General features: G+C 41.2%; 39 protein-coding genes (2 of these 39 running past the window's edge). 18 read left to right on the forward strand and 21 right to left on the reverse strand.

The window, feature by feature from the left end; all coding sequences use genetic code 11:
* The 3 genes from KTO63_RS18270 to KTO63_RS18280 all read left to right on the forward strand — a co-directional run.
* Nucleotides 1-458, forward strand: partial view of an acetyl-CoA C-acyltransferase gene (locus tag KTO63_RS18270; RefSeq protein ID WP_217793007.1) — the final stretch only. The gene continues 721 nt to the left of window position 1, outside the view; the window shows 458 of its 1179 coding nt (coding positions 722-1179); its start codon lies off the left edge, out of view; it ends in the stop codon at nucleotides 456-458.
* Nucleotides 459-837: 379 nt separating this feature from the next.
* Nucleotides 838-1479 (forward strand): response regulator, encoded by a 642-nt coding sequence (locus KTO63_RS18275; RefSeq protein ID WP_217793009.1) that lies wholly within the window; start codon nucleotides 838-840, stop codon nucleotides 1477-1479.
* Between the two features lie 16 nt (nucleotides 1480-1495).
* Nucleotides 1496-3340, forward strand: coding sequence for a tetratricopeptide repeat-containing sensor histidine kinase (locus KTO63_RS18280; RefSeq protein WP_217793011.1), 1845 nt, complete (start codon nucleotides 1496-1498; stop codon nucleotides 3338-3340).
* Nucleotides 3341-3497: 157 nt separating this feature from the next.
* Here the strand turns inward: KTO63_RS18280 and KTO63_RS18285 are convergent, their stop codons facing one another.
* Complete coding sequence (locus KTO63_RS18285; protein WP_217793013.1) at nucleotides 3498-5771, reverse strand: T9SS type A sorting domain-containing protein; 2274 nt, start codon at nucleotides 5769-5771, stop codon at nucleotides 3498-3500.
* A 227-nt stretch (nucleotides 5772-5998) separates the two neighbouring features.
* Here KTO63_RS18285 and KTO63_RS18290 point away from each other — a divergent pair, with 227 nt between their 5' ends.
* On the forward strand, nucleotides 5999-7771 hold the full coding sequence (locus KTO63_RS18290; protein WP_217793015.1) for a PQQ-dependent sugar dehydrogenase: 1773 nt from the start codon (nucleotides 5999-6001) through the stop codon (nucleotides 7769-7771).
* Between the two features lie 112 nt (nucleotides 7772-7883).
* On the opposite strand, the gene KTO63_RS18295 is transcribed toward KTO63_RS18290, so the two are convergent.
* The 3 genes from KTO63_RS18295 to KTO63_RS18305 form a co-directional block, all read right to left on the reverse strand.
* A complete protein-coding gene (locus tag KTO63_RS18295) occupies nucleotides 7884-8441 on the reverse strand; it encodes a hypothetical protein (protein ID WP_217793017.1) in 558 nt (185 codons plus the stop codon).
* A 226-nt stretch (nucleotides 8442-8667) separates the two neighbouring features.
* Nucleotides 8668-10065: a class II fumarate hydratase gene (gene fumC / locus KTO63_RS18300; RefSeq protein WP_217793019.1), complete on the reverse strand. Its 1398-nt coding sequence runs from the start codon at nucleotides 10063-10065 to the stop codon at nucleotides 8668-8670.
* 247 nt (nucleotides 10066-10312) lie between these two features.
* Nucleotides 10313-11092, reverse strand: coding sequence for an enoyl-CoA hydratase/isomerase family protein (locus KTO63_RS18305; protein WP_217793021.1), 780 nt, complete (start codon nucleotides 11090-11092; stop codon nucleotides 10313-10315).
* A gap of 157 nt (nucleotides 11093-11249) precedes the next feature.
* Between KTO63_RS18305 and KTO63_RS18310 the strand changes: the two genes are divergently transcribed.
* Nucleotides 11250-11852, forward strand: a complete 603-nt coding sequence (locus KTO63_RS18310) for a trimeric intracellular cation channel family protein (protein ID WP_217793023.1) — start codon at nucleotides 11250-11252, stop codon at nucleotides 11850-11852.
* 97 nt (nucleotides 11853-11949) lie between these two features.
* Here KTO63_RS18310 and KTO63_RS18315 read toward each other — a convergent pair whose 3' ends face one another.
* From KTO63_RS18315 to gltX, 6 genes are all read right to left on the reverse strand, one after another.
* Nucleotides 11950-12921, reverse strand: coding sequence for a transglutaminase family protein (locus KTO63_RS18315; protein WP_217793026.1), 972 nt, complete (start codon nucleotides 12919-12921; stop codon nucleotides 11950-11952).
* Nucleotides 12922-12953: 32 nt separating this feature from the next.
* The gene (locus KTO63_RS18320; RefSeq protein WP_217793028.1) at nucleotides 12954-13886 is read right to left on the reverse strand and encodes an alpha-E domain-containing protein; all 933 of its coding nucleotides are present in this window, start codon (nucleotides 13884-13886) and stop codon (nucleotides 12954-12956) included.
* 132 nt (nucleotides 13887-14018) lie between these two features.
* The gene (locus KTO63_RS18325) at nucleotides 14019-15464 is read right to left on the reverse strand and encodes a circularly permuted type 2 ATP-grasp protein (protein WP_217793030.1); all 1446 of its coding nucleotides are present in this window, start codon (nucleotides 15462-15464) and stop codon (nucleotides 14019-14021) included.
* Between the two features lie 385 nt (nucleotides 15465-15849).
* Entirely contained in the window at nucleotides 15850-16269 is a 420-nt protein-coding gene (locus KTO63_RS18330) for a cobalamin B12-binding domain-containing protein (protein ID WP_217793033.1), read from the reverse strand.
* Between the two features lie 125 nt (nucleotides 16270-16394).
* Nucleotides 16395-17933, reverse strand: coding sequence for a glycosyltransferase family 39 protein (locus KTO63_RS18335; protein WP_217793034.1), 1539 nt, complete (start codon nucleotides 17931-17933; stop codon nucleotides 16395-16397).
* 181 nt (nucleotides 17934-18114) lie between these two features.
* A complete protein-coding gene (gene gltX, locus KTO63_RS18340; RefSeq protein ID WP_217793036.1) occupies nucleotides 18115-19641 on the reverse strand; it encodes a glutamate--tRNA ligase in 1527 nt (508 codons plus the stop codon).
* 236 nt (nucleotides 19642-19877) lie between these two features.
* Here gltX and KTO63_RS18345 point away from each other — a divergent pair, with 236 nt between their 5' ends.
* The 3 genes from KTO63_RS18345 to KTO63_RS18355 all read left to right on the forward strand — a co-directional run bounded on the left by KTO63_RS18345 (nucleotide 19878) and on the right by KTO63_RS18355 (nucleotide 24686).
* On the forward strand, nucleotides 19878-21419 hold the full coding sequence (locus KTO63_RS18345; RefSeq protein WP_217793038.1) for a YifB family Mg chelatase-like AAA ATPase: 1542 nt from the start codon (nucleotides 19878-19880) through the stop codon (nucleotides 21417-21419).
* A gap of 270 nt (nucleotides 21420-21689) precedes the next feature.
* Complete coding sequence (locus KTO63_RS18350) at nucleotides 21690-23492, forward strand: ABC transporter ATP-binding protein (protein ID WP_217793040.1); 1803 nt, start codon at nucleotides 21690-21692, stop codon at nucleotides 23490-23492.
* Nucleotides 23493-23885: 393 nt separating this feature from the next.
* The gene (locus KTO63_RS18355; protein WP_217793042.1) at nucleotides 23886-24686 is read left to right on the forward strand and encodes a hypothetical protein; all 801 of its coding nucleotides are present in this window, start codon (nucleotides 23886-23888) and stop codon (nucleotides 24684-24686) included.
* A 91-nt stretch (nucleotides 24687-24777) separates the two neighbouring features.
* On the opposite strand, the gene KTO63_RS18360 is transcribed toward KTO63_RS18355, so the two are convergent.
* Nucleotides 24778-26832 carry a DUF3857 domain-containing protein gene (locus KTO63_RS18360; RefSeq protein ID WP_217793044.1) on the reverse strand — a complete coding sequence of 685 codons (2055 nt, stop codon included), beginning with the start codon at nucleotides 26830-26832 and terminating at the stop codon, nucleotides 24778-24780.
* A gap of 324 nt (nucleotides 26833-27156) precedes the next feature.
* Between KTO63_RS18360 and KTO63_RS18365 the strand changes: the two genes are divergently transcribed.
* Nucleotides 27157-29547, forward strand: a complete 2391-nt coding sequence (locus tag KTO63_RS18365) for a T9SS type A sorting domain-containing protein (protein WP_217793046.1) — start codon at nucleotides 27157-27159, stop codon at nucleotides 29545-29547.
* A gap of 610 nt (nucleotides 29548-30157) precedes the next feature.
* On the opposite strand, the gene KTO63_RS18370 is transcribed toward KTO63_RS18365, so the two are convergent.
* The 5 genes from KTO63_RS18370 to KTO63_RS18390 all read right to left on the reverse strand — a co-directional run bounded on the left by KTO63_RS18370 (nucleotide 30158) and on the right by KTO63_RS18390 (nucleotide 42618).
* Entirely contained in the window at nucleotides 30158-31579 is a 1422-nt protein-coding gene (locus KTO63_RS18370) for a RagB/SusD family nutrient uptake outer membrane protein (RefSeq protein ID WP_217793048.1), read from the reverse strand.
* A 28-nt stretch (nucleotides 31580-31607) separates the two neighbouring features.
* Nucleotides 31608-34811 (reverse strand): SusC/RagA family TonB-linked outer membrane protein, encoded by a 3204-nt coding sequence (locus KTO63_RS18375; RefSeq protein ID WP_217793050.1) that lies wholly within the window; start codon nucleotides 34809-34811, stop codon nucleotides 31608-31610.
* Between the two features lie 480 nt (nucleotides 34812-35291).
* Nucleotides 35292-36710 carry a RagB/SusD family nutrient uptake outer membrane protein gene (locus KTO63_RS18380; RefSeq protein ID WP_217793052.1) on the reverse strand — a complete coding sequence of 473 codons (1419 nt, stop codon included), beginning with the start codon at nucleotides 36708-36710 and terminating at the stop codon, nucleotides 35292-35294.
* Between the two features lie 27 nt (nucleotides 36711-36737).
* Nucleotides 36738-39944, reverse strand: coding sequence for a SusC/RagA family TonB-linked outer membrane protein (locus KTO63_RS18385; protein WP_217793054.1), 3207 nt, complete (start codon nucleotides 39942-39944; stop codon nucleotides 36738-36740).
* 316 nt (nucleotides 39945-40260) lie between these two features.
* Complete coding sequence (locus KTO63_RS18390; RefSeq protein WP_217793056.1) at nucleotides 40261-42618, reverse strand: efflux RND transporter permease subunit; 2358 nt, start codon at nucleotides 42616-42618, stop codon at nucleotides 40261-40263.
* Between the two features lie 266 nt (nucleotides 42619-42884).
* Here KTO63_RS18390 and recO point away from each other — a divergent pair, with 266 nt between their 5' ends.
* Nucleotides 42885-43625 (forward strand): DNA repair protein RecO, encoded by a 741-nt coding sequence (gene recO, locus KTO63_RS18395; protein WP_217793058.1) that lies wholly within the window; start codon nucleotides 42885-42887, stop codon nucleotides 43623-43625.
* Nucleotides 43626-43721: 96 nt separating this feature from the next.
* On the opposite strand, the gene KTO63_RS18400 is transcribed toward recO, so the two are convergent.
* The 5 genes from KTO63_RS18400 to KTO63_RS18420 all read right to left on the reverse strand — a co-directional run bounded on the left by KTO63_RS18400 (nucleotide 43722) and on the right by KTO63_RS18420 (nucleotide 50279).
* Nucleotides 43722-44543, reverse strand: coding sequence for an SDR family oxidoreductase (locus tag KTO63_RS18400; protein WP_217793060.1), 822 nt, complete (start codon nucleotides 44541-44543; stop codon nucleotides 43722-43724).
* An 843-nt stretch (nucleotides 44544-45386) separates the two neighbouring features.
* Entirely contained in the window at nucleotides 45387-46967 is a 1581-nt protein-coding gene (locus tag KTO63_RS18405) for a DHA2 family efflux MFS transporter permease subunit (protein WP_217793062.1), read from the reverse strand.
* Nucleotides 46968-47062: 95 nt separating this feature from the next.
* Nucleotides 47063-48202: an HlyD family secretion protein gene (locus KTO63_RS18410; protein ID WP_217793064.1), complete on the reverse strand. Its 1140-nt coding sequence runs from the start codon at nucleotides 48200-48202 to the stop codon at nucleotides 47063-47065.
* 96 nt (nucleotides 48203-48298) lie between these two features.
* A complete protein-coding gene (locus tag KTO63_RS18415) occupies nucleotides 48299-49663 on the reverse strand; it encodes a TolC family protein (RefSeq protein WP_217793066.1) in 1365 nt (454 codons plus the stop codon).
* The gene (locus KTO63_RS18420; protein ID WP_217793068.1) at nucleotides 49653-50279 is read right to left on the reverse strand and encodes a TetR family transcriptional regulator; all 627 of its coding nucleotides are present in this window, start codon (nucleotides 50277-50279) and stop codon (nucleotides 49653-49655) included. The genes KTO63_RS18415 and KTO63_RS18420 overlap by 11 nt, the downstream gene beginning before the upstream one ends.
* Before the next feature lie 682 nt (nucleotides 50280-50961).
* Between KTO63_RS18420 and KTO63_RS18425 the strand changes: the two genes are divergently transcribed.
* From KTO63_RS18425 to KTO63_RS18460, 8 genes are all read left to right on the forward strand, one after another.
* Nucleotides 50962-51987, forward strand: coding sequence for a glycosyltransferase (locus tag KTO63_RS18425; protein ID WP_217793070.1), 1026 nt, complete (start codon nucleotides 50962-50964; stop codon nucleotides 51985-51987).
* Between the two features lie 92 nt (nucleotides 51988-52079).
* A complete protein-coding gene (gldC, locus tag KTO63_RS18430; RefSeq protein WP_217793072.1) occupies nucleotides 52080-52430 on the forward strand; it encodes a gliding motility protein GldC in 351 nt (116 codons plus the stop codon).
* Between the two features lie 142 nt (nucleotides 52431-52572).
* The gene (locus KTO63_RS18435) at nucleotides 52573-53025 is read left to right on the forward strand and encodes a GatB/YqeY domain-containing protein (protein WP_217793074.1); all 453 of its coding nucleotides are present in this window, start codon (nucleotides 52573-52575) and stop codon (nucleotides 53023-53025) included.
* Nucleotides 53026-53133: 108 nt separating this feature from the next.
* Complete coding sequence (locus KTO63_RS18440; RefSeq protein WP_217793076.1) at nucleotides 53134-53670, forward strand: CvpA family protein; 537 nt, start codon at nucleotides 53134-53136, stop codon at nucleotides 53668-53670.
* Nucleotides 53671-53915: 245 nt separating this feature from the next.
* On the forward strand, nucleotides 53916-54692 hold the full coding sequence (locus KTO63_RS18445) for an alpha/beta fold hydrolase (RefSeq protein ID WP_217793078.1): 777 nt from the start codon (nucleotides 53916-53918) through the stop codon (nucleotides 54690-54692).
* Nucleotides 54693-54718: 26 nt separating this feature from the next.
* Nucleotides 54719-55378, forward strand: a complete 660-nt coding sequence (locus KTO63_RS18450) for a CBS domain-containing protein (RefSeq protein WP_217793080.1) — start codon at nucleotides 54719-54721, stop codon at nucleotides 55376-55378.
* A 68-nt stretch (nucleotides 55379-55446) separates the two neighbouring features.
* Nucleotides 55447-56922, forward strand: a complete 1476-nt coding sequence (locus KTO63_RS18455; protein WP_217793082.1) for a POTRA domain-containing protein — start codon at nucleotides 55447-55449, stop codon at nucleotides 56920-56922.
* A gap of 160 nt (nucleotides 56923-57082) precedes the next feature.
* Nucleotides 57083-57671: the 5' portion of an NAD kinase gene (locus tag KTO63_RS18460; protein WP_217793084.1), read on the forward strand. The gene runs 290 nt beyond the window's last position; only the first 589 of its 879 coding nucleotides appear in the window; its start codon is at nucleotides 57083-57085; its stop codon lies off the right edge, out of view.

Below are 57671 nucleotides of genomic sequence, written 5' to 3' on the forward strand. Positions count from 1 at the left end.
CAGCGGGCAATTCTTCACAAACCAGTGATGGCGCGGCTTTTGTAGTAGTAATGGGAGAAAAAATGGTAAATCAACTTGGACTGAAACCGATTGCAAGATTGGTGGGTTGTGCGAGTGCCGGTGTTCATCCGAGAATAATGGGAATAGGCCCTGTTGCAGCAATACCAAAGGTTTTAAAGCAAACAGGAATGTCGCTTTCTCAAATTGATCTCGTAGAATTGAATGAAGCATTTGCTTCACAATCGATTGCAGTAATACGAGAAGCGGGCCTTAATCCTGAGATAGTGAATATCAACGGAGGAGCCATTGCACTGGGACATCCGCTGGGTTGTACGGGCACAAAGCTTACAGTTCAGATAACACATGACATGAAGAGGCTTAATAAAAAGTACGGCATGGTTACAGCCTGTGTAGGCGGTGGCCAGGGAATAGCCGGAATAATTGAAAATGTAAATTAGGGTATTGCATTTCAACACATGAGAAAACAGCAGACCGGTCGCAGTTGCGACCGGTTTTTATTTGGTTGAACCGGGAAGTAATTAATAATGAATAATTAATAATTAACAGAGCTGCATTCCTTACAGGATGCGGCTCTCCGACTTTAAACCAGATCTACAACATTTTTTTGTCAGGCATGTCATCCTATTAATTATTCATTATTAATTATTAATTGCCCTTAAAAGCTCTTATTGCTCAAAACCGTCTTATAAATATTTTCTTGCATAAACCTACATTTTACGAATCCCTTTTATATTTTTACTCAACGAATAACTTGCAGCCTTATCCAATCCATCGACGGATAAACATCAATTTAAAATATCCTAAACCCTAACCTGAATGATTAGCTTGTTCATTATAGACGACCATGAACTGTACCTTGAGGGATTATCACTGCTGTTAGTAAGGCAACCGGGTATTGAGATAAGGGGCTCTGCGAGAAACGGTCAGGGCTTATTGGATCAACTTCCGGGTCTTGACGTAGATATTCTACTTCTCGATGTAAATCTTCCTGATATTGAAGAAGAGTTGCTGCTTAAGAAGATACGTGAAATCAAACCAGATCAAAAAGTGATTTATCTTACGCTTATGCGTGGGACACGTTATGTGCATAAACTCACAAAGCATAAAGTGCAAGGCTACATTTTAAAAAATGCTTCCATCAACGAACTGGTTGAAGCCATTACGGTTGTGCACAATGGTGGTTCCCATTTCAGCAAGGATATTGATGTTCTTTCAAACGACGACTTCAGGCATACTATTACTATCGACGATACCAAGGTTGAGGACATTCTTTCCAAACGGGAAATCGAAGTTTTGAAACTGGTTTGTAAAGAATATAGTAACGCAGAAATTGCGGAGAAACTTTATTTAAGCATCAGCACAATTGAAACACATCGTAAAAATCTGATCTCAAAATTGGGTGTTACCAACACGGTGGGCCTTGTAAAGTTTGCTATTAAAAATAAGCTAATAGACTAAAACACACTGTTTTTTTGTGCAATTGAAAGCACTTACCACAATACTACTGCTGTTTTGCACAACGCATCTATGGGCGCAAAAAATGATCGACACCATTGCGCTCCGCAACCTGTACGACCATTGCCTCGACCTGGGCGATGATAAAACAGATTCTCTTTACCATTACTCCCACTATATAGATTCCTGCTCAAAGACGGTAAATTACAAGAATGGACAAATTTTCGCGTTAAGGCTCAAAGGCATTTACTATGAATTTAAAAACGATTACGAAAATGCTGTAAACTATTATCTCCAATCTCTTGCTGCTTCCCGCAAGGTTGACAATCCGTCGTATATCTCCTGTGCATTGAGCGATTTGGCTACTGTATATGCTGCGTATCTCAATCAGCCGGGCAAAGCAAAGGAGATGTATTTACAGATTCTTGACCTTCCCTCGAGCGGAGGCGTTAATGCTCGCGTAACCAACTACATCAATCTTGGCGCCATTTACAACATGCTGAATAAACCGGATAGCGCATTGGTGTACCTGGAAAATGCAAGAACAATTGCAGAGCCTTACAAAGGGAAAATAGATCTTGCCAATCTTTACAACAACATTGGAAACGTGTATGTAAAAAAACACAACTTCAGTAAAGCGATTGGTTATTTCCAGAAGAACAAACATGACCATGAACTGAATCACGAACGCACTGATTTATGGAGTGACTATCTCAATCTGGCCGACACATACATTGGCCTGAAAAAATTTGACAGTGCACAGGCGTATGCGTTAAAGTCATTAGACCTTGCAAAAGAACTTAACTCAACAAACAAAGAGGCAGGCAGCTATGCTGTGCTCGCTAAGCTTTATAAAGAAAGTAAAAAATTCCAGCTTGCTTTTGAATATCAGCAAAAATGGTATCAGCTTGACACATCGCTTGTAAATACTCAAACGAACAACAACATTGCAGAGCTACAGGAGAAATACAATGCAATTGAAAGAGAACATGAAAATAGCTTACTGCAAACTCAAATTGTAGCTGAAAAACTAAAACACAAAATATACATCTACCTTGTATTGGCAGCGGGTTTGGTTATCCTCGTGGTTTCATTTGCATTTTTTGAAAAAAGAAGCAGCAACAAAAAGCTGGAGAAAGTGAACGCTACGATCATGAAGCAAAATGAAAAACTTGCTGAACTTAACCAGGAAAAAAATTCACTGATTAGTATTGTCTCTCATGATCTCAATACACCGTTCTCCAGCATAAAAATATGGACGCAGTTGCTGGAAGGCGACAAGAACAACCTGACGGCAGATCAAAAAAAAGCGATCGACAGGATCTATCAATCTGCTGAGAAAGGAGAACTCCTGATCAAAAACATTTTGATCGTTGAAAAAGCTGGATTGCAAAGTGAAAAAATAGTGCTCGAATCTTTCGATCTTACAGACTTCATCAAACATCAGATCGACAACATATCTCCCATTGTGGCTACGAAAAATATCAGCTTGCATTTTGAAAGCAATCGACAGGATATCAATATTCTTTGTGACAAATCTTACATGCAAAGAATTTTTGAAAATCTTGTTTCCAATGCGCTGAAATATAGCCAGCCGGGAAAAAACATTTGGGTAAATGTTGACCAGGACGAGAATTCTGTTTTCCTTACAGTAAAAGATGAAGGCATTGGCATTTCAGAAAAAGAGATCATGCATCTGTTTTCCCGCTATGGCACCGTTTCATCAAAACCCACAAACGGAGAGCCTTCTACAGGATTAGGTTTATACATTGTAAAGCGACTTGCCGAAGAACTAAATGGCAGTGTAGTATGCAAAAGTAAAATTGGCGTAGGCTCGGAGTTTACGGTGGCGCTGGCGAAATAATTAAGATTAATTGAAAATTGAAAGTTGAAAATTGAAAATGACGTTTGGGAAAGTTCCAGCTTCTCTGCTGTCTATAAAATGCAAAAGGTCGAACATTATAGATATGTTCGACCTTTTGCATTTTCAATTTTCAACTTTCAATTTTCAACTAACAGAATTACTTCGAAACTTTAATAACTCTCTTGATCACCATGAGATTTTTGTATTCTACTCTCAAAGCATATACACCGTTTGGCAGATTATTAAGGTCGCTGATGGTTACGTTTGTTAATCCTTTGATCACCTTAACGTCTTCTGTTTTTAAGATCCTGCCGTTGTAATCAAAAACAGAAACTTTAATGGTTCCGTCAAGCGGAGAAACAGCGTTGAAGGAAATACTGTTGTTGAAAGGATTCAAAACAGACTGCACATCAAAATGTAATCCAACAGGGCTAAGGATAATTGATTTACTATAGCTGAACTGTGCACCATCCTGAACTTTCAGCCTGTAGTAAGCAGGTTGATCTAAAATATTTGGATCTGTAAAACTATAAGAGGCTCCTGATCCATTTACGCCTTTTCCATTCACGATCGCTATTGGCGAATAATGAATATTGTCAAAACTCTTTTCGAGGGTAAATTTCGTTTGAGCGCTTTCTGTGCCCGATGTCCAGACTATCTGTCCAATATTTTTACTGCTCAATACTCCATTAAAGTTCAATAAAGATGTTTGCAGTACATGACTACAATTGTTAACGTACACCATGATAGTGGTGCTGGCAACAAATGAACAGTTTTCATTCGACAAATTCTCAGGCGAAGTTGCGATCCTCAGCCTGTAGATATTTCCGTTAGAGGTACTATCACCAAAGAAAGGTTTGTGCCCGATTCTATATTCATACTTACCATTAACATTCTCCACAACTCCTACGTTGGTAGTATCAATTGCCCATGTGCCTCCTTTGTCAACACTCTTCTCCCACTGCCAGTATGTATAGTTAGGGAAATAACTGCTCACAACGCAACTAAGATCAACCTGGTTGCCGTAGCAAACTTTAGCATTTCCAGTTGGTTGCATGTCCAGATTAGGTGTACAGGTTGCTACAGATATATCATCAATTGCCCAGTCGTTACCACCACCACCCGGTGCGTTATTTCTAATGGTAAGAGTAAACGAAGTTTGGCTAGGTCCCGTTAAATAAGTAAATGCTTTCTTGATCCATTTTCCTGAATAAGAAATATCTCCTGTGGTATAATAGTCTACACCATTTAATTGATAAGTAAGATTTGGATGCACACCAGATGAGTCTTTCAGACCTGTAGGAATATATCCGGAATTGCTTGGACCACGACCTAAAGAGTCAGCACCGCATTTTGAACAAATGTTATACAACCAGGATGAAATTTCATAGTAAGTATTAGGACACAGATTCGTAACAGTGTATTGAAACGCATAGTCTGTTTTATAACTCGCATTCACCACCATCATATAACCTGCATTTGGGTTGGCAACTGTATCTGCAGCTTTATTACCTGCATAAGGATCAGCTGCTCCTGTATGGTCACCTATAATATCCCATACACCAAATACACGGTGTGTCGTTGGTGTAGTGTTATCAGGTTTCGCCCAGGCATTGCTTGTTGTGTATGCTTCTGTACTTGTATTATTTGCTACACCATAGTAGTAGTCATTTGGTGTACCTGTTGTAAATGTGCGGAATTGGTACGTTCCGGAAATAGCTGAAGATGCACCACGGTTGCGGGGCTTTCCGCTTCCAAATGAACCACCGTACTCCATGCCTATCGCATTACCGCCAACTGTGTTTTCACAAATACCGGTGTTCTTAAAAACAGCGGCATTATTTAAGTCGAAAAAAACATTCTTTAAAGAGCCGCTGTACTTGTAGGTAAACTTTCCGCCGCCCACATTTACGGTTGCTCCGTAAGCAGCGGTAACAACCATTTCATAAGAGGCAACCATAACACAGGTGCTTCCCCACAAAGTTGGCTTGTCTGTATTTTTCATTTGGCCACGACGCGAAGCTGTTGCAGTTTTTAACGTTGATGTATATCCCATATTAATGGTGATAAACTGGTTACTTACAATTTTACCTGGATCATCTGTAAGCGCGTCGGTAAAAGACTTCCATATTTTTCCTTCGTTCGTCAGGATACGCAGTGTACCCGGAAGGTATTTTGCGCCTACAGGAATGGTATCATAAAAGCCGCAACTGTCAATGGTTCCAAGAGAAGAGTTAACGACGATGGTTGTACGTATTTGAAGTGTATCTCCGGGCTCGATAGTTCCGCCGGAAGCGCCTTTTGTTTTATTGACGTACGTTTTACCGTAGTCTAAGGTTTGAGAATAAGCTGCATTATAAACGATAAAAAAGAGTATAAGCAACCAAATACGTAGAAAGAAACGTACAACGTTGTGTAGAGGTTTTTTCATAGTAAATAGTTTTTCTAGGTGGATTAAAATATTACCTCAAACATATAACAAGAAAATAGAAGAAGCTATAGTAAATCTACCCGTTCAGAAACTATTTTTACTATAAACTCATTTTTTCTTCTTTCGTATACCATTAAACGCTTTTTTTGCGTTAGAAACTTTATTAAAAATGACGGAACAGTTATTTTTTAATGAAGATTTTTAATGGCCAATAAAAATCCGATCCCATGCAAAAACTAAAAAGTGGTTTTATCATAAAATCATTATTGCAGATACTTGCAGTTGTGTTTGCAATACCGGCCCTGGGCCAATCCAGCACTGAAACATGGAATGATCAACAGTTTAAGCTTGACATTCTTCCTCATCAAATGAACTATCCCTGGGAAATAACTTACGGACCTGATGACTCTCTTTGGATCACAGAAACCAAAGGTTACGTTATCACGAAAATGCATCCTGGAAATGGAGGCTACCGCTCGCTTAAGGATCTGAATTCATTTAAAAAATACAACCCTTCAACAGTGGGCATTGGCCCGCAGGGTGGCCTGATGGGCATGGCGCTTCATCCTCAATTACTAAGTGGAAAACCTTACGTGTACGTTGCAATGGTGTATGATTATTTGCCCAATACCGGCACACCCAACAACAGCAGTTGCGGCACCGGCATGTGTTACTACAGAACAATGGTGCTTCGTTTTACTTACAACACGGCAACAAAATCTTTAAGCACAAAAGCAGACACTTTAATTGCAAACCTGCCGGGAAGCAATGACCATAACTCCGGAAGACTTGCAATTGGCCCCGCACCCAATTATTATGTTTTCTACACAATTGGAGACATGGGCGCAGGACAATTCAACAATGCATCAAGAACCAACAACGCGCAGGACACAACGGTGTATGAAGGAAAAGTTTTACGATTCAACAGCGAGCCGGATTCAGATGCAGATGATGTGACCGACCCATACAATCAGTGGATACCGAATGATAATCCGTTTGCGAGCCCAAGCTCGGGGAACAGACTTGCAATCTACTCTTACGGTCATAGAAATGCACAAGGGCTTGTGTGGGCCAAAGTCAACGGTGTCGATAAACTATACAGCTCAGAGCACGGCGATAAATCTGACGATGAAGTGAATGATATTCAAATGGGCCACAACTATGGCTGGCCAAAGGTTGCAGGTATGCCGGACAACAACTATAGCTCTCTGGATGCATATCCCAACAACAACAAATTGGCGAATAAAAACATCAATTACAGGGAAGACACTTTTGCTGTCAATCATGATCTCACGAGGCCTTTGTTTGTATTGTTTAATGCCGCCGCATCTAACATTAAAGCAGACGGAACAAACATTTACACATGGCAAACCGTGGCACCTTCAAGTATCGATTACTATGGTTCAGGCATTATTCCAGGATGGAAAAATTCTCTGCTTGTAACCTCACTTAAATATGGAATGTATCGCCTGAAACTGAAGACTGCCGGGGATTTTGTTGACAGCACTATAACCCCAAACCTGGTTGATACACTTCCTTATCTTCATGGCTATCGAATGAGGGACCTCGCCATTGCACCTACGGGAGATACGCTGTTTTTTATTGCTGATAATACCGGCAATACATCCGGCCCTACCGGCGGTTTTGATGGTTCGGGCAGTAGTAATACAACACTTGGCGGGGGAAAAGTTATAAGACTGGTTTACCTCACAACGCTTCCAAAAAAAGATCCGGACCCATTCAAGCCTTTCCAGGAAAGCTTTACAAAGATCTATCCTAATCCTGCATCGTCTTACCTCAATGTGCAAACGAAGCCTGGCATTAAGAAACCTTTGCTTATACAGTTATTTGATATGAACGGCAGACGAATTGTAGAAACAACCACCTCCCAGGATAACATAACACTTGATGTAAGCAAAGTTGCTGCGGGAATGTATTTCCTCAAAGTTTCAAATGGTTACGGAGCTTTGGTTACAACAGATAAAGTAGTGATTAATTAGGCAATTCAAATATGTTTTCGGCGTCAAGCATTCGTTAGTTTTTGGTTATTTACACAAAAAGAAAACCGGCTGAATATTCAAGCCGGTTTTTCTTTTTTATAATAAGCAAGTATTACAAACCAATTTCAATTTTGTATTTGATGGTTGCTTTGCAAGTAAGCGCCTTGGTAGTTGCTTTACGAAGTGTGCCGGAAAGTTTATAGGAGAAACTTGTTGAACTAAAATAAGGTTTCAGATCAAGGGTGGTATTTACCGGCAGATTTAAAGTTGACGCTACTGTTTCAGGATTGCTCGTCAATGCTGCAATACTAACCAATGTAGCGTTTGTGTTGGAAGACATTTCCGCGCTGCATGCCGAAACATTTCCGAAGGAGTTCAAATCATCCGAATTGGTAATCGTAAGCACGCATGACTCAAGCTTTACAGATTTGATATTGATAAGGCCGTAGCTTTTTCCTGCCTGCTCTTTGATAAGGCTGTCAATGTACAAAGAAGTATTGAACTGAGAGAGAACGCCGCTTCCAGCATTGCTTGGCTGAATGGTGAAATCAACATCTGCAGATTGTGCCGTAACGTTAATGCTGATCAGATCTTTTACTTTGTTGCAAGAAGAACAAACTGTTAAAAACAAAAATGCAAAAGCGCTTAGCTTCAGGGTAAGTAGTTTCATCGAGTGTAGATTAAAATTTCGGCAAAGATATAGTTCTAATGACAGTATGCAAGTGGGACATCATAATAAACTGAATAACTGATTAACCGAATAACTGAGTGGTTGATAGTTGTAATGCAAAATTGAAAGTGAACTACTCAGTTATTCAGTCATTCAGTTATTCGGTTATTCCTAAAAGCAAAAAGCCCTGAAACATCAGAGCTTTTGCAAAAAACTATTCTTGTTCTTATATCTTTCCTACCATGTTTGCAGGTATTACCCACTCGTCGAATTGCTCTGGAGTAACGTAACCAAGCTTCACGGCCATTTCTTTCAAGGTAGTTCCTTCTTTGTGTGCTGTCTGTGCTATTTCGGCTGCTTTGTAGTAACCGATCTTTGTGTTCAAAGCAGTAACAAGCATCAAAGAATTATCTACGTGTGCCTTGATGTTTGCTTCAATTGGTTCGATACCCACTGCGCATTTATCGTTGAAGCTCACACAACCTTCACCGATCAGTCTTGCGCTGTGCAGGAAGTTATAAATCATTACGGGTTTGAACACGTTCAATTCGAAGTGCCCGGTTGCACCGCCAATGTTGATGGTAACATCGTTACCCAATACCTGTGCAGCAATCATTGTTAACGCCTCACATTGTGTTGGGTTTACTTTGCCAGGCATAATAGATGAACCCGGCTCATTATCCGGAATGAACAATTCACCAATACCGCTGCGAGGGCCACTTGATAACATGCGCACGTCGTTCGCAATTTTCATCAAACTAACGGCAACTGTTTTCAACGCACCATGCGCTTCTACGATTGCATCGTGAGCAGCGAGAGATTCGAATTTATTTTCTGCAGTAACAAAAGGCAAGCCTGTTAATGCAGCAATATGTTTCGCCACATTCTCAGAGTAGTTTGGAGGCGTGTTGATACCTGTACCAACAGCAGTTCCACCAAGTGCCAATTCTGACAAATGCGCCAATGTATTTTTGATCGCTTTTAATCCGTGGTTCAATTGAGAAACATATCCGCTGAACTCCTGTCCTACTGTTAATGGTGTAGCGTCCATGAAGTGTGTACGACCTATTTTCACCACGTGCATGTAAGCCTTGCTTTTTTCTGCAAGTGTGTCACGCAATTTTTCAACCCCCGGAATTGTTACATCCAACAACATCTTATATGCTGCAATGTGCATCGCTGTTGGGAAAGTATCGTTCGAAGATTGAGATTTGTTTACATCATCGTTCGGATGAAGGAATTTTTCTTTGTCTTCCAGTTTACCGCCGTTCAACACGTGACCGCGATAAGCAACGACTTCGTTTACGTTCATGTTGCTCTGCGTACCGCTACCGGTTTGCCAAACTACCAGAGGGAAATAGTCATCCAGCTTTCCTTCCTGTATTTCATCGCACACTTTACCGATCATGTCACTTTTTTCTTTTGGCAAAACGCCTGCTTCAAAGTTGGTGATGGCTGCAGCCTTTTTCAGGTATGCAAATGCACGGATGATCTCTTTCGGCATGCGATTGATGTCCTGTGCAATTTTGAAGTTTTCTATACTGCGTTGCGTTTGTGCACCATAATACGCGTCCACAGGCACTTTTACCTCGCCCATGGTATCTTTTTCTATGCGGTAACCCATATTGATAGTTTTTAATTTTAGCGGCGTAAAGGTAAACAATGTGCTAATTTGAAAATTTGAAAATTTGAAAATTCATTTGGTGCGGCTGGAAGACAGAACGCCCGCCAGAATGACTTTAGTCGGGCAGGCAGATTTTCATGATTGTCATGATTTGTTAGGATTTTTTATCCATTTAATTTTAAGAAGAGACTTTGCCCTTTCAGATCATGATTATCATGAGAATCATGAGAATCTGCGTTCTAACGGCCTATCGGCCTGTAAACTCAGGTTTTCTCTTCTCAAGGAAAGCCCCAGCCCCTTCTTTCAAGTCTTCAGTGGCAAAGCATTCGCCGAATTTCTTGATTTCGAAATCGTAGCCCTGCTGCGTGTGGTCGAAATTGTTGACGCACTCGATCACTTTTGCAACGGCTAATGGTGCTTTTGCATGGATAACCTGTAAAATTGATTTTACAGTGTTTAGCAAATCTTCCTGTTTAACAATATTGTTGGCGATACCGTATTGTGCGGCTTGTTCTGCCGAGATCATTTCGCCCGTCATTAACAACTGCATTGCCCTGCCCTTGCCTACAACTTGCACCAGCCGTTGTGTTCCACCATATCCCGGGATCAATCCCAGGTTTACCTCGGGTTGGCCAAACTTTGCATTCTCGCTGGCAATAATAAAATGACAGGAAAGCGCCAGTTCGCAACCACCGCCCAAAGCGAAACCGTTCACTGCTGCTACAATTGGTTTTGGAGAATTTTCTATTTTATCGAAAACGGATTGTTGTCCTTTGCGTGCAAGTTCTTCGCCCTGTGAAGGGTCCAATTGTAAAAATTCGCTGATGTCGGCACCAGCCACAAATGATTTTGGACCAGAACCGGTGATGATGGCCGATTTAATGGCACTGTTATTATACACTTCGTCAACTGCAGAGGACAGCTCTTCAATTACCGTTTTATTCAGCGCATTGAGTTTATCCGGCCTGTTGATGGTAATAACAAGTGTTTCATTTTCAACCGATGTAAGCAATGTTTGATAATTCATACCTTAGTAAATTATTTGCCTAAGATAGACACTTATAAGGATTCGCCCTTCGACAAGCTCAGGATGAGAGCACGAACTTACTGTCACCCTGAACTTGTCGAAGGGTAAACCCTTATCAGCGTTATAGCATACAACAACATCGAATTATTTTGCTCTCATGAATTTACTTAGTTTAATTACTTATACCGGGATATTTGTGTTTGCGGGCACCGGTGCATTCAAAGCGAGAACCTACCAGATGGATATTTTCGGAGCATGCGTATTGGCCTTTGTAACGGCCTATGGTGGAGGAACTTTGCGCGATCTGTTAATTGGCGTACGTCCCGTAAACTGGGTGAACGATTACCTGGCATTGGGTCTTGTTTTTTCTGCCACATTGATCACGTTTATTTTCAAGCTCAATTATGAGCGCTTCAAAAGAACCATATTCATTACAGACGCTATTGGCCTTGGTTTATTTACCGCTGCAGGAATAGAAAAAAGTATTTTACTTGGCATAAATGAAATGTATGCAGTGGTGATGGGTGTTATCACGGCGTCCTTTGGAGGGCTGCTGGCTGATGTACTCTGCAATGCCGTTCCCAATTTATTTAAACGTGGCGAACTCTATGCTACGGCCTGCGCCATCGGCGGCGTTGTGTATGTACTGTTGCGCAAAGCAGGCTTCGAGCAAAATATTAACCTGGTTTTGTGTGTAGTTATTGTGGTGCTCACGAGAATTATCTCGAAGTGGAAGAGAGTGGAGCTGCCGGAGATCTAGTTGAGAGTTGAGAGTTGAGAATGGAGAGTTGCTTTCTATTATTACATCATAACGTATTTTCAACTCTCAACTCTCAACTCTCAATTCTCAACTAACCTCACTGCTGTTGCTGCATTTCCTGGAACCTCCTGTAACTATTCTCCGGCATTGCAGGATTGTGTGATTGATAAGAAACGACCATTGGCATTTCGATGACATTGTTATTATTTACAGCGATTTTTGATAAGCCGTTTTCTATACTTACAGAAACCTCAAGGCGGTGATCGGAAGAGCCTTTGTACGTACCTTTCACAGGTGTGCAATCTCCAAAATTTCTTCCGATGGCAAGACGCACATGACGATCGCTAACAACACAATTGTTGGTAGGATCAAGACCTATCCATCCGTAAAAAGGAATATAAGCTTCCACCCAGGCGTGCGTAGCGCCTTCGCCGCGCAACTCGTGATTTTTAGGACAGATGTAGCCGCTTACATAACGCGCCGGAATGTTGATCATGCGAAGCATAAGTAAAAGCAAGTGGGCAAAATCCTGGCACACGCCTGCTTTCAATTTCCACACATCATCAATTTCCGTTTCTATGTTTGTAACACCCTTTTTGTATTCAAAATTATTGTAGACAAACGCGGAGAGCGCCTGTGCATTGTAAAACGGCGGCTGCTTTTCATTTACAATTTGAGTAACTGCATCACATATATCCCTGTAACATTTAAAAGCATCAATCTTTAAAAAATCCATGTAAGGAAATTGCTCGCTGAGAAATGAAAGATTCTCCCACTGCATGTTTGCGGGCGTGTCATCTGCGGGCAACAGCACTGGATGTGTAATTACGTCTATGGTTGAAAATATCGTAAGTTCTGTGTGCGGACGAATGATAGAGAACACGCCCACCTGGTTGTTGAAATAATCGGTAAACAACTCGATTGCTGGTTTATAAGAAATTTTGAGGTCATGCTTTTTCACTTCCTGCAATTGATCGTTTACCGGGTACAGCATAATCTGGTTGGTGCAATCAATTACCGTAGAAGCGTATGAATAGCGCGTAATGTGCTTGATGGAATAAGATGGCATTGTTCTCTTTTTAAAATGTCAGACAATGTTGTTTACGTGTTGCCGAAATAAAATTGATTGAATGAATTGGCAACCTCTACCAGTTCGGATCGTGTTTGATAAATAAAACGCTGCAGCTCATCAACGCTTGCTGCGCGAATGTTGCTATACTTTACGTTGTTCATTGCTTTTCCTATAAGAAACTCTAACCGGCTGTAGCTTTCAGGCAAACTCTCGGCATTCAGCCGTTCAAAATAATTCGACACTTGCTGCAAACAGTATAAGATCGAATGCGGGTAATTGGTATTGTACAAAATCATTTGCAACACATTATCCGGGGTAAATGTGCCGCGGTAAATTTTGTAGTACAACTCATAGCCTGAAAGAGAATGCAGCAATGATCGCAGGTGCGCTTCCATTGGCATCTTCAGTTCGTAGTTTAGTTCCTGCAACTTGATGCTTAGGATATCGGCGGAGAGAAACGCTCTCTCTAACATTTTGCCGATGTTCAGGTAATTGAATCCTTCACCCCGAGGCATCGTAATATCAACGGTTCCATTGTAAGAAAAACTGTGCTCGATCAAATCATCCAGCACCGTTACAGGATCACCCACTCTTACCTGCAATTGCATGTTTGAATTGCGTATGACATGGTAGTAATCATTAAGGCATTGCCACATTTCCTTTGTGATGTGATCCTGTACAGCTCTTGCACATTCCCGCGATCTAATGATGTTGTTGATCACCGAAGAAACATTGTTCCGGTCGAGTAAAATGTGCTCCAATACCTTTGACGAATCTCTATCGATGTCGTCAATTTCATTTGCATGTAAAACACTGTAAGTATTCAAAACAGAGCGCCAGCTAAAGTGAAGGATCTCTTCCTGCGATGAAATGTAGCTTGTGCGCAGAATGCGCAACATGCCGTTGGTTCGCTCCATGTAACGGGCCATCCAATAGATTGTATCTGCTACCCGGCTTAACATACTTTCCTGTTTAGTGTTTAGTAAAAAATAATAATGATGCTTAACTCATGTTAACAGGACGGCCTGTACCTTTTCGCAGGCAAGCAATTCGTTGTATCTGAAGTGTGTGATATTTATTTATTGTAAGTGCTCCTAAGCTACGACCCATGTGTCTTTACTGCCACCACCTTGTGAAGAATTTACCACCAATGAACCTTCGCGCAGAGCCACACGAGTGAGGCCGCCCGGCACTATGTCAATTCCATCCGGGCCATACAAAGCAAATGGTCGCAGATCCACTCTTCTCGGTTGCAGCACACCATTGATATAACACGGCGTGGAAGACAAACTGATAATTGGCTGCGCAATAAAACTGCGCGGATCCGCTTCGATGGCTCTTCTGAAATTTTCCATTTCCTGCTCTGTAGCTGCATTGCCGATCAACATGCCATAACCACCGGATTCATTAGTGCGCTTGATCACCATTTTATCCATGTTTTCAAAAACAAGCTTCTGATTTTCCGGCGATGCCAGCTGATAGGTCGGAACTGTTTTCAAAATAGGTTCTTCGTTCAGGTAATAACGGATCATGTCGGGCACATGCGCATACACAGCCTTATCATCTGCAACCCCATTGCCCATTGCATTTACAATGGCAACATTTCCTTTTCGGTATGCCCAGTAAATACCGGGAACACCCAATATGCTATCTGGCCGGAAAACGAGCGGATCAATAAAATCGTCGTCCACGCGGCGATAGATCACATCCACCTGCTGCAGGCCTTTGGTGGTTTTCATGTACACGTGATGGTTGTCTACCACAAGATCACGACCTTCCACAAGTTCAATACCCATGAGCCTTGCCAACGTTGTATGTTCAAAATATGCAGAGTTGTAAATGCCTGGTGAAAGCAACACAACGGTAGGATCGCTGTTTTGCCTGTTGGCGAGTGCCAGCAGATTTTTTAGCAGCAAGTCCGGATAATGCCTGACTGGCTTTATATTATTCTTTGGCAAAAGATCTGGAAAGATGCGGTACGTAATGCTGCGATTTTCGAGCATATACGATACACCGGATGGCGTCCGCAAATTATCTTCCAGCACATAAAACTCTCCATCGTAATCGCGGATGAGATCGACACCGGCGATGTGTGTGTAAATGTCGAACGGCACATTCACGTTTGTCATTTCCCGCAAAAAATTCGGAGACGAATAAATGAGCTTGGCCGGAACGATACCATCTTTTATGATGAACTGGTGATGGTAAATATCTTTCAGGAAAACGTTGAGTGCTTTAAGCCTCTGCTTTATTCCGGCTTCAATTTTTTGCCACTCATCGCCCATGATAATTCTCGGAATGATATCAAAGGGAAATATTTTTTCTATGCCCTCGCCGCTGTTGTAAACCGTAAAGGTGATTCCCTGGCTCATGAAAAGTTTCTTGGCCATTTCATCTTTATGGGTCATCTCATCGGACGAAAGATCCTGGATGGCGCCCACGAAGTTTTTATAGTGGTCGCGTACACCTTCCTGGCTAAACATTTCATCCCAAACGCCTGGCTGATCGCTGTAAGATTGGAGTAAAGTGTTTTCTGTCATAGTTAATTAAATATAGGAAATACTTTGAAAAAATATCAAAATATTTAGCCTAGACAGAAAATAAATGAACTATTTATATTAAACACTCGATATAATGCACATATTTTATCATTAATATTAATATATTTTTAATTATAATTTGACTGTTTGTAGAGACGCGTTGAACGCGTCTCTGTTCGGATATAAGAATGCTAGCAAATATTTGCCTTGCATCGACATTCGCGAGCGGTATAGCTGTGCGAGAGAGACGCATTCAATGCGTCTCTACAAATTCAACTTCCTGCTTTTGGGTCGCACATAAAAAAAGTCCAAAGAAGCAACCTCCTTTGGACCTAAATAATATGTATAAATTAGCATCTCTCAACTCTCCACTCTCCACTCTCCACTAAAACTCCCTATGCTCTCCCACCCAACCTTGTATATAGTTAATAATCTCTGTAGTTTCTGTGCCCGGTGCAAATAACTTGCCTACACCCATGTTGTTTAATTCCTGCATATCGTCATCCGGAATAATACCGCCGCCGGTTAGCAGCACATCGTCCATTGCCTTTTCTTTCATGAGTTGGATGATCTTTGGGAAAACGGTCATGTGAGCGCCGGATAAAATGCTTACGCCAATTGCATCAACATCTTCTTGCAAAGCAGCATTCACCACCATTTCAGGTGTTTGGCGAAGACCCGTGTAAATTACTTCCATGCCGCCATCGCGCAGTGCGGTGGCAATCACTTTGGCGCCGCGGTCATGGCCATCGAGGCCCACTTTTGCTACCAGTACACGAATCGGTCTTTTTGCTTTATTCGTCATGCAATCGTATTTGAGGCAAAGAAAGGAAAAATTAAAAAGTAAAAAGTAAAAAATCGACCTGACTGATGTCAATTCTACTGTTTGAAATTAGACGGTTTTTGCCTTTTGACTTTCTACTTTTGACTTTATCTAATAAACCTTTTCTTATGTTCGGCAACTATTCGCTCAATAACTTCATTTACTGAATCTGTTGGATTTCTAAAAACAGTAAACTTTATTCCGTTTTCACGTGCAAGTGGCATGTTAAGCGAATCGACAACGCTATAGGTCGCGAATTGTTTGTAGGCGGTTTCTGTGCTGTCGGGCAAATCATGCCCAACAAGAATGATCGCTTTTACTTTGTATGTGTCAGGCATCCATAATAAAAAAGTGGCATTTCCACTATATACTTCAGGCAAGCGATATTGTTTTCCGTAGTAGTTAATAGCGCCAGCTACACCATACGATCTGCAATAGATCAATGTGTGTATTCGAATAGAATCGTGCAGCCCATAAAAAACATCGGCAGTTTTCAATGCTATTTCTTTCCATCCCATCATGTCAGCGAAGTCTTGTGGCAACGGATGTTTTTGTTGATCTTCCCAGGTCAATGCGCCGGTATTTGCAACGCCGGATTTTTCATAGTATTTGTGCAATGTTTCCGGCTTCGCAACGGGAAGTGCTACTGGCATTGCGTACGCACCCAATATCAAACCAAAGATCAACATTGCATAACGCGCCCACTTCAACCTTCCTGTTGTCACCGCTTCCAAATGATAGGCGCCAAACGCAAATAATATTGGGTAAGCGCCCAACGCGTAATAATCTTTGCCATGCATTACCAGCAGAAAAATGATGATGAGTATATAGGCCCAACCAAAGGCTCGGTAAGGTTTTCCTCTTTCTGCAAATACCAAAAAGAACAACCCGGCAACCCACACAAAGATCATTGGCAGGTTCATGAATATTTGGCCTGCAATAAATGAAACGGGACTAACATACTGCAACTGATACTCCTGCAATTCATGCATGTGAAAAAACACAGGAAAGCGGTGATTGTATTGCCATAGAAGATTTGGAAGAAAAATTAAAAACGCAATCGCACCGGCGTAATACAGATGCTTGTTCAAAAATATTCTTCTATGCCTTGTAATGAGTAATGAAACTAATATGCACGCTGTGTAAAAGGCGACGGTGTATTTGCTCAGCAATCCCAGCCCAACAGCAACGCCAAAAAGATACAACCATTTGTTCTGCGAGGTTTGAATGTAACGTACAAGACTAAAGCCGATCAATGTCCAGAAAAATATTTCAATGCAATTGGGTTGAAATAAAAAGAAGACTCGCACATAACCATCGATCAAAAACGGCAGCCAGCCAAGCACCAACGCAAACGCTCTTCCGCCTAATGACAGAATAATTCTTCCTACAAGCAAAAACGTCAGCGAGCCGAAAAGCGATGGCCAGAATTTTATCCAGAACATGCTGCCACCAAAAAAATTGGTGAGCCATGCAAACACCGACAACATGGGCGGCACCTCCATGTATCCCCACGCCATGTGACTTCCTTCAGATAGGTAAAGAAATTCATCTCTGTGCGGCTGGTAAATACTATCCTGTAAAAAATAAGGAATGATGAGGCGAAGCAGAGCGAGTAGGTATAACAGTTTGGTGTACTGTTTCATGTAAGCTTGTTTGCAACAAGATAGAGAATGGAACGCAGATTTTCATGATTGTCATGATTTGAAAAGATTTTTGAATAACAAAAAGAACGCTAGCCAAAATGATTCTACATCACTTCAACTAGCGTTCCTATATTTCAAATCATAAAAAATCTTGACGATCATGAAAATCTGCGTTCCGTCTCTATCCGAGCAGCGCGAGCGCATGCTTAATCCTCGCTATCGTTTCATCTTTGCCAATAATGCCAGCGATGTCGAATACGCCGGGACCGAACTTTCCGCCCACGAGCATTACACGTAAGGGCATCATGAGTTCGCCGGGTTTCATTTGATTAGCAGCTACTATTTCTTTGAATTCTTTTTCAAGATCGTCGTGTTGCCATGTTGGAAGCAATTCATATGCACGAATCAATTCTGCAAAAAATTGTTGTTTCTTCTCATCCCATTTTGGCTTAATGGCAGCAGTGTCAATTTCTTTTGGTGATTGGAAGAAGAAAGATGCCTGCGCCACAAAGTCGTTCAACAATGTGCAACGATCTTTCACCAACTCTAAAACTTTTGCAAACTGTTCGTCATTCGTAATCGTAATGTTATTGTCTGCAAATATTTTCTTTACCTGCTCTTTATATTCAGCAACAGGCAATTTCTTAATCCACTCGTGGTTGAACCATTTTGCTTTTTCAAAATCAAAAATAGCTCCGCTATGGCTTACGCGGCTGATGTCAAATCGCTGGATCAATTCTTCCATGGAAAAAACTTCCTGCTCTGTTCCGTCGTTCCAGCCCAGCATTGCCAATAAGTTTACAAAGGCTTGTGATAAAAATCCTCTTTCGTAAAATCCTTCTGTCAGCTCCTGTGATTTCGGATCTGTCCAATTCATGGCGAAGATGGGGAAGCCATATTTATTACCGTGACGCTTGCTCAGTTTTGAGCTATCAGGGCCTAAAATCAACGGCAAATGTGCCCATTGTGGCATGTCGTTTTCCCAGCCTAAATATCTCCACAGCAAAATATGAACAGGAGCACTTGGCAGCCATTCTTCACCACGGAATGCGTGTGATATTTTCATGGAATAATCATCCACTACCACGGCGAGGTGATAAGTAGGCATGCCGTCTGCCTTTAGCAAAACTTTATCATCTACAAGACTGCTGTTGAAGCCTACTTCTCCGCGGATCATATCGGTGAATTTCACTTCTTCGTTCTGAGGCATTTTTATGCGGACCACGTGCGGCGCGCCTTCTGCGAGTAGCTTTTGCGTTTCGGCTTCGCCCAGCGTTAAAGAGTTTTTCATCTTTTCGCGGATAACGAAGTTGTATTGTGGAGATGGATTTTCGTCTGTTTTAAAATCTGTGCGCATTTTTTCCAACTCTTCTGCTGTATCAAATGCGTAGTAAGCATTGCCTTGTTTTATCAACTGCTCGGCATACTGGCGATACATTTCCTTTCTTTCACTTTGGCGATATGGCGCATAGGGGCCGCCGTGTTTCGGGCTTTCATCGGGTGTGAGGCCGCACCACGCAAGGCAATTGAAAATATATTCTTCTGCTCCGGGCACAAAACGTGTCTGGTCCGTATCTTCTATTCTTAAAATAAAGTCTCCGCCATTTTGTTTGGCAAATAAATAATTATACAACACTGTGCGAACGCCACCCAGGTGCAAGCCACCGGTTGGGCTTGGGGCGAATCTGACTCTTACTTGATTGCTCATGCCGCAAATTAATTTGAAAATTTGAGAATTTGAAAATTTGAAAATGAGGGAGAACGCCGATTCTCTTAAACTCTGCCGATAAATATTTCCCAATTTGCTTTAAAGAAATGAACAAAAACCACAGGAATGGCGCTTCCACCATTTTCAAATTTTCAAATTTCCAAATTTTCAAATTGCCGTATCTTTGCCACCCACCTATTTACCTGCAACAATTTTTTCTCCTTGTAAATTATTCTATGCTAGTTAAAACGTTTGGAAGCGCTGTGTATGGCGTGGAGGCTATTACTATAACAATTGAAGTGAATGTAAGCGAAGGAAGTTTTTTCGCAGTCGTGGGTTTGCCTGATGTTGCGGTGAAGGAAAGTGCGCAGCGTATTGATAGCGCTATTAAAACAAACGGTTATCGTATGCCACGCAGCAAGGTGGTTGTTAACCTGGCGCCGGCTGATATTAAGAAATCGGGTTCTGCTTTTGATCTGCCGATTGCGATGGGCTTGCTTGGTGCATCGGAGCAACTGGAGCTTATAGATGCGTTGAAAGATTACATAATGATGGGTGAGTTAAGTCTTGACGGCACCATTCAGCCGATAAAAGGTGCGTTGCCCATTGCTATCACGGCCCGCAAGGAAGGTTTTAAAGGATTGATCGTGCCGAAACAAAATGCCCGTGAAGCTGCGATGGTCAACAGTCTTGAGGTGTATGGTGTTTCACACATTAATGAAGTTATTGAGTTCTTCCAATCGGGAAAAAATTTGCAACCTGTTGTTGTTGATACAAGAGACGAATTTTTCAGCTCTCAATACTCTTTTGATTTTGATTTTAGTGATGTGAAGGGACAGGAAAACATTAAACGGGCACTGGAGATTGCGGCTGCGGGCGGGCATAATGCCATTCTGATCGGGCCGCCGTGTGCCGGCAAAACGATGCTCGCTAAACGACTGCCGACTATTTTGCCGCCACTTACTTTGCACGAAGCACTCGAAACTACAAAGATCCACAGTGTTGCGGGAAAGCTGCCGGACAATGCCACGCTTATTTCCAAACGCCCTTTTCGTTCCCCGCACCATACGGTTTCAGATGCAGCGCTTGTGGGAGGAGGTAGCGTTCCACAGCCGGGCGAAATTTCGCTTGCGCATAACGGTGTGTTGTTTCTGGATGAATTGCCGGAGTTTAAACGAACTGCTCTTGAGGTAATGCGCCAGCCAATGGAAGAAAGACGCGTCACAATTTCACGTGCCAAAGTTGCACTCGATTTTCCCGCCAGTTTTATGTTGGTGGCATCCATGAACCCTTGCCCTTGCGGATATTACAATCATCCGATTAAACCATGCACCTGTCCACCCGGTGCCGTTCAAAAATATCTCAACAAAATTTCCGGTCCGTTGCTGGACAGGATTGATCTTCACGTGGAAGTAACGCCTGTGCCATTTAATGAATTGTCGTCTTCTAAAAACGGCGAAAGCTCCGAAAACATCCGCGAACGCGTGATCACTGCACGAGAAATTCAGGCGGAGCGGTATAAGGAAAGCGCCGGAGTTTACTGCAATGCACAAATGAATAGTAAGCAGTTAAAGGAAATTTGCGTACTGGACAACATCAGTGCTAATTTGCTTAAAATCGCCATGAACAAATTGAACCTTTCGGCGAGGGCTTACGACCGTATCCTCAAAGTTTCCAGAACCATTGCCGACCTCGCGGCTAGTGAAACCATTAAGGCTGAGCATGTGGCAGAGGCCATCCAATACAGGAGCTTGGACCGGGAGGGATGGGCTGGATGACAATTTGAAAATTTGAGGATTTGAAAATTTGAAAATTTGAAAATTCTTTCTGTGCAGCGTAGTAAATAATCCTTTTCTATCCTGAAGATTTGACAATTAATTAATTGTAACCATTTTTTAGGGTCGTCAAGATTTCGGCGACCTACATTTTCAAATTTTCAAATTACCAAATTTTCAAATTTCCCTGCTATCTTGTCACTCCAAGTATCTCGCACGTTGTTTGCTGTTGGAACATCCTTACCCTTCTTTTTGTTATAATTTTAAGTTATCATGAAAATTCTTTTACAATATTTAAAGCCGTATAAGTGGCTGATAGGGTTGGCGTTGTTGTTGGCGACGATCAACCAGGTGTTTTCTTTATTTGATCCGCTGATATTTGGTAAACTGTTTGACAAGCTGCTGATTCATGCCCATGACTATGGCAGCGTAGACAAGGACAAAGTTTTCCATGCTGAAGGCACCCGTTCGTGGAACGACTTCTTTTGGAGTCTTTTAAAATACCTGGGAATGCTTATTGGTGTTGCCATGGTATCGCGCATTGCGAAGGCTTTCCAGGATTATTTTGTAAATGTGATCGTGCAAAAATTCGGCGCAAAAATTTTTACAGATGGTCTGCAACATTCAATGAAGCTTCCATACCAGGAATTTGAAGATCAAAGAAGTGGTGAAACGTTATCGATACTTACAAAAGTGCGTACAGACACGGAGAAATTCATCACCATGTTCATCAATGTGCTCTTCGGAATTATTGTGGGTATCGTATTTGTAACGATCTATTCGTTTAGTTTGCATTGGTCCATTATGCCGATCTATGTTGTGGGCGCTGCAATACTTGCATGGCTTACAAGTGTACTGAGTAAAAAAATAAAGATCATTCAAAAACGCATTGTTGCTGAAACAACTTCACTTGCCGGCTCTACTACTGAATCGCTGCGCAATATTGAGTTGCTGAAAAGCCTTGGTTTGACCAACCAGGAGGTGAAGCGCCTGAATGCAAACACTTACAAAATACTTGGGCTGGAATTGAAGAAGGTTAAAAGCCTCAGGGCATTGAACTTCATCCAGGGTACGTTTGTAAATTTCCTCAGACAATCCATCGTTTTTGTTTTGGCATTGCTGGTGTTTAGAAACAGCATTACTCCGGGACAGGTGTTAACGCTGACGTTTTATTCTTTCTTTATTTTCGGGCCGCTGCAGGAAATTGGAAACATTATTCTTGCCTATCGTGAAGCTGAAGCATCGCTCATCAACTTTCATAACCTGATGGAGAAGGCGCCGGAGAAGCAACCAGAGCATGCAAAACATTTGGGCGACGTAAAATCCCTAAGTTTTAATGACGTTAGTTTCAAGCACCAAACGGCAAACTATCGTGCTATTGAAGATATTAGTTTCACCGTGAACAAAGGCGAAACCGTTGCCTTTGTTGGGCCCTCAGGTTCGGGTAAAACAACGTTGATGAAATTGCTGGTGGGTTTGTACAGGCCGAAGGAAGGAAAAATTTTATACAATGGCATCGATGAAAGTTCAATCAATTTTGATGACCTGAGAAATCAGATAGGCTTTGTAACGCAGGATACACAACTGTTTGCAGGCAGTATTAAAGAGAACCTGATGTTTGTAAATCCAAACGCGACGGAAGAGGATCTCATGGATGTATTGCAAAAAGCTTCCTGTCAAAAATTATTGAACCGTGCAGAGAAAGGTTTAGATACAATGATCGGTGAAGGTGGTTTGAAATTAAGCGGTGGAGAAAAACAACGTTTGTCGATTGCACGTGCGTTGCTGCGCAAACCGAAAGTTTTAATTTTTGATGAAGCCACTTCTGCATTGGATTCTATTACTGAGGAAGAAATTACATCTACTATCAGGTCGGTTTCTTCAGAAGGAGATCAAATCACTATTTTAATTGCGCACAGACTTTCTACCATTATGCATGCCGATAGAATTTATGTGCTTGAGCAAGGCAATGTTGTAGAAACCGGGAACCACGAATATTTGCTGGAACAAAAGGGTTTGTATTATGCAATGTGGAGACAGCAGATTGGAGAAAGAAAGAATTTGAAGATAGCGTAATGCTTCGCATTTGTTTTGCCGCTGAAGCACAGAAAACACCACTTCTCACTAAGGGTTTTTTCTTACCGCAGAGATAAGGAGCTTTTTCCACAGAGTAAAGGAGGGTAATCCTAATAAATAATAGCTGGTCACAGGAATTCTTGAGACCAGCTATTTCTTTTTGGTTACTATATAAAAACGCCTTTCTCCTTTCCTCTGTGAAAAAACCTCTGTTGCCTCTGTGGTTAAAATCCGTGTACCGCCTTAGTAGTTATATTGACCACAGGTCAAATTTTTAAACTTTTCTTTAGAAATAATTGTTTTTTTTAGGTGCCGGTTTGAGGTGAATGCAACGTTTTAGGTTTTGGGAAGCTCAATATTCTTTTACGCACTTGTACCGTTTAAAACCTTGTTATGATAAGAGCATTTTACAGCCTCGTTATTTTGTCAGCCTTGATGTTTCTTCAAAGCTGTACAAAGAACGATGACTCGATTCCTCAAAATGCCTCAGGACCTTTGCTCACAAAAATTGAATGGAAAGACCAGAATGCTTCGGCCAATTTCGAATACAATTCTGATAATACACAAAAGCAAATCATCTACGATACTCCGTACGGAATTGACACGGTAAATTTTGCTTACACAAACAGCAAACTTGTCACCATCACCAGCACGCGATCATTGAAAAGCAGCCAGTATGCATACAATGAAAAAAGCCAGGTGAGTAATATTACAATGTCAAGCATTTATTCCATTGCGAAATATGAGTTTGACTACACTTACACATCTACAGGAAAGGTAGCTTCCCTTAAATATTACCTGCTGAATGAAGCAGGCAAACATCTTATTTACAACTCGGTGTATGAGTACAACAGTACAGACGATCTTTCAAAAATCACATCGACTGATAAAAACAATCAGCAAGTCATCATCCTGATCAAATCATATTCGGAAAACACTTCCTTCAATCCGTGGCCGTTTGTCAGCACCACAGATCTTGAAGAGATGTATGAACTGTACAACTACCCGGTATTAAACAGTTTGAAGAAATTGCCAAAGAGAGTTGAAAAAGTTACACCGGGCTATAAATCTATTTACGAAACTGATTTTACCATAAACTCGTTAAAACTGGAAAAAACCTTATCCTCTAATTATTACGAGGACGATCCGGGGAATAAAGTGACGATGGAAGCGGAGTATTTTTACAATAACTGAGTAACTGAATCATTGAATAACTGAGTGGTTGATAGTTGTAATGTGAGATCGGATATGAACCACTCAGTTATTCAGTTAATCAGTTATTCAGTTATTTGTTTAAGAAATGTCTTATTGTTAGGAATATCCCTACTCCAATGACCAACATCATCGCCATCTGTTTGTTGCTGAGGCTTTTTGTTGGATCTGATTTTCTTAGCTGCGTTTTCCCGTTGCCATTATCGTAGCTGAACTCATACTCCAGGTTGTCTACCATTTTTTTATAATCCTCTTTGTATTTATCGAGCGCTTCTGGTGATATATGGTCCTTGAAAGTTTTCAGGTGATAGGTTAATACAACTCTTGAGCCGATGATCTCGGGGTTGAAGTCAAATTCAAAAGCGTCGTTCTTTATGTGCAATTCATTTGCGTCGAGCGCCCAGTCCTCATAAAAATTAATCGCAATGGTATTGGTAATATCAACTGGATAGGACAATGCAAGCGGTGCGCCTTTCGCCAGGCCTTTTGGATTAGGAAGCTGCTCGTAGATGCGGCGACCAAGCACGCTGAATTTATCTGCACCACTCTCCGATTTCCAGATGGTAGGAATCGCATAGGTTTTAGTAACACTAACTGAGTTCGCATCGCTGTCGTCTTTTATTTGCCAGTTTTTATCTTGTAGTATGCTTTCATAGGTAGAGGCATAATATTGAAGCGAGCTTTTTTCAAGGTCCCTAATACTGTTTTCTGCAAAGGAGCTACGAACATCGTCTGCCATGCCGCCTTTGTATTCGCATTCCACTTCAAGATTGCTCTTCTCTCCTTTTTTGCTTACCCAAAAAGTTTCAGTAATTCTCGATGCCGATACTTCCGAGGGCTCAATTGCGGTTAGTGCATTGATGCCATCTCGCAGGATAAGCGCCTGACCATAAGCCGGCACGTACGTATTGATGAGCGCTCCGCCCTGGTGTGTGTAAGTAGGGTCAACAAAAATATAGGTACCTGCGGACCTTTCTATTGCCACAATCGCATGATCAAAATGGCCCGGCGCGGGCGTGGCGTCGAGTAATTTATTTCTCATGGACGTGTTTACAAGTGCCACGTAGGCTTTCATCCCCGCTTTCTGTAAAATGGAAGAATATAAAAGCGACTTGTCCTTGCAATCGCCAAACCTGTTTTTGAAAACATCCTCCGGCGCATGCGGTTTGTGGGAATTTTCGCCAATTTCCAACCCCAGATAACGCACCTGGTCCTGTACAAACCGCAGGGCAAGGGAGGCGAAATCATCGTTGTATCCCTTAGCCTGTTTGTACCAATCTGTGATCTTTGCATTTAGCGCGGGCGAAAAAGTATACTGATAATTGTTGAATGTTTTTAGTCCCCACCTTACCACTTCATTCCAGTTGCCATATTCCGTTACACTTACGTAGGGCACGGTAATGTACCAGTCGGGAATGTCTCCTTCGCTTTCCCAGAGTTTCGTTGCAGGATTGTTCCAATGATAAACCGTAGTTGCTCCTTCTGTAATTTGGGTTGGTGCAACTGCCTGGTTGAAATATTTAAAGTTGAGTTTTGTAGAAGCAGGTGCGATCAGAGTGAGAAAATAATTACACAAAGCGGTACTGCTGGTAAAATAATAGCTGTTGTCAAACCGGCTTCCAAACACGGGATTAAATCCGGTTACGGAATAAGAGACTTCTACGCGATCATCTTTTCTTACGTCCTTTAAAATGATGAAGGCGCGTTTTGTTCCGTTGTACTGCAGGCTGGCAGATGCTGTTTCTTCCTGCACTACCTGTATGGCACCCTGCGTAAGCTGGTTGATCATTTTTCCATCGCGCCAAACGGCAACTTTATGAAAAATGACCTTCTGGTATTCGGGGGAAAAACTTACAGAGACTTCGGAGGCATTTTCAACGCCAGACTCGTTTACAATATGCCTTATTAAATGGGTATATTCAGTTTGCAGAGGAATGTTTACCTGCTCATCCATCAGTTCCAGGTAGTAGCCGTTGCTGATGTCCCGGGCTTCGGGTTTCTTGTCCAGGCTGGGGTTTGTTTTATAAAGCCACGTGGGCATGGCCGTTATAGACACCTTTTCTGCGGCCCTTACACACACGCACAGACAGCTGGCGAACAGGGAAATTAAAAAGAGTTTTCGTAGCATATCAAGGGTTTAGGTTTAAACGCAATTGTAAATATGCACAAAAGTATTTAGACTGGGTTGGGGTAAGTATAAATACTTATAACGTGTTGACAATGAAGGCACACTTTTTGCCATTTAGAAATGAATTTTTTGGGGAACTGTTTTAAATATCCAAATAAGTTTCTACTTTAGCGGTACCTATCTTCATTCCTATAAATAAGCCAAACAAAATTTAGTCGCGTAACCGGCATTCTTATCCTCCTATCTAAAGACCAGATTTTAATAAGTCCCGTCTCCTTTCTTTTTATTATCTGAAACTACATTTCGAAAACAAAAATTTGGTTTATGAAACACTTGTACTCATCTTACAAGAGGGTTTTTGCCGCCTTGTTGTTCTTTTTTATCATCACCTCCACAAAAGCTAACACCTATTGGGTTACCAACACAAATGTTAATGGTACCGGCTCATTAGGCGACGCTATTACCCAAGCAAATAATCATGCGGGTAAGGACACTATTAGCTTCAACATTGCAGGCTCCGGCCCATTTGTATTTCAACCCAGCCTTAGTGGCTTTCCTGTTATTATTGATCCGCTTTTCATTAACGGTTACTCGCAACCGGGATCGCAGCCAGGCACATTTACTTCACGTACCATTTCAATCGTTATTGACGGAATGGGTTTGCCTGCTTACTTAAGTGGATTGCAAATTGCGTCAAGCAACGTTGAGTTTGCCGGTCTGAACATCAGAAACTTTGGTGAATCGGGCATTACCATCAATGGTGGTTTGCAAAACATCAGCATCTGGGGTTCATTCATCGGAACAAACGAATTTGGCACTACTGCTGCGTCTAACGGCAGAAACGGTATCAGAACTTCTACCGGTGCTACCGCGAGCACCTGGAACATTACCATTGGTACAAATGGTGACGGTGTTCAGGATGCATGGGAAGGCAACGTTATAGGTGCTAACCTCGATAATGGTATTGCTCTTGCATTTGCAAGAAATGCAAAAATCGCAGGTAACTATATAGGTGTCGGCGCGAGTGGTGCTGAAGCTATTGGCAACAGCACCGCAGGTATCGTTTTAGACAAAAGTTCTAAAAACAACCTTATTGGTACAGATGCGAATGGCACAAGCGATGATGTTGAAGGAAACGTAATTGGCAACAATGCTAAATACGGTGTATGGTTATACAATTCGTCAGATTCAAATACTGTTGCTGGTAACAAAATAGGTTTAGATGCGGCAAACAACGCAGCTCCAAATGTGATGGGTGTTATTGTTTGGAACTCCAGCGCTAACACAATTGGTGGTATTGAAGCTGTGCAAGCAAATAGCATCGGTTCTAACACAAAATATGGCATCAAACTGCAAGCGGGTGACTACTACGCCGTGCTTGGTGGCAACACTACTCAGCATAACATGATCTTCAACAACTTTATCGGAACTTTTGCTCCGGGTGTTGCAGACAGAGGTAACGGCATCTTTGGTGTTTACGCTGAAGCGATGAGTGGTTATGATGTTATCAACAACTGGGTTGGTAGTGATAACAATGGCACTACCGATTTGAGAGAAGGAAACGTTATCGCGTTTAATAAACAATCTGGTGTTTCCACCTACACAGGTTTCGCTGGTACTGGTAAACTTACCGGCCTTACCATTTCAAGAAACAGAATGTATGGCAACGTAGAGCTTGGTATTGATCTGAAGACTGACCTTACTACGGGCAGAGGCGTTAGTAATAACCACAGTGCTTCTTTGACTGGCCCTAACAATTATATCAATGCTCCTGTGATATTTGCAATTACTGAACAAGGGGATAATTTTGTTATTAATGGATTCAGCGATCCGGGTGCTATTATTGAGTTTTACAAAGCAGATGGTAAACACCCTTCAAATCCGCTTCCTTTGGGCTTCACCAAAAGTTTCGGAGAAGGCCTTATTCCCTACATTCGCCTGAAAGAGGATGGTGACCTGGATGGTTATTCAGACGACTTACGTATTACCGGTGCGTATGATAAAGTACTTGAAGGTAACAACAACCCTGCTACTATCACAACTAACCGCTTTCGATTTACCATTCCAAAAATATTGTTCCCAGGCTTAACAACTACAACAGGTTTAACAGCTACTGCTACAGATGCTGATGGCAATACATCTGAATTCAGTGGTGTTGTTTTCCCTCCTGTAAATGCTCCATTGCCTGTTGACTTCATTTCTTTCAAAGCTGTTCTGTCTGGTGGCAAAGCTACTTTGACATGGCAAACAGAAAACGAAGTAAGCAATGACCACTTTGATGTTGAAAGAAGCGGCGATGGCAGAACATTCACCAAACTTGGTGCTGTAGCTGCATCTCACGCTCCTGTAGGCAACTATACATTTGTTGATGCATCTCCGCTTAGCAACAACTACTATCGTTTGAAACAAGTTGACATTAACGGCGACTTTAAATATAGCAAAGTAGTTTATCTGCAAGCTCAGGCATTGCAAATACAAATCAGCCCGAATCCATTCGTTGATCACGTGAACTTATCATACAACCTGGAAAATGCAGGTAAAGTGAAAGTGTACGTTTACGATATGGTGGGCAGATTGATCAAACAAATTGATCTGCAAGGAAACAAAGGTTATAACACACAATCTGTTTCCAGCCTTGGTAGCTTACCATCAGGTCAATATGTGATCAGATTGGTGGGTGATAACTTACAAACACAAGTACGACTTGTGAAGTAAAAAATGAGTTTTAATGATTGATTGAATAAAGGCTGTCTCGAAAGAGGCAGTCTTTTTTTTTGGTTGGTTCTTGAAGGGCAAAGTATGGTGTATGATGTAGGATGGATGATGGACGGTGTATGAGGTACGAAGGTCGCGGATGTGCAAGCCACAAATATTCAACACTAAGGCACTAAGGATGCACTAAGCTTCACTAAGAAGACGCTAAGATTTACAAACCTGAAAATTGATTGATGAAAGAATGTATGGACCACTGTAGAGACGCCTTGAAGGCGTCTCTTGTATATAATGCATGTTCGATCCAATGCAACAACCCTGGGTATTGCAAAGACGCATTCAATGCATCTCTACGAAGTTCGAAACAATCTAAATCGTTGCACTGACAAAAACCCTTAGTGAAACTTAGTGCCCTCAGTGCCTTAGTGGTAAAAGAAAATGACTGTATAACAGAATGACTGAATGCGGTAGTTAAACCCTGAAATCCAACCACTAGTTATTCAATCATTCAATCACTAAAAAAGAGAGGGCCGGCAAGAATGCCGGCCCGAAAAATCAACCTATTGTAACACAGCGTTTAAATAAATTCCTGTGCAGATATTGGATTAGAAAATTAGTAACCAGGATTCTGAGCCAGGTTAGGGTTTTTCTGACGATCGTAATCCGGCATTGGCATTACACTTCTTTGAGAAGCCCAGGGTAAAGCTGGAATACCGTAGTGAGCAGGCAATGTTCTACCAGTTCTCTGGAACTCAATAATTCCATGTCCTTCAAACGCCAGCTCAATTCTTCTTTCTTTCAAGATAGAATCAATCAGTGCAGGTTGTGTAAGCGCAACGATTGGCAAAGTAGGATTTGATCTTGTACGCACCTGGTTTACATAACCAAGAGCGTTAGCATCTGCAGCGCCAGTGTTCAATCTTGCAACTGCTTCTGCTTTTGTCAAAAGAATTTCTGAATAGCGAAGTACCGGTACAAAATCTGTTGTGATACCAGGATATTTTTTCGTCCAAAGCAATCCGCTATAACGTTCCATCAATTTTGTAAAACGAGCGTCATGCAGCGTGTCCATTAGTAGCGCATACTCTGTTGACACATTAATATCACCACGGGCACGAGCTCCATAATGCTGACCCAGGGAGTTGTTGGTGTTAGGATTATCCGCACCATTCATAGCAACAGAAAAGATAGACTCACTTGTTGTATATGGGCTTGCAAACGTAATTTCCGGTGAAGCATTCAGTTTCAAAGTAGGAGCATACGTCATTACCGAATCCGCATAGTCGGATGCTTTTTTCCACTGGCCCTCATACAAGTAAATGCGGGCAAGTAATGCTAATGCAGAACTTCTGTTAGCTCTTGCAACACGCGTAAACGCATCTGTGGTGGAAGGAGCAGGCAATTTACTTTTTGCGTCCAGCAAGTCAGCTTCTATCTGGGCATAAACCTCTGTAACTTTTGCACGAGCTACCTGGTTGCTTGCCGCAAAGGGATCGGTAGCAGCTGTCAATACTAAAGGTACTCCCAACGTTGTTGTGTCTGAGTTGTTCCAGGTTTTGTTAACCGGTTGCGCCCAAAGATTAACCAGGTACGTGTAGCACAATGCCCTGATGAATTTTGCTTCCCCTACATATTGATTGGCCTTGTCTGGCGTAACCACAGATATGTTTGCCTGCAGGTTCTGAAGGAAGTTATTCGCGACAAAAATTGTGTTGTAACCATCGCGCCATGAAGCCGCCGCAGTTCCATCACTTGCTGTCAGGTTTGGCAGAAACCCTACGTTTCCAAAATATGAATTCGGTGCCTCGTCTATGCCTCTTTGATCTGCGTAAATCAAAACCCTTCCACAAAGGAAGTTGAGGTTTTGCAAAGCATCGTACATACCCACCGCAGATTTTTCAACTTTGTCCGCGGTAGAAAATGCTGCACCCTGGCTAACAGAGTTATACGGATCTTCAAAAATGGTCGACTTCTTACATGCACTCGCTGCAAATAAAATTGCGAGAGAAATATTTATTATTTTTTTACTTTTCATGTTTATCGTTTTTTTAGTATGCCTCACATTAGAAACCAACATTCAATCCTACTGTAAACACTTTCATTTGCGGAGTCGCACGGTTATCTACACCAAGTGTAAGGTTAGAAGTGTTGGTTGCACCTTGAGAAATGTAGTTTACATCAGGATCCAATCCACTGTATTTTGTAATGATAAAGGGATTGTACACCTGAGCAAAAACCCTGAATTTTTCAATATCCATTTTTCTCAAAAGAGAAGCAGGCAAAGTATATCCAAGAGAGATCGTTCTTACTCTCAAATAATCACCTTTCTCGAGGAATCTTGTCGAAGCAGCATTAGCGGCGTTGTCATTTGCATACAGCTTTGGCATGTCTGTTACATCACCTTTTTTCTGCCAGCGATTCAGCACGTCGCTAAAGTTGTTGCTGAAAAAGTTAGTAACCATTCCCGCTTTGGTAGCATTGTAAATGTAATTACCACCGGTATAGTTTACAGCAAAGCCGAGATCAAAGCTTTTGTATGTGAATGTGTTATCCCATCCACCATACCATGTAGGCAGACCTGATTTTCCAGTGTATTTATAATCGGCAATACCAAGTGCAGATGCAGCACTACCGTCATCTTTCAACCATTTCTGGCTTGCAAAATCCCATATTTTATGAGTGCCGTCTGCTGCATACCACATTGGGTTACCGTTGTTTGGATCAACACCTGCCCAGGTAGGTAACCAGAATGTACCCAATGGTTTGTCAACACTTGCTACTGTATAAGTAAATGCGCCGGCGATATCTGAGTTCTTGTTAGCAGCCACTAACTCTGTAACGCGGTTTTTAATGGTTGTGAAATTAAATGATGTGGTCCATGTGAAATCTTTTGTAGCTACAGGAGTGGCATTGATTGTAAATTCCCAGCCTTTGTTATACATTTTACCTACGTTGTAAGAAATGCTTGAGTTAGGAATACCTACAGTATAAATTACCGGAGCGTTCAATAACAACTTGTCTACATTGTTGTCGAAATAATCAACAGTTGCAGACAACCTGCCTTTCAGGAACGTCGCGTCAAAACCGATATCCATTTTCTTTGCACTTTCCCACTGTAAAGCAGAGTTACCGGCTTGTTTAATACCCAGCCCTGTTAAGCTGGTATAAGATTTACCACTATACAAAGTTCTTGAGTCGTATGGTCCGATTCCCGCTGAGTTACCCACAATACCATAGCTTCCGCGAAGCTTCAGATAGTTAACCCATCTAACAGATTCCATGAAATGTTCTTTTGTCAGTTCCCATCCTGCAGATATGCTTGGGAAAGTACCAAACTGATTATCCGCGCCGAAGCCGGAATAACCATCTCTACGAACTGCAACTTCAACAAAATATTTACCCGCATAAGAATAGTTTGCTCTTCCAAAATAAGAGATAATTCCTCTGCTGTTCAGATCACCACCTGTGTTATCCAACACGGTAGTTTGACCGGGCTGTGTATTTGTATACGCACCATCAATAATATGAGTGAAGTATGGATCGCTGAAGTTAGCAGCACCAGTATACCAATATTGATATTTTGTGTATTGATTTTCAATACCGGCTACAACTCCCAATTTATGATCTGACCCAAAGGTTTTGTCATAATTGATGTAGTTCTGCCATGTCCACTGGTTCCATGTACGGTTTTGGTCCTGCACCAGGCCACCGTATGTGGTACCCAAACCTGAAATGATAGGAGCAGTATACTGATCTTCAAGGTTGCCCAAATATTGCAGACCCAATTTAGAAGTGTACTTCAACCCCTTCAAAGGCTGGATCTCGCCGTAGATATTTGCTCTCAGGTCCTGCGCGGTATTGTCGTTACGTCCGGTTTTAAGCACCGCAAGTACGTTAGAGTAATAAGAAGCGCTCGGTAGCAAAGAAACGGTTGAACCCGTAGATGTCTTAGCTGATGGCACGTTGTTTCCAAGCCCCAAAAGACCAGCAGCGGTAAGATTGTAACCACTTGGTCCGTCTGGGTTAAATGGAGAAACGTTAGGTGGTGCCGTCCATCCTGATATGGAAACACCCGCGATATAACCATCAGAAAGAACACCATTATTCAAAGTTCTTGAATACGATGTTTGCAAGCCTGCCTTGAACCATGATTTAGGCACGAAGTCCAAATTCAAACGGATCTGGCCGGTTTTTAACTGGTTAGTTTGTATTATACCTTCCTGCTTTAAATATCTTGCAGAACCATAAACGGTCAATTTATCTGCACCACCTGAAAATGAAATAGAGTTGTCATAAGTCATTCCAGTGCGATATAACACACTCATCCAATCCGTATTGTCATTTACGCCGTCTTTATTGACATCACTTGGTTTTGCAGGAGGATAAGTTCCGTAAGTCTGGCCATAGCGGTTTGATACTTTTTCGTTCTGAATAGTAGTGAACTGATCTACGTTTAACAAAGAAGGCAGTTTAGAAGCAGAAGCCCAGCCAACTTTAGAGTCGATAGATGTTTTAACAGTTCCTCTCTTACCTCTTTTTGTTGTAATCAATATTACACCGTTAGATGCGCGGGAACCGTACATTACCGCGGAACCTGCATCTTTTAAAATCTCCATAGATTCGATATCCGCAGTGTTTACCAGTGCCAATGGATCAAACCTTGTTCCATTTCCACTGTTAAAACCATTCAGGTTACCACCACCAGCGTCCATTTGTGGTATACCGTCAATTACAACGAGCGGTTGAGCAGATGCACTTACAGAGTTGATTCCCCTGATTCTTATTTGTGTACGGTCAGCGAGTGTACCAGTAGACAAACCAATTTGCACACCGGCAGCTTTACCTGCCAAAGCCTGATCAAAACTTGCAAGCGGCTCCGCTACAATTTTCTCAGCTTTTACCTTTGCAACTGAACCGGTAACTTCTTTAACGGTTTTGGTGCCATAACCCACAACAACAATTTCATCTAATTTTTTATCATCTTTTTCGAGGGAGACATTTATTGCTCCAGATCCAACTGACACTCGCTTTTCAGCGAAACCAACGCCAGAAATGACAAGTGTTTTCGCTGTCGCAGGAGCGCTGAACGAAAAACTTCCATCTTCTTTTGTTACCGTGCCAGTTTTAGTGTCTTTAACAACCACCGAAACTCCGAATATCGGATTTCCTTTTTCATCGGTGACTTTACCCGAGATTTGCCGGGTTTGCGCAAAGGAGAGGGTACTAAGCAATACGATGCCTAGCAGCATTAACAGCTGTTTTCTCATGTGTGTTTTGGTATTTGGTTTAGAAAATAGGTTGAATCAAAAATAAAGAAATGTTAAATAACATTCGATTTAGACCAAGATAATTAAAAATATTTGGTTTTGTCAAATTTTCAGGTTAGCTCTCCGCTGGTGAATTAATTTTTTTTTAATTTTTTGCGGGAAACACTTTATATAAAAGTGTAATAATTATAAAAGCCAAATATTTTTACAATGTTTTTGGGTAAAAACAATCGAAAAAACTGTGATAAAACCATTTTATTTTCGCCAAGCTTATCTTGATGGCAGTCAAGTGAAGAAATTCGGAAAAAGCATGCGATTTAATAAAACGTAATAAGAGGGCGAGCAATTGTAAAAGGAAATGATAATGAGAAGCTTACGAAGTTTTCTAGCGCAATTTTGTCAGGTGGCAAAAGCAGGCTTGGGCACAAAAAAACCGCTTCATTTGAAGCGGTTTTCGAAAGAAAGTAATCTTGATAAATATTAATATCCTGGGTTCTGAGCCAGATTAGGATTCTTCTGACGGTCATAATCAGGAATTGGCATAACACTTTTTTGAGATGCCCAAGGTGTAGCAGGAATACCATAGTGAGCCGGTAAAGCTCTGCCAGTTCTTTGGAACTCGATAATGCCATGTCCTTCAAATGCCAGCTCAATTCGTCTTTCTGCCACGATAGAATCAACCAGTGCAGATGGAGTAGCCGCAACAACAGGCAAAGTAGAATTGGACCTAAGGCGTACCTGGTTTAAGAAGCCTAACGCTGAAGCGTCTGCCGCCGCAGTATTTAATCTTGCGAGGGCTTCTGCTTTTGTTAGAAGAACTTCTGCATAGCGGATCACAGGTACAAAATCTGTAGTGATGCCTGGATACTTTTTGGTCCAGAACAATCCTTTGTAACTTTCGATCAGCTTTTTGTAACGTGCATCGTGCAATGTATCCATTAACGCCACATAGTCTCCAGAAACATTGATATCACCACGGGAATGCGATCCATAATGCTGGCCCAGTGAGTTGTTGGTATTAGGATTGTCCGCGCCATTCATAGCAACAGAGAAGATGGACTCGCCGCTTGTGTACGGACTTTGGAAAGTCAACTCCGGAGATGAATTAAGTTTCAAAATTGAAGAATAGCTCATCACAGAGTCTGCATAGTCAGATGCTTTTTGCCATTTGCCTTCGTACAAATAAATGCGGGAAAGCAATGCCAGTGCAGAGGTTTTATTAGCTCTTGCTACACGCGTAAACGCATCTGAAGAAGGAGCTGGCAATTTATCTTTTGCCTCTAGCAAATCAGCTTCTATCTGGCTGTATACATCAACAACTTTTGCACGAGGCACCTGGTTGCTTGCTGCAAAAGGATCTGCAGAAGCAGTTAATACCAAAGGCACTCCCAACGTTGTTGTGTCCGTATTGTTCCATGTTTTGTTATACGGTTGTGCCCAAAGGTTAACCAGATAGGTATAACACAAAGCTCTGATGAATTTTGCTTCACCTACATATTGATTGGCTTTGTCAGCCGTAACCATGTCAGTTTTTGACTGGAAATTTTGAAGGAAATTGTTTGCAACATAAATGGTGTTGTAACCATCGCGCCATGATAATGATGCAGTTGCGTCGCTTGCTGTCAGGTTCGGAAGGAACCCAACATTGTTGAAATATGAATTTGGTGATTCATCTATACCTCTTTGGTCTGCATAGATCAAAACCCTTCCGCAAAGAAAGTTGAGGTTTTGTAATGCATCGTACATACCCACTGCAGATTTTTCAATTTTATCTGGAGAAGAAAATGCAGCATCCGGAGTGATGTAAGCATACGGATCTTCAAAAACGTTCGACTTTTTACATGCACTTACTGCAAATAAAAGTGCGAGAGAAATATTTATTATTTTTTTACTGTTCATGTTTTTCAATTTTAAATGTACCCCACATTAGAAACCAACATTCAATCCAAGAGTTACTACACGCATTTGCGGAGTTCCACGATTATCTACACCAAGTGTAATGTTGGAAGTGTTAGCAGTTGCCGATTGAGAAATGTAGTTTACATCAGGGTCAAGTCCGCTATATTTTGTAATGATAAACGGATTGTAAACCTGAGCAAAAACTCTGAATTTCTCAATGTCCATTCTTTTTAGAACAGAAGCTGGCAGGTTATATCCAAGAGAAATTGTTCTTACTCTCAAATAGTCACCTTTTTCCAAAAATCTTGTGGAAGCACTGTTAGCAGTGTTGTCATTCGCGTACAATTTTGCAACGTCAGTAACGTCACCTTTTTTCTGCCAACGATTCAAGATCTCACCAAAGTTGTTAGCGAAGTTATTCGCCAGCATTCCGGCTTTTGTAGAATTGTAAATGTAGTTACCACCGCTGAAGTTGACAGCAACACCTAAATCAAAACTTTTGTAAGTAAAGGTGTTATCCCATCCACCGTACCATGTAGGCAAACCGGATTTCCCTGTGTATCTATAATCAGCAATACCAAGTGCAGATACTTTTGTGCCTGCATCGTTCAGCCATGACTGAGATGCAAAATCCCAGATCTTGTTAGTGTTGTCTGCAGCCATCCACATTGGGTTACCGCTGTTTGGATCAACACCTGCCCATGTAGGTAACCAGAATGAACCCAACGGTCTGCCAACACTTGCTACTGTGTAAGTATAGGCGCCTGCTATGTCCGCATTTTTGTTAGCAGCGATCAACTCAGTAACACGGTTTTTAATTTTCGTGAAATTGAATGAGGTAGTCCAGGTGAAATCTTTTGCAACAACGGGAGTTGCATTGATTGTAAGTTCCAGACCTCTGTTATACATTTTACCTACGTTATAAGGAATGCTTGAGTTAGGAATACCTACAGTATAGATTACTGGTGCTTTCAAAAGCAAATTGTCGATGTTGTTGTTGAAATAATCAACAGTTGCAGACAAACGACCTTTCAGGAATGTCATATCAACACCCACATCCATTTTCTTTGCACTCTCCCACTGTAAAGCAGGGTTACCAGATTGATAGATGCCAAGACCATTTAAGCTCGTGTAAGATTTACCTGAATACAATGTTCTTGAATCGTATGGTCCAATGCCACTTGAGTTACCAACAACGCCATAGCTACCACGAAGCTTCATGTAGTTAACCCATTTGATAGATTCCATGAAATGCTCTTTAGTCAACTCCCATCCTAATGATACGCTTGGGAACGTACCAAATTGGTTGTTCACACCAAAGCCTGAATAACCATCTCTACGAACGGCCACTTCAACGAAGTATTTGTTAGCATAAGAATAGTTTGCTCTTCCAAAATAAGAGATCAATCCTTTGCTGTTCAGGTTACCACCAGTGTTGTCCAACACGTCAGTTTTGCCTGGTTGTGTGTTAGTGTAAGCACCATCAATAACGTGCGTGAAATATGGATCACTGAAGTTAGCAGCACCTGTAAACCAGTATTGGTATTTTGTGTACTGATCTTCTGTACCAACCACAACGCCTACTTTATGGTCTGAACCAAAAGTTTTGTCATAGTTTATATAATTCTGCCAAGTCCATTGGTTCCACGTACGGTTTTGGTCCTGTACCAATCCACCATATGTAAGACCTAAGCCAGAAATAAATGGAGCAGTGTATTGATCTTCAAGGTTGCCCAAATATTGGACACCTAATTTAGATGTATACTTTAAGCCTTTCAATGGCTGGATCTCTCCGTAGATATTAGCTCTCAACTCTTGTGCAATATTGTCATTACGTCCTGTTTTAATTGCAGCAAGTACGTTAGAATAATAAGAGCTTGAAGGCAACAAAGAAACTGTTTGTGTCGGAGACGTTTTTACAGAAGGCACATTGTTCCCAAGATCCAACAGTCCCGATGCGTTAAGATTGTAACCTTGCGGTCCGTTTGGATTGTACGCAGAAACATTCGGTGGTGCCATCCATCCTGATACCGATACACCTGCGATGTAACCATCAGAAAGAACACCATTGTTCATCGTTCTTGAATACGATGTTTGCAATCCAGCTTTAAACCAAGTCTTTGGCACGAAATCCAGGTTCAATCTGATCTGTCCTGTTTTCAACTGGTTGTTGATAATGATACCTTCCTGCTTTAAATATCTTGCAGAACCATATATTGATAATTTATCTGCACCACCTGAAAACGAAATTGAGTTATCGTAGGTCATTCCTGTGCGATACAATAAATCTAACCAGTTGGTGTTATCGTCTTTACCATCTTTGTTGATATCGCTTGGTTTTGCAGGAGGATAAGTTCCATAAGCTTGACCATAGCGGTTAGAAACTTTTTCATTCTGAATAGTAGTGAACTGATCTACGTCCAACAAAGAAGGCAGTTTGGATGCAGTAGCAAAGCCAAATTTGGAATCTATGCTCGTTTTAACGGTTCCTCTTTTACCTTTTTTAGTTGTGATCAAGATTACACCATTTGATGCACGGGAACCGTACATTACAGCAGAACCGGCATCTTTCAACACTTCAATTGATTCAATGTCCGCACTGTTGATCAATGCCAACGGATCAAATCTTGTTCCATTACCACTGTTAAAACCATTCAGATTACCTCCATCAACATCCATCTGAGGAACTCCGTCAACTACTACAAGTGGTTGTGAAGATGCAGTTACAGAGTTGATACCTCTAACTCTTATGGCTGTACGATCAGCCAGTGTACCAGTAGATGAGCCGATTTGCACACCCGCAGTTTTACCTGCCAAAGCCTGATCCAAACTTGCAAGAGGCTCTGATGCAATTCTATCACCTTTTATTTTTGATACAGAACCTGTAACCTCTTTAACAGATTTGGTTCCATAACCTACCACAACAATTTCATCCAACTTCTTGTCCTCTTTTTCGAGGACGATTGTTATTGGTGCACTCCCCACCTGCGCTTTCTTTTCAGCAAAGCCAACGCCAGATATAATGATCGTTTTCGCTGTCGCAGGAGCGCTGAACGAAAAACTTCCATCTTCTTTTGTTACAGTACCAATTTTCGTGTCTTTAACAACCACCGATACTCCGAATACCGGATTACCTTTTTCATCGGTGATTTTACCGGAGATTTGCCGGGTTTGGGCGAAAGAGAAGATACTAAGCAATACGATGCCTAGCAGCATTATCAGCTGTTTTCTCATGTGTGTTTTTAGATTTGATTAAACAATAGGTCGGGCGCAAAAGTAAATCAATGTTAAATAACACGACTTTTACAACAGAATACTTTGAAAAATTTGCTTTCATCAAAAAAAGTAGTTTGTTAATTGTTCGTGAATAGATGTTTTTTAAATGCGTCAACTAAAACACTTTCAAAAAAAATATAATAACTGCCGTTTTAAGATTTCAACACGGCGTAGTTAGACGCAAAAACGCAGAAAACCGCTTCAATTGAAGCGGTTTTCTGCCTATATAAACTTATCTAGTTTGGAAATTTAGAAAGCTATTTTCAGCTTTGCATTAACGTTCTACCTGTTTCAACTTCTTTTCTTTCTTTGTCGTTGTGCTTATTAACAAGGCGGGCAACAATATCAAATTCGTAAAGGTTGCTGCAACCAGCGTAAGCGATATCAACCAACCAAGCGATTTTGTACCGCCAAATCCACTGAAACAGAAAATAACGAATCCTGCAATCAATACAAGTGATGTGTAGATGATACTGATGCCGGTTGTGTGAATCGTATCAATTACCAATTGCCTGGAGTCCTTCTCTTTATCTTCATCTTTCTCCTGTTTATAATTTACCAGAAACCGTATGGTAATATCAATTGCTATACCCAGCGCAACACTAAAAACCAACACGGTTGAAGGTTTCAAGCGAACACCCAGCCAACCCATTACACCTGCAGTAATCAATAGTGGAATAATGTTAGGAATGAGCGAACATATCAAAATGCGCAACGATTTAAACAAATAAAGCATACATAAAGCAATCAACAGGAACGCCCACATGATGCTTTCTTTCAAACCATTAATAATAAAACTGCTTCCTTCGAGGAAGGTTACACTGCTTCCGGTAAACTGTACGTTGTATTTGGTGCTGTCAAAATACTGATTCGCTTTTTGTTTTACATCAGCAATTATCCTTGGCAATTCAGCACTGCCAACGTCTTTCATGTTTACACTGATGCGTGCCACTTGTTTTGAACTGTCCATGAAAGAGCTTACCAACTTTGTAAAAGTGTTCTGCGATTTGGCGCTTCCACTGTCAGATTTCATGTTCAGATAACCCGAAAGAAATGCCACATCAAATGAATTGGGCAAACTGTAGTAGCTGCTGTCTCCATCGTAATATGCTTGTCTCGCAAACTTCATCCCTTCCACAATCGACAATGGTTTTGCCATTTCTGGTCTGGAGTCGATGTAGGTGCTCAGAGAATCCATTGCTCCGAGTATCTCCAGTGGTTTTGCACGGAAGCCATTTTTTCTTTTTGTATCTACTGCAATTTCCAATGGCATTACACCATTAAAGTTGCTTTCAAAATATTTAAGGTCCTTATAAATTCTATCTGTTTTTGGCAAATCATCTACAATGAAACCTTCTGATTTTAATCTCAACATTCCCAATATGGACAACACTGAAATGATTGCCGTGCATACATAAATAAATGTCCGGTGATTTAATGACCATATCTCCAGTTTGTCAAGCAAGCTTAGCAACCATCTGTTTTCCAGATAGCGAACATGCTTTGGTTTTGGTGCCGGCAGAAAACTCAATACGGTAGGGATGAAAATAAACGAGATCACAAATATTACCATGATGCTGATACCTGCTACAACGCCAAACTCTTTCAGCAATGGACTTTTCGTTAGCGCAAAAACTGCGAAACCAATTGCTGCTGCTATGTTACAGAACAACGTAACGATTCCCATTTTAGCTATCATTTGGATAAGCGCCGCGTGTTTATCCTGTGTGTCGCGCCATGACAAGTGATATTTGTTGAGGAAATAAATACAGTTTGGAATACCAATTACAACAACCAATGGTGGTATCAATGCGTTGAGCAGTGTGATCTTGTAACCAAACAAATGCATGGTACCTGTTGCCCAAATTACGCCCATGATAACCACCAGCAGCGACATAATGGTGGCGCTTACACTTCTGAAAAACACCATGAGGATTACTGCAGATAAGATCAGAGAACCGATGAGCAACCAACGCATTTCAAAAGCAATTCTATCGGCTACCTGTGTACGAATTAATGGCAAACCGCTGTAATGCATTTCAATTCCTGTTGCTTTGCTAAAGGCATCTCCTGCCGCAACGATGTTGTTTACGACCGTTGTTCTCTCTTTGGATGCCATCGCCTGTTTGTTGATGTGAACGCCGGTGAGGTATGCGTTTGTTTGAGGGTTAAATAGAAAACCGCGGTAGAAAGGGAGATTTAAAAATTTGGCTTTGCCACTGTCCAGGTCCTGCTGGGAAAGATTGCCGGCCGGAAATATTTGTACAGCCTTTAGTTTTTCAGAACTATCATTCTTTGCGAGTGTGATGGAATTCGTTACGCTGATAACATCTTCAACCTTATTAACTTTTTTTAGATTTTCTACGAGCTTTCTGTATTCGTTGAAAACATTTTCTTTGAAAAGATCTTTTGTCTCAAAGCCAATTACCAGCATATTGCCATCTTCACCAAACTTCTGTTTAAAAGCAAGATATTCCTGGTATTTCGGATTGTCGGTAGGAACGGCCCTTGAAAAGTCGTAGCTCAACTGAAGTTTACTGGTGTGATATCCCATAAAACCCGTTGCGGCTAAAAGTAGAACCAGTAAAATAACTCTGTTTTTCAGTACAAATTGGCCCAGTTTCTCCCACATGGTATGTAATATTATATTGTGAGCAAAGAAAAGGAAAATTGTTGTTAGTTGTTGGTTGATGGTTGTTAGGGAATTGCGTGCCAGTGGCCTGTAGCCGGATGCCGGTGCTTATGTGCAACATCTTTCCCATCTAATTTACTGCCACATCTTTAGCAAGAAGTTGCGACTGGCCACAGGCAACCGGCTACCGGCAACAACCATCAACCACCAACCAACAACTCCCCTCTAATTCCTAATTTCTAATTCCTAATTCCTAACTTTCCCCCATGATCACATTCAAAACCAAAGGGCTTGTTTTAAAAACGGTAAAATATGGCGAAACCAGTGTGATCGTTACCGTTTTTACGGAGCTTTTTGGTACGCAAACCTATTTGCAAAATGGCGTAAGAACTAGCAATAAGAAGGGACAGGGAAAAGCAAATCTGTTTCAACCGGGCGCCATTCTCGATCTTATCGTTTACCACAATGAGTTAAAGAATATCCAGCGCATTAAAGAGTACAAATGGGGCTTTTTGTATCAGCATATTTTTTTCGATGTTTATAAAAATGCGGTTGCTTTATTTATTGTAGAGCTTCTGCAAAAATGCCTGAAACTCCCCGAGGCCAATGCGGAGCTTTATTATTTTATTGAAGATGCCATGATCCATCTGGATGAAGCCGAGGATACCGTTGTGGCAAATTATCCCCTCTTCTTCGCATTGAACCTTACCAATTTTTTCGGATTTAAAATCTATGACGATTACGAATCGGGAAATAATATTTTGAATTTACAGGAAGGTGTTTTTCAAAAAGAATTTCCGGTGCACCAATCTTTCATTGAGGGCGATCTTAGTTATACTGTCTCGCAACTACTCAAAGTGCAGCAACCTTCCGAACTGTCGCAAATAAAACTGAACAGGCAATCCCGCCAGTCACTTATGCACTCGTTGGAGCTATTTTATGCATTGCACATTTCGGACTTCGGGCACATGAGGACGCTGGCTGTGTTACAGGAAGTGCTTTCGTAAGCTCAACGCCTAATGCCCAACGCTGAACGCTGTCTCTGTGCAGCGTCCTACGCATTCAGCTACTTGCGTTCTGCATTAGGCATTAGGCGTTCAGCGTTACAAAAACAAATCCGGCATCAACTTATTCTCCGGGTTCACTGCGTATTTTTTAAAATCTGTAATGCCTTCGGCAGTCAACACCTCTTCATCAATAAAAAAGTTTCCGGAACATTCGTAAGAGGGTCTTTGCAAAATATAAAATGCAGCATCAGCCACTATTTCGGGTGTGCGGCTGCGTTGTACAAGGAAATCGCCACCTAGCAAATTTTGGACAGCGGCCGTAGCGATGGTTGTTTTTGGCCACAAAGTATTTGCAGCAATGCGATGGGTAGCCAATTCTTCCGCCAGTCCCATTGCCACCATGCTCATTCCATATTTACTCATGGTGTAAGCAAGGTGCTTTGCAAACCACTGCGGATCCAGGTTTATCGGGGGAGATAAATTTAGAATATGCGGATTATTCGCCTTTTTCAAGTAAGGAATACAAGCCTGGCTCATGAAAAAGGTGCCCCGAACATTTATATCATTCATCAGATCGAATCTTTTGGCTTCGAGTTGTTCAGTGTTGGCGAGGTTGATGGCACTCGCATTATTTATTAATATGTCAATGCCATTAAAAGTATCAACCGCTTTTTTTACGGCACTTACTATATCCTGCTCAAAGCGAATATCTAGCTGAAGCGGCAATACGTTGCCGGGCCCTTGTTTATCTATTTCCTCGGCAGCAGTAAAAATAGTTCCTTCCAATTTTGGATTGGGCTCTACGGTTTTGGCGGCAATTACAATGTTGGCTCCTTCGCTGGCCAGCTTCATTGCAATGGCTTTACCAATTCCACGGCTACCTCCTGTTATAAATACAGTCTTGTTTAAAAACTTCATTCGTCGACGTTTTTTGTATAGGGTTTATGCAGAAAAATTTCCTCATGGTGAGGTCAAGCATTCTTGAATTTATCAATTATTATCTGATAAATGAATACTTATCTTGACCGTTCATGTAAAAATGGGTAATTATCCGAGACCTACAAATAGTATTCTTACTATTTTTTATAGAAAAACTGTAAAATAAAATTGAGCGTTTATGCTCTTGCAAACCATGTGCCTTCTGGATACTTTTGTTATAGAAATTGATTGATAAGCGGAAGAATCCAATATCCAAGACCAAATATCCAAATCCAGAATAACCGTATTATCTCGTTTATCTTTCAATTAGAAAGTTTATCCAATATCATTGAAGCCTATCCAATCCTAGGAAGAAACCGTCCTAAAATTTGTACCTATTGATGGCCCCCGAGTAGCTGGTAAAGGTTTTGTACAAAGAATTAAAAAGTCCTGAAGCATGTCTTCGGGACTTTTCGTTTTATTGCCACAGAAACACCGAGGAAACAGAAGTATTGAAAGAAGCGTTTATTTTCCCCCACTGCGCGATGTCAGGCCTGCCATTCACTTCAACGCCTTACACTCATTTCTCCAAAAACTATCAAGATGCTCCAATGTCTTTACTATATATACAGGGAGGACCTACATATCCTCTGTGTCCTCTGTGGCAAACGCAAAAAAAATCCCGAAGCGCAGCCCCGGGACATTTTCAATAGAGTCTATGATTTATTGATTAATTGATCAACTGAATAAGGGAGGTTTTGTGATTATGCCTTACCGTAAGTATTTGTTCATCCGTTATTCTTTGCCCCCCATTATTCAATCAATCAATTATTCAATTATTTTCTAGTGTGCCATCGACGTATCTACTTTTTCGCCTTTGTTCTTTTTAGCTTTTACCATTAATACAAATGGTACGCACAAAAGGAACAGGAGACCGATGTATAAGAATACGTCCATGTAAGTCAACACGATAGATTGTTTCATTACCATGTAATCCAGCGATTGGTAGGCATCTTTCAGTGCTGTTTGTGCTTCGATACCCTTTGAAATAAAGCTCTGCTGCATACCATGTATCCGTTGCATTACCGCAGGATCATCTACCGATAATTTTGAAACAAGATTGTTTCTGTGCGACATACTTTGTCTGGCGATAAAAGTTGTGATCAGCGCCACACCAAACGATCCGCCCAGCTGCCTCATCATACCAGTGAATGCTGCACCCTGACCGATCTGTTTTCCTTTTAAGGTAGACAGGGAAAGCGTTGTAATCGGCACGAACAACATACCCATACCCACACCACGCATGATCAACATCCAGGTGAAAGCCTCTTTACTTGTATCCGGCGTAATAATTTTATACCCCCACATACAAAAGAAGAAGAAGATCACCATACCAATAGCTACAAGTATTTGCTGCTTGGCTCCACGCTGTAATAACTGACCTACGATCGGCATCATGAATGCTGTTACAAGCGAGGCGGGAATCATCAGCATGCCAGACTGAGTTGCTGTCCAACCCAATGTAGCCTGGGTGTACAACGGAATGATGAATGTGGTTCCATACAAACCAAAACCAAGTATGAACGATAAGATCGTACCAGTTCGAAGGTTACCGTTGCCGAGCACACGAAGTTCCACAATCGGATTCTTGGCCCTTAGCTCTCTCCAGATAAAGAAGAAGATACCAAGTACAGTTGTAATAGCCAGCGTAGTAATCAGCGGATCATTGAACCAATCATCTTCTTGTCCTTTTTCCAACACATATTGTAATGAACCTACCGACAAAGCCAATAAACCTATACCCGTCCAGTCAACCTGCTTAGCACTTAACTTATCACCATATTTAGGACTACGTACAAACTGCAGTGTAAGCAGCATAGCAATAATACCTAATGGAATGTTGATATAGAAAATGTACGGCCATGAATAATTATCTGTAATAAAACCACCCAAAGGAGGACCAAGCGTTGGACCCACAATTACACCCATACCGTAAATAGCCTGCGCCATACCACGTTTTTCAGGAGGATAACTTTCAGTGATCAGTGTTTGCGACGTTACCAGTAAGGCACCACCACCAACACCTTGCATAAACCTGAAGGCTACGAGTTCCCAAATACCATTTGCGTTACCGCATAAAAATGAGAAAATAGTGAATATAAGAATGGATGCTGCAAAGTAGTTGCGGCGTCCGAATTGTTGTGAGAGCCAACTGGTCATTGGTACGATAATTACGTTACCAATGGCATATGCAGTTACCACCCATCCCACTTCCTGTGTTGTGGCGCCCAGGTTACCCTGCATATCGTGCAGTGCCACGTTCACAATGGTGGTATCTACAATTTCAAGCAGTGCGCACATTACCGCAGTAATGGTAATGATCACACGCCTGGAACCATATTCTACCAATGAATTCTGTTGCATGTAAATAATATTTTAAAAGAAAGGTGAAACATGAAACGTCAATCGTGAATCGGAAAGATTCCTCATTCACCATTCACGATTGACCATTCACGTTCTTAGTCCAAATGCACATCCACATTCACGTTCATACCTGGACGCAGTTGCTTAACAAGAGAATCAGAAGGATTTGTGAACTCAAGTTTTACCGGCAAACGCTGAACAACTTTTACGAAGTTCCCAGTTGCATTATCCGGAGGCAATAGCGCGAAACGTGAACCTGTTGCAGGAGAGAACGAAGCCAATGTTGCTTCAAACTTATGACCAGGAAACGCATCTATAGTGATGATTGCTTTTTGACCAACTCTCATTTTGCTCAACTGAGTTTCTTTGTAATTCGCAGTTACCCATGTTGACTGATCCAATACCACACTGAACAGTGATTGACCTGCTTGCAAGTACTGACCAACCTGTGCACTTACTTTTGAAATTTTTCCATCTGCAGGAGCTAATACTACTGCATAAGAAAGATTCAATTTCGCATTTGCCAAATCCGCTTCACGTTGTTTGATCACTGCATTTGCTACAGCAATTTGTTGTGAGGTTGCATTGCTTTGAGAAGCAGTTGCAGCGGTTTGTTTAGCAGCTGCATTTTTTTGCTCAACCAAAACCTGCAATTGACGTTCTGCAGTTTGTTTAGCAGCAAGTGCTTGTTCGTATTGTTGTTGAGTGATTGAATGATCTTTAATCAAATTTGCATAACGCTCGTAATCCTGAGTTGCTCTCCAAACGTTAACTTTTGCTGCTTCGATTTGCGCGTCTGCAGTTGTAATGCTTGCTTGTGAAGTTACAATGTTTGCTTTAGAAGCGTTGGTTGTTGCCTCCGCTACTGAAAGATTACTCTTTGCACCAAGCAAAGCGGCTTCAGCTTCTTCTACTTTTATAAGAAGATCGCGATTATCAAGGATAATAAGTGTATCACCTTTTTTCACGATTTGGTTATCTTTTGCACGCACTTCAGTTACGTAGCCAGATACACGTGGTATCACAGGGCTGATGTTTGCATCAATTTGCGCATCGTCCGTTTCTTCGTGGTGCTGACCATGAACGTATTTTGAAATACCGAAAGTACCACCGCCAATTACAAGCGCTGCCAGTACTATAATAAAACCGAAGTTCCTTTTTTTAGGCTGCTCGTGATTATGAGCACCTTCTGTATGATTAGATGAAGCCACTTTATTTTGAGTTTGAGTTTCCATTTTATTAAGTTGTGAGTTTTGTGTGATAGAGACGGATAATAATCCGTCTGTGCTTGTAGAGACGGATTATTATCCGTCTGTACCTGTACTAGTTTTTTATTTGCTTATACCTTTTTCAGTTGCGATAATTCCTGATGCCTGCAGCAATCTGTTGTAAGCAACCACTGCATCTGCTTTCGCGTGATTGTAGTTGATCTTAGATGTTAACGATGCAACGTCCGCATCAAGCAAATCTGTCGTAGTAGCAAGATTGTTCGCCTGTTTGTTCTTCGTTATTCTGTAGTTTTCATCTGCCTGCTCTACTGCTTTTGTGTATACATCTATTTTCTTCATGCTTAAGTAATAAGCTTCATAAGCCTTGGTAATGTCCAGACGAATATTATCATCCAGCATTTCCTGGTGTACCTGAACTTCCTGCAATTGAGAATTTGCTTTATCCAGTTTTGCTTTTGTTTTCCACAAGGAAGAAACGCTGTACTTAACGCCAACACCAATGTTGAAGGCAGTTGTAGCAGATACAAAGTTTGGAATATTCAGTCCTACATAACCACCGGTCAATGCAAGTGAAGGATACATGTCACCTTTTACACCTTTGATATTTGAGTTAGCCGCTTTTTCATTTAGAGAAAGCACCTGGATATCTTTTCTGTTTTGATGAGCCAGTTGTTCCCACTCATCAATTGTTTTGTTTTGTGTAAGTAGTTTGAAACCTGATGTGTCGGCGATCAGCTTCGTACTTTCAGGAAGACCGAGCATAAGATTCATATTAACCGTGGTGATCTTAAGCTGTGTTTGAGCATCCATTAATGCAAGCTCAACATTGTATGCTTCCAGTTGCACTTTCAACAGATCGTTACGTGCCATCAAACCGTTCTTCTCAAGGTTTTCAAAATCTGTCACACGTTGTTGAGAACGAACAAGGTTTTCTTTTACCAAATCCACAGATACGCCTGCTTTGTACAAGTTTGCGTAAGCAGAAATGGCATTTGCGATAACCGCATCTCTGTCATTATCCGCATCGAGCCTTGCAGCTTCAGCGAGATATTGAGCAGATTCGATGCCCGATTTGATTTTGAATCCGGTGAATAAAGGAACAGATCCGCTCACCATTGCATACATTGCCTGGTTGATTTTAGGTGTAGAAGACTCGCTTCCAGAACCAGAGCCGCTTCCGTTGTCCTTTTGATTTTTTAAAGTCAATCCCGGGTCAGTTAACCTCAAGTAAGAAGCAGAAACACTCAAATCCGGAAGTCTTGCATCTTTCGCTTCGCGAAGGGTAGCCAGGGCCTCGTCAACTTTTGCGTGGTTAAGCTTCAGCTCTTTACTGTTTTTAATACTTAGATCGATTGCTTCCGAAAGCGAAAGCAATTTGGCCGAATCTGATGATTGGGCCGAAGCGCCTAGCGTCATAAAACTGATGATAAGCGCTAACGCTGTGTGATACCAAAATTTACGCTTCATGTGTCAATATTGCTTTGAATAGTAATTTTAAATGCTCGAAAAGTCTGATCTTCATTGTGGCTTTGAAATCGTCTTCCGACAAGTCCTTTAAATCTTCGTTCATATACCTGTAGAATTCCATGGTACTGATTAACTGATTGGTTGTGCCGGTCATTGTGAGGATGAGCATTTGGAGATCTATATCTTTTCTAAAAACTCCCTTATTCTGTCCTTCTATAATTAGCTGCTGCATTGCAAGCAGACTCTTTTTTTTGAATGCCTTTAGCATTTCGCCAAGTTCCGTGTCATGATTACGCATTTGCTCCCTCACCATAATCTTGTGAAAACAACTCTGGTTGAAAACTTTTTCCATGTAGTTTTCAATCATGTGGTTCACTTTTTCCAACGGCGTCATTTTCTCGTCGTTCAACACTCTTTCCAACTGGAAAGCCGCGCTTCTATATTCAAAAAGCGACTGCATCAATTTTTCCTTCGAGCCGAAATAATATGATATCATCGCAAGATTCACGCCCGCCTCATGTGCAATGTCCCTGACTGACGTTCCAGAAAAGCCATTTGTTGCAAACAGCTTTTCAGCAGCCTCAATAATGTGTATTTTCTTTTCTGAATATTCCATATCAATTTTTATGTAGTAGAGACGGACAATTTTTATTTACAGACGGATTATTATCCGTCTCTAGTATATAAAATTCCGTCATTTCTATTACAAAATTAAACAAACGTTTGAATTAAACAAACGTTTGACCAATTTTTACCGGCAATAGTGTATGAATTACAGGTAGAGACGGATGAATTACAAGTAGAGACGGATAATTATCCGTCTCTACATAAGAAAGGCTGCTTTAGAAAGCAGCCTTAACCGTTTTTGTTTACGGTTTTCCACAGGGTTTTGGATTAACCCTAAATATTTAGGAGGATAGAACGCTGATTTTCATGATTGTCATGATTTGTGATGATTTTTAACCGTTTATATTAATCCAAAAAATCATCCATTATATAACAAATCTTGACAATCATGACGATCTGCGTTCCTATTCTTATTTAGAAAACAAAAACCCTCCGGTTTATAAACCTATTCAACAATGAGCCATAAACCTTCGGGTTTTTGCTTCTGCATCAAAAAGTAGCTGATCAACAGTTGTGGGTCGCATTAATCAACTATTGTAAAACTAAAATTGATTTCGGCGACGTCAAAAGCATATTCACCCGATTTTAAATGGTGGTAAAAATGCCAGGGTTATGCATCTTTGCACCGGCCAATTGCCTTTTATACGTTTACACATTCTAGTAAAAACACAATGGAACTATTCTTAGATATTTCGTCAGTTGACACAGAAGAAGGTGATTATATATTACAGGTATACAAATCAATAATCGAACAAGAGTCTCCAACACGGGTATTTTCATTGGGTGTAAACACTCATCCGGATTCTTTCTTTTTTCCGGGACTAATTATACAGCCACCTTATCCGTCGTTTCTCAGTAAGCTGAAAAGAGACGGAGGCTTCAACAGTTTTGTGGCGAGGACGATTAAAAAAATACCCGACGCAAAATGGGTAACCAATCACCCTTTTCACATTTTCTCAAATAAAGCTACCCAGGTTTTAATTGCATCAAATCTTGAATTTTTGCAACAGCCTGATGCATTCGACAAAAAACTTTTCAATAAAAAGAATCTAAAATCTGCCCTTCAAAAGGCAGCGAAGGTAATTGTGCCTTCTGAACATTATAAAACGCTCATACAGAACGAATCATCAGAAAATAAGATTCAGGTTATAAAACCTCACGCTTCCCCTTTTGCAAGGCCCCTAAGCTGGGAAGAAAAGCAGCAGGTAAAGGACAAATACACCTCTGGAAAAGATTACTTTGTTTCCATCATTTCCGGTGAAAAGCATGAATTCGTCAATTTGCTGAAAGCATTCACCATCTTCAAAAAATGGCAGCAATCTTCCATGCAATTGATCATCATACATGACGAAAATGCGCATCAGGATTTCTCCAAATTGGAAACTTACAAACATAAAAGTGACGTGCATTTGCTACAATTGAGTGAAGAAGAAAAACTGCAGGTACTCGCGTCTGCATATGCTTGTATGCATGCAGTTACCCAGGAAAGCATTCCATTTGTGGTGATCAACGCGATTTTCTGCGAAACACCCATCATAACTTCGGACCTTCCGGCGATTAAAGAAATGGCAGGCGACGCAGCCCTTTACGCCAGCGCAACGAATGTGGAGGATATTTCCCGGAATATGATCACCATATACAAAGATGAAACTTTGAGGAAAAAGCAGGTGGAGAAAATGAAAGAGCTTGTAAAGTAAAAATTGAGAAGTCAAAGAGCAAGCCGGCGTTTTGACTTTTTACTTTTGACTTTTGACTTTCCACCCTACCTTCGCACATTCAACTATAAACTATGGATCAGTCAACCATTACAATCGATGTAATATTAGATCGCGATAAAACGCCGGAAAACATTCTGTGGAGTGCTTCCAACAGCACCGTGGATAGTAAGCAAAAAGCGAAAGCCATTATGCTGTCGCTGTGGGACGGAACTGACAAAACAGCTCTCCGCATTGACCTGTGGACAAAAGAAATGATGGTAGATGAAATGGCAGATTTCTTTTACCAAACCCTGATGACCATGGCCGACACGTACAATCGCGCCACAAAACATACAGAACTGGTAAATGACATGAAGAACTTCGCAAAAGACTTCTACAACAAGTTCCGCGAAGAGCAAATGAAAGAAAACAGCTTGAAATAGTGGAGAATTGAGAGTTGAGGGTTAAGCCTAAGCACAGCTCAGCATAACCTCAACGATGTAACACACAAAGAACTCTCAACTCTCCCTTCTCAACTCTCAACTAATTCTAATTCCAAATTTCTAATTACTAATTCCTAATAAAATGAGTCTCGAACAACAAGTAATGGCAGAAATGAAAGATGCCATGAAAGCAAAAGATGAAGCATTACTGCGTGGCCTGAGAGCTATCAAAGCAGAAATTATAAAAGCAAAAACAGAACCCGGCGCTAATGGCGAGGTTTCTGCGGAAGGCGAACTGAAACTTTTACAAAAGTTGGTGAAACAACGTAAAGATTCTCTTGAGATCTTCACACAGCAAAACCGCGCTGATCTTGCCCAAAAAGAAACAGATGAAATCAACGTGATCGAGCGTTTTCTTCCAAAGCAGTTATCTGCAGAAGAATTGAAAGCGGCACTTGAAAAAATTATTGCTGAAACAGGAGCTGCATCTCCGGCAGATCTTGGTAAAGTAATGGGCATAGCTTCCAAACAATTGGCTGGCAGAGCAGACGGCAAAGCGATAAGCGCTACTGTAAAAGAATTACTTACTAAATAATAACTGATTAGCTGAATAACTGAATAACTGAATGTCTTATTCTCGATTTCGCTTTACGACTATCAAACACTCAGTTATTCAGTCATTCAGTTAATCAATTATTATTCTATGATCATCGATGTCCTCTTCATAATCATCCTCATACTAGCACTTTACAAAGGCTGGCGAAATGGTTTTGTAGTCGCTATTTTATCCGTGGTTGGATTAATTATTGGTTTGGTTGCCGCTATGAAATTATCGGCCATTACTGCCAGTTACTTGAAAGACAGCACCAATATTTCCGTCCGCTGGTTGCCTTTCATATCTTTTGTTATCGTTTTTATTGCAGTCATGCTGGTTATTCGCCTGCTGGCTTCGCTCATTACCAAGACCATGGAAGTTGTGGCATTGGGCTGGGCAAACAAGCTCGCCGGAATCGTTTTATACGCAGTTATATATACAATTGTTTTTAGTGTTGTTCTTTTTTATATACAAAAGGTGCATATAATCAGCGACAATTCTGTGGCGCAATCACATTTCTATGGTTTCATTGAGCCATTCGGTCCTGCCGCTATTAACGGTATTGGAAAAGTGCTGCCATGGTTCAAGGACATGTTTGCCCAGCTTGAAAGCTTTTTCGACAATGTTGCCGCGAAAAGCGCGTAGTAGTCGTAGAGGCGCATTGAATGCGTCTTTGTCACGTCTTTTAAGATATTGAGGAAATAAAAATCTTAACGATATTTTAAAATTACTCTCTATTGTATTATTTTTAATTACAGAAAAACCTCGTCAATACACTTAACAGTAGCTTACCGTTCAATGTTTTAGCTTTGTATTTCTAAAGCCAGGCTTTTTTTGGCGCAAAACAACTATTTTAGCGCTTAATTGAATAAGTGATATTTACAGAACAGATGAATTACGAAATCAAACATCAGGATAAATTCAGATTTATTGAAGAAGGTGAAGGAGAACCTCTAGTACTGTTACATGGATTATTTGGAGCCCTAAGCAACTTCATGGATTTGATTGAATATTTTAAGCACCACTACAAGGTGGTGGTTCCCATGTTACCCCTATTTGACCTCGACATTTTGCATACTTCCGTAAGTGGTTTGGAGAAATACGTGCACAAGTTTATTGAAACCAGGAACTATCAGAATATTAACCTTCTTGGAAATTCTTTGGGCGGTCATGTGGCCTTGGTACATATATTGAAGCACCCTGAAAGAATAAAGTCACTTATTCTTACAGGAAGTTCAGGTTTGTTCGAAAATGGAATGGGTGACACCTATCCAAAACGTGGAGACTATGAATATATCCGCAAAAAAACCGAGCTTACTTTTTTTGACCCTAAAATGGCCACAAAAGAACTGGTGGACGAAGTATATGACATTGTAAATGTGCGCCTTAAAGTCATAAAGATCATTGCATTGGCCAAAAGCGCCATCCGCAATAACCTTGGCGAAGAAATTAGCCAGATTAAACAACCCACATTGTTGATTTGGGGTAACAATGATACAATTACGCCGCCTTTTGTAGGACGCGAATTCAACAGACTTATTCCAAACAGTGAACTGCATTTTATTGATAAATGCGGCCACGCGCCGATGATGGAGGTTCCCGAAGAATTCAACGTGATCCTTCACAAATTTTTAAAAAAGCTTAACGAACCGGCCGCCGTCGCTTAACGTATATACTTATATAAACAAGCAATTTGTTAAATAAAGAACTCATATCAACGTCGATTCCCGTATTGGCTCCAACCGATAGCGTGGACAAAGCCTTGCAGCTAATGTCGGATTATCACTTATCCCAATTGCCTGTAATAGCCGAGGAGAAATTCGTGGGGCTTATCGACGAAGAAGAATTGCTTAATACAGATACCAACGCAACTATTATCCAGCTGCAGGCATCTTTTGTGAAGCTTGCCGTGCAGGATAATAAGTATTTTTTTGAAGCAGTAAAGCTTTCAACAGAATACAATTTATGCGTTATTCCCGTTATAGAACAAGACCTTACATGGGTAGGCGCTATCAACGCCTATGACCTTTTGAAAGAATTTGCGCACATGACCGGCGTTAATGACCCCGGCGGATTGATCGTGCTGGAAATGGAAAAACAGAATTTTTCATTTTCTGAGATCAGTAAACTGGTGGAGACAAATGATGCGCAAATCACTCAAATGAATACTTACTACGATTCAACTAATTCAGTGTTCGTGGTAACAGTTAAAATTAACAAACTGGAAATTTCCGACATCATAGCAACCTTCCAGCGCTATGAGTATGTTGTTCGATATTATTTTGGCGAAGAACTCTACGAAAACGAGCTTAAGAACAATTACGACCACCTGATGAATTATTTGAATATTTAGACAAATAAATATTTCAGTTTGATGAGTAGAGAAAACATATATGTTTTCTACTTAGAAATGTGTTGATAATGGGCAGAAAAAATTACTTGGTTGTCGTACTATTCTTTTTTGTTCCGGGCATCGTGTTTGCCGGGAATGTGTCTACTTTAAAAAATGGCCTCAAATCTTTCCTATCTACGGACAGTCTTCCTTCCACAGTTCATTTTGATTCCACGGTAAATGATCACAAGTTAACTGTTGGCGACATTTATATTACCGGCAATAAAAAAACAAGAGCTTATATTATTGAGCGGGAACTTCCTTTTAAAAAAGGAGATACACTTTCCCTGCAGGATCTCACTCAAAAGTTCGTAACCGGCCGCCAGCAACTGATCAACACACAGCTATTTCACGAAGTAAACATCTACCTGAAACAATTTCGTGGCTACATAACCGATATTCAAATTGACATTAAAGAGCGATGGTATATTATTCCTCTTCCCTATGTAAAGCCTGTCGACAGAAACTTTTCTGCATGGGCAGACAAGGGCTACAAACTTGATAGGCTCAACTACGGCGTAAAATTCTACTACGACAATTTTACGGGCAGAAACGATAAGCTGAAGCTAATGTTCATAACCGGGTATACGCATCAATACTCAATTTCTTACGATCAGCCTTATGCCGACAACACTTTAAAACATGGCTTTGGAGCAAGTGCCTCCTATTCGGCGGTAAAAGAACTGAATGTTAGCACCGTTAATAACAAACAGTTTTTCCTTAACGTAGATTCTGTTGACAATGCAAATAAGTATATCAACGAGCTGTTCAATGTTACGTTAAGTTATTATTATCGTCCCGCTATTTACACCCGGCATATTTTTCGACTGGGCTACACCGTTAATAAGATTGACAACTCAGTGTTGGAGCACAACCCCAAGTATTTTCCCAACGGCTCTACAAGCATGGCCTACCCTGAATTCAGCTACGGCTGGCGCTATCAAAATATAGATTACATGCCGTATCCACGAATAGGGAAAGCAGCAGAGGTCAACTTTCTAAAGCGAGGTTTCTCCCAGGATATGAACCTGTGGCAATTGGCCGCTAAGTACACACAAGCATGGCCGCTCGGCTGGAAACTTTTCTATGTAGGTCAGGCGAACGGAACCGTCAAGCTCCCGTTTGATCAGCCTTATTACAATCAACGATTAATTGGCTATGGAGATTTTTCTTTTCGTGGTTTGGAAAAGTATGTAGTGGATGGAGTTGCCGGCGTTGCTGCATTCAATACAATTAAAAGAGAAATAATAAACACCAGTTTCCAAAACTTTCTTCCGCTTTCCACAGCGAGAATTCCCTTGCAGGTTTTTGTAAAAGCATATACGGATTTAGGTTACTCTTATTCAAAACCTCCTGTTTATAATTCTTTGCAAAACAGTTTTCTTTATACCTATGGCTTGGGGGTAGATGTGGTCACCTTTTATGATCTCGTTTTCAGATTTGAATGCAGCTTTAATCAACTGGGGGAAAAAGGATTCTTTTTTCACCTGAGGAACGATTTTTAGACGTGAATCGTCAATCGGGAATCGCGAATGTAACACCTAATAGTTATGTTTGCATTCACGTTTCACCATTCACCATTCACGCATAGCGTATGAAACGAGCCCCGCCTGCCAATGGCGCGGGGCGAGTTCCATCTGGCCAAAATAAAATAAAAATGAACAGATGAAAGTTGCCATCTACAGCAGGGTTTTAGATTTTCAATTCAGGGATGAGGTACAAAGCTTTTTCAATGAACTGACTCGTTACAATATCGAGCCAATCATCTATCAGCCATTTTTTGAACAGATCATCAGCACCGTTCATTTAAGTAACAACATCACTACTTTCAATTCTTATTCAGATCTCGATAATTCCATTGAGTTTGTGATAAGCCTCGGTGGCGATGGCACCATGCTGGATACCGTTACATTGGTTCGTGATCAAAATATTCCTATACTTGGTATCAACTTCGGCCGTCTGGGATTTCTTGCGAGCATTGGTAAAAACGAATTGGAGAATGCTGTTGCTTCTCTGGTTCACCGCACGTTTGTAGTTGACAAAAGATCGCTTATACACCTTGATGCAAATATTCCCCTTTTTGGAGATACTCCTTATGCGTTGAATGAATTTGCAATTCAGAAAAGAGATTCTTCTTCCATGATAAAAATTCACACTTACATGAACGGTGAATTTTTAAATACATATTGGGCAGATGGCCTGATCGTCTCCACCCCTACCGGCTCTACGGGCTATTCATTAAGCTGCGCAGGCC

The organism is Pinibacter aurantiacus (assembly GCF_019130065.1).
Classification (GTDB): domain Bacteria; phylum Bacteroidota; class Bacteroidia; order Chitinophagales; family Chitinophagaceae; genus Pinibacter; species Pinibacter aurantiacus.

What these genes read in the sequence shown, in the direction of transcription:
- gldC (WP_217793072.1), top strand. Translation starts at nt 52,080, where the DNA reads ATGGATCAGTCAACCATTACAATCGATGTAATATTAGATCGCGATAAA.
- KTO63_RS18390 (WP_217793056.1), bottom strand. Translation starts at nt 42,618, where the DNA reads ATGTGGGAGAAACTGGGCCAATTTGTACTGAAAAACAGAGTTATTTTA.
- KTO63_RS18370 (WP_217793048.1), bottom strand. Translation starts at nt 31,579, where the DNA reads ATGAAAAGTAAAAAAATAATAAATATTTCTCTCGCAATTTTATTTGCA.
- KTO63_RS18315 (WP_217793026.1), bottom strand. Translation starts at nt 12,921, where the DNA reads ATGCCATCTTATTCCATCAAGCACATTACGCGCTATTCATACGCTTCT.
- KTO63_RS18415 (WP_217793066.1), bottom strand. Translation starts at nt 49,663, where the DNA reads ATGAAGCGTAAATTTTGGTATCACACAGCGTTAGCGCTTATCATCAGT.
- KTO63_RS18350 (WP_217793040.1), top strand. Translation starts at nt 21,690, where the DNA reads ATGAAAATTCTTTTACAATATTTAAAGCCGTATAAGTGGCTGATAGGG.
- KTO63_RS18375 (WP_217793050.1), bottom strand. Translation starts at nt 34,811, where the DNA reads ATGAGAAAACAGCTGTTAATGCTGCTAGGCATCGTATTGCTTAGTACC.
- KTO63_RS18410 (WP_217793064.1), bottom strand. Translation starts at nt 48,202, where the DNA reads ATGGAAACTCAAACTCAAAATAAAGTGGCTTCATCTAATCATACAGAA.
- KTO63_RS18380 (WP_217793052.1), bottom strand. Translation starts at nt 36,710, where the DNA reads ATGAACAGTAAAAAAATAATAAATATTTCTCTCGCACTTTTATTTGCA.
- KTO63_RS18320 (WP_217793028.1), bottom strand. Translation starts at nt 13,886, where the DNA reads ATGTTAAGCCGGGTAGCAGATACAATCTATTGGATGGCCCGTTACATG.
- recO (WP_217793058.1), top strand. Translation starts at nt 42,885, where the DNA reads ATGATCACATTCAAAACCAAAGGGCTTGTTTTAAAAACGGTAAAATAT.
- KTO63_RS18325 (WP_217793030.1), bottom strand. Translation starts at nt 15,464, where the DNA reads ATGACAGAAAACACTTTACTCCAATCTTACAGCGATCAGCCAGGCGTT.
- KTO63_RS18355 (WP_217793042.1), top strand. Translation starts at nt 23,886, where the DNA reads ATGATAAGAGCATTTTACAGCCTCGTTATTTTGTCAGCCTTGATGTTT.
- KTO63_RS18385 (WP_217793054.1), bottom strand. Translation starts at nt 39,944, where the DNA reads ATGAGAAAACAGCTGATAATGCTGCTAGGCATCGTATTGCTTAGTATC.
- KTO63_RS18425 (WP_217793070.1), top strand. Translation starts at nt 50,962, where the DNA reads ATGGAACTATTCTTAGATATTTCGTCAGTTGACACAGAAGAAGGTGAT.
- KTO63_RS18305 (WP_217793021.1), bottom strand. Translation starts at nt 11,092, where the DNA reads ATGAATTATCAAACATTGCTTACATCGGTTGAAAATGAAACACTTGTT.
- KTO63_RS18445 (WP_217793078.1), top strand. Translation starts at nt 53,916, where the DNA reads ATGAATTACGAAATCAAACATCAGGATAAATTCAGATTTATTGAAGAA.
- KTO63_RS18420 (WP_217793068.1), bottom strand. Translation starts at nt 50,279, where the DNA reads ATGGAATATTCAGAAAAGAAAATACACATTATTGAGGCTGCTGAAAAG.
- KTO63_RS18435 (WP_217793074.1), top strand. Translation starts at nt 52,573, where the DNA reads ATGAGTCTCGAACAACAAGTAATGGCAGAAATGAAAGATGCCATGAAA.
- KTO63_RS18285 (WP_217793013.1), bottom strand. Translation starts at nt 5,771, where the DNA reads ATGAAAAAACCTCTACACAACGTTGTACGTTTCTTTCTACGTATTTGG.
- KTO63_RS18405 (WP_217793062.1), bottom strand. Translation starts at nt 46,967, where the DNA reads ATGCAACAGAATTCATTGGTAGAATATGGTTCCAGGCGTGTGATCATT.
- gltX (WP_217793036.1), bottom strand. Translation starts at nt 19,641, where the DNA reads ATGAGCAATCAAGTAAGAGTCAGATTCGCCCCAAGCCCAACCGGTGGC.
- KTO63_RS18290 (WP_217793015.1), top strand. Translation starts at nt 5,999, where the DNA reads ATGCAAAAACTAAAAAGTGGTTTTATCATAAAATCATTATTGCAGATA.
- KTO63_RS18455 (WP_217793082.1), top strand. Translation starts at nt 55,447, where the DNA reads ATGGGCAGAAAAAATTACTTGGTTGTCGTACTATTCTTTTTTGTTCCG.
- KTO63_RS18440 (WP_217793076.1), top strand. Translation starts at nt 53,134, where the DNA reads ATGATCATCGATGTCCTCTTCATAATCATCCTCATACTAGCACTTTAC.
- KTO63_RS18275 (WP_217793009.1), top strand. Translation starts at nt 838, where the DNA reads ATGATTAGCTTGTTCATTATAGACGACCATGAACTGTACCTTGAGGGA.
- KTO63_RS18400 (WP_217793060.1), bottom strand. Translation starts at nt 44,543, where the DNA reads ATGAAGTTTTTAAACAAGACTGTATTTATAACAGGAGGTAGCCGTGGA.
- KTO63_RS18310 (WP_217793023.1), top strand. Translation starts at nt 11,250, where the DNA reads ATGAATTTACTTAGTTTAATTACTTATACCGGGATATTTGTGTTTGCG.
- KTO63_RS18295 (WP_217793017.1), bottom strand. Translation starts at nt 8,441, where the DNA reads ATGAAACTACTTACCCTGAAGCTAAGCGCTTTTGCATTTTTGTTTTTA.
- fumC (WP_217793019.1), bottom strand. Translation starts at nt 10,065, where the DNA reads ATGGGTTACCGCATAGAAAAAGATACCATGGGCGAGGTAAAAGTGCCT.
- KTO63_RS18335 (WP_217793034.1), bottom strand. Translation starts at nt 17,933, where the DNA reads ATGAAACAGTACACCAAACTGTTATACCTACTCGCTCTGCTTCGCCTC.
- KTO63_RS18365 (WP_217793046.1), top strand. Translation starts at nt 27,157, where the DNA reads ATGAAACACTTGTACTCATCTTACAAGAGGGTTTTTGCCGCCTTGTTG.
- KTO63_RS18360 (WP_217793044.1), bottom strand. Translation starts at nt 26,832, where the DNA reads ATGCTACGAAAACTCTTTTTAATTTCCCTGTTCGCCAGCTGTCTGTGC.
- KTO63_RS18345 (WP_217793038.1), top strand. Translation starts at nt 19,878, where the DNA reads ATGCTAGTTAAAACGTTTGGAAGCGCTGTGTATGGCGTGGAGGCTATT.
- KTO63_RS18330 (WP_217793033.1), bottom strand. Translation starts at nt 16,269, where the DNA reads ATGACGAATAAAGCAAAAAGACCGATTCGTGTACTGGTAGCAAAAGTG.